This window comes from Nocardioides allogilvus, assembly GCF_003047285.1.
In the GTDB taxonomy this organism is placed as follows: Bacteria; Actinomycetota; Actinomycetes; order Propionibacteriales; family Nocardioidaceae; genus Nocardioides; species Nocardioides allogilvus.
In genome coordinates, this window is record NZ_PZYX01000004.1 from 223,028 (window position 1) to 279,370 (window position 56,343).

At 71.4% G+C, this 56,343-nt stretch carries 50 protein-coding genes and 1 pseudogene (2 of these 51 only partly in view); 28 read left to right on the plus strand and 23 right to left on the minus strand.

From position 1 onward, the window contains the following. Together C9J87_RS09270 and C9J87_RS09275 are read left to right on the plus strand one after the other, a co-directional pair. A protein-coding gene (locus C9J87_RS09270) for an EamA family transporter (protein WP_232820008.1) crosses the window boundary here: on the plus strand, positions 1-396 show its final stretch. It extends 531 nt beyond the left edge of the window; the window shows 396 of its 927 coding nt (coding positions 532-927); the start codon falls outside the window, past its left edge; it ends in the stop codon at positions 394-396. Next, positions 393-1,592, plus strand: coding sequence for an MFS transporter (locus C9J87_RS09275; protein ID WP_107705359.1), 1,200 nt, complete (start codon positions 393-395; stop codon positions 1,590-1,592). Before C9J87_RS09270 ends, C9J87_RS09275 begins: the two co-directional genes overlap by 4 nt. Here the strand turns inward: C9J87_RS09275 and C9J87_RS09280 are convergent. Together C9J87_RS09280 and C9J87_RS09285 are read right to left on the minus strand one after the other, a co-directional pair. After that, positions 1,579-2,118 carry a hypothetical protein gene (locus C9J87_RS09280; RefSeq protein ID WP_107705360.1) on the minus strand — a complete coding sequence of 180 codons (540 nt, stop codon included), beginning with the start codon at positions 2,116-2,118 and terminating at the stop codon, positions 1,579-1,581. The two genes, C9J87_RS09275 and C9J87_RS09280, sit on opposite strands and share 14 nt — an antisense overlap. Before the next feature lie 70 nt (positions 2,119-2,188). Further along, on the minus strand, positions 2,189-2,611 hold the full coding sequence (locus C9J87_RS09285; RefSeq protein ID WP_107705361.1) for a nuclear transport factor 2 family protein: 423 nt from the start codon (positions 2,609-2,611) through the stop codon (positions 2,189-2,191). A gap of 34 nt (positions 2,612-2,645) precedes the next feature. Between C9J87_RS09285 and C9J87_RS09290 the strand changes: the two genes are divergently transcribed. Genes C9J87_RS09290 through C9J87_RS09305 form a run of 4 tightly spaced genes read left to right on the plus strand, consistent with a single transcriptional unit; the run spans position 2,646 to position 6,604 of the window. Beyond that, positions 2,646-3,521, plus strand: a complete 876-nt coding sequence (locus C9J87_RS09290) for a TIGR03619 family F420-dependent LLM class oxidoreductase (protein ID WP_107705362.1) — start codon at positions 2,646-2,648, stop codon at positions 3,519-3,521. Continuing rightward, positions 3,511-4,641, plus strand: a complete 1,131-nt coding sequence (locus C9J87_RS09295; RefSeq protein WP_010834307.1) for a hypothetical protein — start codon at positions 3,511-3,513, stop codon at positions 4,639-4,641. Before C9J87_RS09290 ends, C9J87_RS09295 begins: the two co-directional genes overlap by 11 nt. 59 nt (positions 4,642-4,700) lie before the next feature. After that, a complete protein-coding gene (locus C9J87_RS09300) occupies positions 4,701-5,480 on the plus strand; it encodes an SDR family oxidoreductase (RefSeq protein WP_010834308.1) in 780 nt (259 codons plus the stop codon). Positions 5,481-5,482: 2 nt separating this feature from the next. Next, on the plus strand, positions 5,483-6,604 hold the full coding sequence (locus C9J87_RS09305) for a sulfotransferase family protein (protein ID WP_232820009.1): 1,122 nt from the start codon (positions 5,483-5,485) through the stop codon (positions 6,602-6,604). Positions 6,605-6,702: 98 nt separating this feature from the next. On the opposite strand, the gene C9J87_RS09310 is transcribed toward C9J87_RS09305, so the two are convergent. The 4 genes from C9J87_RS09310 to C9J87_RS20445 all read right to left on the minus strand — a co-directional run bounded on the left by C9J87_RS09310 (position 6,703) and on the right by C9J87_RS20445 (position 12,422). Further along, positions 6,703-8,118, minus strand: coding sequence for a cytochrome P450 (locus C9J87_RS09310; RefSeq protein ID WP_010834310.1), 1,416 nt, complete (start codon positions 8,116-8,118; stop codon positions 6,703-6,705). Between the two features lie 59 nt (positions 8,119-8,177). Next, the gene (locus C9J87_RS09315; RefSeq protein WP_107705364.1) at positions 8,178-8,963 is read right to left on the minus strand and encodes a sucrase ferredoxin; all 786 of its coding nucleotides are present in this window, start codon (positions 8,961-8,963) and stop codon (positions 8,178-8,180) included. A 301-nt stretch (positions 8,964-9,264) separates the two neighbouring features. Continuing rightward, a complete protein-coding gene (locus C9J87_RS20440; RefSeq protein ID WP_051204249.1) occupies positions 9,265-12,210 on the minus strand; it encodes a helix-turn-helix transcriptional regulator in 2,946 nt (981 codons plus the stop codon). Positions 12,211-12,293: 83 nt separating this feature from the next. Further along, entirely contained in the window at positions 12,294-12,422 is a 129-nt protein-coding gene (locus C9J87_RS20445; protein WP_269634795.1) for a hypothetical protein, read from the minus strand. 343 nt (positions 12,423-12,765) lie between these two features. Here C9J87_RS20445 and C9J87_RS09325 point away from each other — a divergent pair, with 343 nt between their 5' ends. Both C9J87_RS09325 and C9J87_RS09330 read left to right on the plus strand, forming a co-directional pair. Next, positions 12,766-13,338: an RNA polymerase sigma factor gene (locus tag C9J87_RS09325; protein WP_010834313.1), complete on the plus strand. Its 573-nt coding sequence runs from the start codon at positions 12,766-12,768 to the stop codon at positions 13,336-13,338. After that, positions 13,335-13,775, plus strand: coding sequence for a hypothetical protein (locus C9J87_RS09330; protein ID WP_010834314.1), 441 nt, complete (start codon positions 13,335-13,337; stop codon positions 13,773-13,775). Before C9J87_RS09325 ends, C9J87_RS09330 begins: the two co-directional genes overlap by 4 nt. Positions 13,776-13,838: 63 nt before the next feature. On the opposite strand, the gene C9J87_RS09335 is transcribed toward C9J87_RS09330, so the two are convergent. Further along, complete coding sequence (locus tag C9J87_RS09335) at positions 13,839-15,116, minus strand: S8 family peptidase (RefSeq protein ID WP_010834315.1); 1,278 nt, start codon at positions 15,114-15,116, stop codon at positions 13,839-13,841. A 105-nt stretch (positions 15,117-15,221) separates the two neighbouring features. Here C9J87_RS09335 and C9J87_RS09340 point away from each other — a divergent pair, with 105 nt between their 5' ends. Further along, on the plus strand, positions 15,222-17,777 hold the full coding sequence (locus C9J87_RS09340; protein WP_107705365.1) for a CHAT domain-containing protein: 2,556 nt from the start codon (positions 15,222-15,224) through the stop codon (positions 17,775-17,777). Between the two features lie 100 nt (positions 17,778-17,877). Here C9J87_RS09340 and hutI read toward each other — a convergent pair whose 3' ends face one another. The 3 genes from hutI to C9J87_RS09355 are packed head-to-tail and all read right to left on the minus strand — an operon-like array spanning position 17,878 to position 21,580. Then, complete coding sequence (hutI, locus tag C9J87_RS09345) at positions 17,878-19,074, minus strand: imidazolonepropionase (protein WP_107705366.1); 1,197 nt, start codon at positions 19,072-19,074, stop codon at positions 17,878-17,880. Next, positions 19,071-20,387: a formimidoylglutamate deiminase gene (locus tag C9J87_RS09350; RefSeq protein ID WP_107705367.1), complete on the minus strand. Its 1,317-nt coding sequence runs from the start codon at positions 20,385-20,387 to the stop codon at positions 19,071-19,073. Before C9J87_RS09350 ends, hutI begins: the two co-directional genes overlap by 4 nt. Continuing rightward, on the minus strand, positions 20,384-21,580 hold the full coding sequence (locus C9J87_RS09355; protein WP_107705368.1) for an allantoate amidohydrolase: 1,197 nt from the start codon (positions 21,578-21,580) through the stop codon (positions 20,384-20,386). Before C9J87_RS09355 ends, C9J87_RS09350 begins: the two co-directional genes overlap by 4 nt. Positions 21,581-21,685: 105 nt before the next feature. Here C9J87_RS09355 and C9J87_RS09360 point away from each other — a divergent pair, with 105 nt between their 5' ends. The 4 genes from C9J87_RS09360 (at position 21,686) to C9J87_RS09375 (ending at position 25,188) form a co-directional block, all read left to right on the plus strand. Beyond that, positions 21,686-22,876, plus strand: coding sequence for a sensor histidine kinase (locus tag C9J87_RS09360; protein WP_107705369.1), 1,191 nt, complete (start codon positions 21,686-21,688; stop codon positions 22,874-22,876). Next, the gene (locus C9J87_RS09365; protein ID WP_107705370.1) at positions 22,873-23,541 is read left to right on the plus strand and encodes a response regulator; all 669 of its coding nucleotides are present in this window, start codon (positions 22,873-22,875) and stop codon (positions 23,539-23,541) included. Before C9J87_RS09360 ends, C9J87_RS09365 begins: the two co-directional genes overlap by 4 nt. A gap of 79 nt (positions 23,542-23,620) precedes the next feature. Beyond that, entirely contained in the window at positions 23,621-24,628 is a 1,008-nt protein-coding gene (locus C9J87_RS09370; RefSeq protein ID WP_107705371.1) for a hypothetical protein, read from the plus strand. After that, the gene (locus C9J87_RS09375; RefSeq protein WP_107705372.1) at positions 24,628-25,188 is read left to right on the plus strand and encodes a hypothetical protein; all 561 of its coding nucleotides are present in this window, start codon (positions 24,628-24,630) and stop codon (positions 25,186-25,188) included. The genes C9J87_RS09370 and C9J87_RS09375 overlap by 1 nt, the downstream gene beginning before the upstream one ends. Here the strand turns inward: C9J87_RS09375 and C9J87_RS09380 are convergent. Further along, positions 25,137-26,246 (minus strand): PLP-dependent cysteine synthase family protein, encoded by a 1,110-nt coding sequence (locus C9J87_RS09380; protein ID WP_010834324.1) that lies wholly within the window; start codon positions 26,244-26,246, stop codon positions 25,137-25,139. The genes C9J87_RS09375 and C9J87_RS09380 overlap by 52 nt on opposite strands. Before the next feature lie 25 nt (positions 26,247-26,271). On the opposite strand from C9J87_RS09380, the gene C9J87_RS09385 reads away from it, so the two are divergent. Next, complete coding sequence (locus tag C9J87_RS09385) at positions 26,272-26,892, plus strand: nitroreductase family protein (RefSeq protein WP_107705373.1); 621 nt, start codon at positions 26,272-26,274, stop codon at positions 26,890-26,892. A 32-nt stretch (positions 26,893-26,924) separates the two neighbouring features. Continuing rightward, positions 26,925-27,701: an isocitrate lyase/PEP mutase family protein gene (locus C9J87_RS09390; RefSeq protein ID WP_010834326.1), complete on the plus strand. Its 777-nt coding sequence runs from the start codon at positions 26,925-26,927 to the stop codon at positions 27,699-27,701. On the opposite strand, the gene C9J87_RS09395 is transcribed toward C9J87_RS09390, so the two are convergent. Continuing rightward, positions 27,694-28,362, minus strand: coding sequence for an MOSC domain-containing protein (locus tag C9J87_RS09395; protein ID WP_107705374.1), 669 nt, complete (start codon positions 28,360-28,362; stop codon positions 27,694-27,696). The two genes, C9J87_RS09390 and C9J87_RS09395, sit on opposite strands and share 8 nt — an antisense overlap. Before the next feature lie 64 nt (positions 28,363-28,426). On the opposite strand from C9J87_RS09395, the gene C9J87_RS09400 reads away from it, so the two are divergent. From C9J87_RS09400 to C9J87_RS09410, 3 genes are all read left to right on the plus strand, one after another. Further along, complete coding sequence (locus C9J87_RS09400) at positions 28,427-28,966, plus strand: DnaJ family domain-containing protein (RefSeq protein WP_107705375.1); 540 nt, start codon at positions 28,427-28,429, stop codon at positions 28,964-28,966. 126 nt (positions 28,967-29,092) lie between these two features. Beyond that, positions 29,093-30,163, plus strand: coding sequence for an HpcH/HpaI aldolase/citrate lyase family protein (locus C9J87_RS09405; RefSeq protein ID WP_010834329.1), 1,071 nt, complete (start codon positions 29,093-29,095; stop codon positions 30,161-30,163). After that, positions 30,160-31,035, plus strand: a complete 876-nt coding sequence (locus C9J87_RS09410) for an HpcH/HpaI aldolase/citrate lyase family protein (protein WP_107705376.1) — start codon at positions 30,160-30,162, stop codon at positions 31,033-31,035. Before C9J87_RS09405 ends, C9J87_RS09410 begins: the two co-directional genes overlap by 4 nt. 139 nt (positions 31,036-31,174) lie before the next feature. Here C9J87_RS09410 and C9J87_RS20450 read toward each other — a convergent pair whose 3' ends face one another. Then, entirely contained in the window at positions 31,175-31,486 is a 312-nt protein-coding gene (locus tag C9J87_RS20450; protein WP_332871070.1) for a PucR family transcriptional regulator, read from the minus strand. Positions 31,487-31,525: 39 nt separating this feature from the next. Then, positions 31,526-31,825: pseudogene (locus C9J87_RS20455) on the minus strand (hypothetical protein); the annotation flags it as partial. Between the two features lie 26 nt (positions 31,826-31,851). On the opposite strand from C9J87_RS20455, the gene C9J87_RS09420 reads away from it, so the two are divergent. The 3 genes from C9J87_RS09420 (at position 31,852) to C9J87_RS19945 (ending at position 34,653) form a co-directional block, all read left to right on the plus strand. Further along, positions 31,852-33,000 carry a branched-chain amino acid ABC transporter permease gene (locus tag C9J87_RS09420; RefSeq protein ID WP_232820010.1) on the plus strand — a complete coding sequence of 383 codons (1,149 nt, stop codon included), beginning with the start codon at positions 31,852-31,854 and terminating at the stop codon, positions 32,998-33,000. A 51-nt stretch (positions 33,001-33,051) separates the two neighbouring features. After that, entirely contained in the window at positions 33,052-34,341 is a 1,290-nt protein-coding gene (locus C9J87_RS09425; protein WP_107705378.1) for an ABC transporter substrate-binding protein, read from the plus strand. Positions 34,342-34,509: 168 nt separating this feature from the next. Continuing rightward, positions 34,510-34,653, plus strand: a complete 144-nt coding sequence (locus C9J87_RS19945; protein WP_198652316.1) for a hypothetical protein — start codon at positions 34,510-34,512, stop codon at positions 34,651-34,653. 274 nt (positions 34,654-34,927) lie between these two features. Here the strand turns inward: C9J87_RS19945 and C9J87_RS09430 are convergent, their stop codons facing one another. From C9J87_RS09430 to hutH, 4 genes are all read right to left on the minus strand, one after another. Then, the gene (locus C9J87_RS09430) at positions 34,928-35,944 is read right to left on the minus strand and encodes a M48 family metallopeptidase (protein WP_010834334.1); all 1,017 of its coding nucleotides are present in this window, start codon (positions 35,942-35,944) and stop codon (positions 34,928-34,930) included. A gap of 132 nt (positions 35,945-36,076) precedes the next feature. Continuing rightward, a complete protein-coding gene (locus tag C9J87_RS09435; protein ID WP_157953167.1) occupies positions 36,077-37,201 on the minus strand; it encodes a M14 family zinc carboxypeptidase in 1,125 nt (374 codons plus the stop codon). A 115-nt stretch (positions 37,202-37,316) separates the two neighbouring features. Then, positions 37,317-38,987 carry a urocanate hydratase gene (hutU, locus tag C9J87_RS09440; protein WP_010834336.1) on the minus strand — a complete coding sequence of 557 codons (1,671 nt, stop codon included), beginning with the start codon at positions 38,985-38,987 and terminating at the stop codon, positions 37,317-37,319. Continuing rightward, positions 38,984-40,534, minus strand: a complete 1,551-nt coding sequence (hutH, locus tag C9J87_RS09445) for a histidine ammonia-lyase (RefSeq protein ID WP_107705422.1) — start codon at positions 40,532-40,534, stop codon at positions 38,984-38,986. Before hutH ends, hutU begins: the two co-directional genes overlap by 4 nt. Before the next feature lie 187 nt (positions 40,535-40,721). On the opposite strand from hutH, the gene C9J87_RS09450 reads away from it, so the two are divergent. After that, entirely contained in the window at positions 40,722-41,165 is a 444-nt protein-coding gene (locus C9J87_RS09450; RefSeq protein ID WP_107705380.1) for a hypothetical protein, read from the plus strand. 38 nt (positions 41,166-41,203) lie between these two features. Next, positions 41,204-41,974: an IclR family transcriptional regulator gene (locus tag C9J87_RS09455; protein ID WP_107705381.1), complete on the plus strand. Its 771-nt coding sequence runs from the start codon at positions 41,204-41,206 to the stop codon at positions 41,972-41,974. A 372-nt stretch (positions 41,975-42,346) separates the two neighbouring features. Here the strand turns inward: C9J87_RS09455 and C9J87_RS09460 are convergent, their stop codons facing one another. The 3 genes from C9J87_RS09460 to C9J87_RS09470 all read right to left on the minus strand — a co-directional run bounded on the left by C9J87_RS09460 (position 42,347) and on the right by C9J87_RS09470 (position 45,465). Continuing rightward, the gene (locus C9J87_RS09460) at positions 42,347-43,117 is read right to left on the minus strand and encodes a SigB/SigF/SigG family RNA polymerase sigma factor (RefSeq protein WP_010834340.1); all 771 of its coding nucleotides are present in this window, start codon (positions 43,115-43,117) and stop codon (positions 42,347-42,349) included. A gap of 195 nt (positions 43,118-43,312) precedes the next feature. Then, entirely contained in the window at positions 43,313-44,737 is a 1,425-nt protein-coding gene (locus C9J87_RS09465; protein ID WP_107705382.1) for an FAD-dependent oxidoreductase, read from the minus strand. A 92-nt stretch (positions 44,738-44,829) separates the two neighbouring features. Beyond that, a complete protein-coding gene (locus C9J87_RS09470) occupies positions 44,830-45,465 on the minus strand; it encodes a PAS and ANTAR domain-containing protein (RefSeq protein WP_010834342.1) in 636 nt (211 codons plus the stop codon). Between the two features lie 171 nt (positions 45,466-45,636). Between C9J87_RS09470 and C9J87_RS09475 the strand changes: the two genes are divergently transcribed. The 5 genes from C9J87_RS09475 to C9J87_RS09495 all read left to right on the plus strand — a co-directional run bounded on the left by C9J87_RS09475 (position 45,637) and on the right by C9J87_RS09495 (position 54,981). Next, positions 45,637-48,099, plus strand: a complete 2,463-nt coding sequence (locus C9J87_RS09475; protein WP_107705383.1) for an amidohydrolase family protein — start codon at positions 45,637-45,639, stop codon at positions 48,097-48,099. Between the two features lie 28 nt (positions 48,100-48,127). After that, positions 48,128-49,615 (plus strand): hypothetical protein, encoded by a 1,488-nt coding sequence (locus C9J87_RS09480; RefSeq protein ID WP_157953168.1) that lies wholly within the window; start codon positions 48,128-48,130, stop codon positions 49,613-49,615. A gap of 162 nt (positions 49,616-49,777) precedes the next feature. Further along, entirely contained in the window at positions 49,778-53,377 is a 3,600-nt protein-coding gene (locus C9J87_RS09485) for a (Fe-S)-binding protein (protein WP_107705385.1), read from the plus strand. 169 nt (positions 53,378-53,546) lie between these two features. Further along, complete coding sequence (locus tag C9J87_RS09490; protein ID WP_010834346.1) at positions 53,547-54,083, plus strand: toxin-antitoxin system HicB family antitoxin; 537 nt, start codon at positions 53,547-53,549, stop codon at positions 54,081-54,083. A 76-nt stretch (positions 54,084-54,159) separates the two neighbouring features. After that, the gene (locus C9J87_RS09495; RefSeq protein ID WP_010834347.1) at positions 54,160-54,981 is read left to right on the plus strand and encodes a DUF4097 family beta strand repeat-containing protein; all 822 of its coding nucleotides are present in this window, start codon (positions 54,160-54,162) and stop codon (positions 54,979-54,981) included. 131 nt (positions 54,982-55,112) lie between these two features. Here the strand turns inward: C9J87_RS09495 and C9J87_RS09500 are convergent, their stop codons facing one another. Both C9J87_RS09500 and C9J87_RS09505 read right to left on the minus strand, forming a co-directional pair. Further along, entirely contained in the window at positions 55,113-56,066 is a 954-nt protein-coding gene (locus C9J87_RS09500) for a siderophore-interacting protein (protein ID WP_232820011.1), read from the minus strand. Beyond that, positions 56,063-56,343, minus strand: partial view of an ABC transporter ATP-binding protein gene (locus C9J87_RS09505; protein WP_107705386.1) — the 3' end only. The gene runs 559 nt beyond the window's last position; only the last 281 of its 840 coding nucleotides appear in the window; its start codon lies beyond the right edge, outside the window; the stop codon is at positions 56,063-56,065. The genes C9J87_RS09500 and C9J87_RS09505 overlap by 4 nt, the downstream gene beginning before the upstream one ends.

The window sequence follows — 56,343 nt, forward strand, 5'->3', positions numbered from 1 at the left end:
ACCCTCGTCTCCTGGCAGCTCGTCGTCGGCGGCCTGGCCCTGCTGCCCGTCGCACTCCTCGTCGAGGGCGCACCCCCGGCCGTCGACGTCACCGCCGTGCTCGGCTACGCCTGGATCGCGATCTTCGGCACCGGCCTCGCCTACGTCTGCTGGTTCACCGGCCTGCGCGCCATGCCGGCCGGCGCCGTGTCGCTGATCGGCCTGATCAACCCGGTGGTGGGTACGGCGCTGGGCGTCGCGTTCGCCCACGAGGTGTTCGGCCCCATGCAGGCGCTGGGCGTGCTGCTCGTCCTCGGCGGCGTGGTGCTCGGCCAGCGCGTGACCCGTCGTCCGGCACCCGCTCCTCCGGAGCCGGTGGCAGACGTCGGCGACCGGGCGTTGACAATGACCAGGTGAGTTCCGGGGACACCGAGCGCGTGGACGCGGCCTTCCGTCTCCGTGACGTCGCACTGTCGGCGTACGCGCCCTCCATCGTCAGTGCGATCGGGCACGGCGCGGTCCTGCCGGTCCTGGCGCTGCGCGCCCTCGACCTCGGCGCGGACGTCCCGACTGCCGCCTTCATCGTCGCCCTGCTGGGCGTCGGCAGCCTGCTCGCCTCCCTGCCCGCCGGCGCCCTCGTCGCGCGGATCGGTGAGCGCCGGGCCCTGACCACGGTCGGGTCGCTCGACGCGGTCGCGATGGCCTTCGCCGCCCTCACCGACTCGGTCGTCGCGCTCGGGCTGGCCGTGCTGCTCAGCGGCATGACCTGGACCGTCTTCATGATGGCGCGACAGGGCCACCTCATCGATGCCGTCCCGCTGGCCTTCCGTGCGCGGGCGATGGCCGCGCTCGGTGGCAGCATGCGGATCGGGGTGCTCGTCGGACCGCTGCTCGGCGCCGGCCTGATCCACCTCGGCGGGCTGACCTGGGTCTTCTGGCTGGCCGCCGCGATGTCGCTGGCGTCGGCGCTGCTGGCCCGCTCGATGCCCGACCTCGGCTCCGAGCACCGCGGTGCGACGCCGCACCTCTCGGTCGTGTCGGTGCTGATGGAGCACCGGCGCACGCTGCTCACGATCGGCGTCGCGGTCGTCATCATCTCGGCCAGTCGCGCACTGCGCATCGGCCTGCTGCCGCTGTGGGCCGAGCACGTCGGCCTGTCCGCGAGCACGACCTCGCTGATCTTCGGCGCGGCCGCAGCCGTCGACCTCGTGTGCTTCCTGCCGGGCGGCTGGCTGATGGACACCTACGGGCGGTTCGTCGTCGCCGTACCCGTCGTCGCGACCACGGCCCTCGCCTGCCTGTTGCTGCCCCTCGCGACGAGCGCGGTCACGGTCGCCGCGGTGATGGCGCTGATGGCCGTCGGCAACGGCCTCGGCGCCGGCATCGTGATGACCCTGGGCGCCGACACCGCGCCGATCGAGGGACGCGCGCAGTACCTCGGCGGCTGGCGGCTGTGCGGCGACATCGGGCTCTCCGGAGGCGCGCTGCTCGTCAGCCTCGCCGCAGCCGCGGCGCCGCTGGCGGCCGCCTGCCTGGTGATGGGCGCCGGGGCTGCGCTCGGGACGGTGTGGGTCGGCTACTTCACCCGGCGACTGGACCTCAGCCGACGGTGACGACGACCTCGTTGGAGACGAGGTCCTTGTCGGTGTCGATGACGCGGAAGGTGTTCTCGCCGGTCTGGCCGGTCTGCACGTAGGTCGAGAACGTCTGGTTGTTCACCGACGCCGTCACCGGGAAGTCCTCCCAGCTGCCGTCCTCGAGCCGCTGCACCTGGAGGATCGCGCCCTCGCCGGTGGGGTAGCTGCCGGTGAGGTCGATCTGCTGCATCGCACTGACCGACTGCTGGCCTGCGGAGAGCTCGATCTCCTTGCTGCTCGCGTCGGACGGGTCGACGGGCGCGGCGGTGGTCGACGCCGGGCTCTCCGGCACCACCGTGTCCGAGGTGATCGTGGGCTCCGGCAGGTAGAGCGAGCCGCTGCTCGTGGCGCTGCCCGCCGACGAGGCAGTCGTGTCACCGTCGAGACCGAGGACCTTGCTGCCGACGAGAGCGGCCAGGCCGCCGATGATGCCGATCACCGCGGCGACGGCGACCAGCGCGATCAGGCCGGTCAGGACCGGGCGGTCCTCGGTGTCGACCACGTGACTCTCCTCGTTGCAGGCTGGGGTGGCCGCCATTGTCGCCGACGGCCGGTCAGGAGCCCAAGCCGGCTCAGAAGCCGCGGGTCCACACGACGTCGTCGACGATGCCGCGCGAGCGCCAGCCGAGCGGCGTACGCACGAGGTCGTGGTGGTAGTAGCCGCCCACCTCCCACAGCTTCTCCGTCCCGTCGGGGTCGGTGCTCACCATCGGGTTCGTGAAGTACGCCGTCGCGCGGGCCGCATCCCCGTCGAGCTCGATCGACACCTGGCCGATGAGGTGCTGGAAGCGGTCGAAGCCCGCCAGCCCCTTCTCGATCCACGGGACCACGACGGCGGGCACGTCCTTGGGGCCGCCGACGATCGAGTAGTCGAGCACCGCGTCGTCGGTGAACACGTGCGCGAGGTCCTCGAAGGAGCGCGTGTCGACCGCTCGCGTGTAGCGCGTGATGAGGTCGGTGATCTCCTGGCGGTCGCTGAGCTCCTGCAGGTCCATGGCGCGAGCCTAGAACACGTTCTAGTGTGTGGCCATGAGATTCACGTATGCCGAGGCGATGACCCAGGCGAAGTTCTACGCCCCGCTCGCCCAGGCCGCCGAGGCCGCGGGCTACACCTCGATGACGGTGGCCGACTCGCTGATCTATCCACGCGAGTCGGACTCGAGCTATCCCTACACCGACACCGGCGACCGGGAGTTCCTCGAGGACAAGGAGTTCGTCGAGACGATGGTGATGTGCGCGCACCTCTTCGCGGTCACCTCGACACTGCGGCTCACGCCGTTCGTTCTCAAGCTCCCTGTCCGGCCGCCGGTGCTCGTCGCTAAGCAGGCGTCGTCGCTGGCCTTCCTCTCCGACAACCGCCTGGGGCTGGGCGTCGGGCTGTCGCCGTGGCCAGAGGACTTCGCGACCCTCGGCGTCCCGTGGGAGCGCCGCGGCAAGCGGATGGACGAGTGCATGGACGTCCTGCGCGGGCTGACGTCGGGCGAGTTCTTCGGCTACGACGGGGAGTTCTACAGCTTTCCCGCGCTCAAGCAGAGTCCGGCGCCGACGGCACCGATCCCCCTCCTGGTCGGCGGCCACAGCGATGCGGCGCTGCGCCGCGCCGTACGCAAGGGAGACGGCTGGATGCATGCCGGCGGGGACGGGGAGGAGCTCGACCGGCTGCTCACGCGGCTGGCTTCGATTCGGGCCGAGGAGGGGGACACGCGCGACGACTTCGAGGTGCACGTCATCTCCTACGACGCCTACGACCCCGACGGCGTGAAGCGGCTCGAGGACCGCGGGGTCACCGACTGCATCGTCGGCTTCCGGGTCCCCTACATCCTGGGCCCGGACACCGAGCCGCTCGCGAAGAAGGTCGAGCACCTGGAGCGCTACGCCGAGTCGGTGATCTCGCGTGTCTCTTGACCTGTTCCGCGACGCGATCGAGGAGGCGGAGCAGCTCATCCGCAACCCGCCCTTCGACATCACCGAGCAGGAGCTCGCCGAGGGGCTCGACTACCTCGCCGGCTCGATCCGCTCGGCGATCCAGATGGCGTTCGACCACGACCTCGAGCACCCCGTTCTGATCAACCCGACGCACCAGTACTCACGCCAGGGGCTCGACAACCCCGACGCGGTCTACTTCAACGCCAACCTCACCTCCGACGCGTCGTACGTCGTCTCGGGGCGCCGCGGCACGACCGCCGACCTGTCCTTCCAGATCATGAGCGGGGGCTACACGTCCTCGGGGACACCGGACACGCTCGCCGCCTTCGACGACCGCTCGCTCCCCGTCGCCGACGACGGGACCTTCGAGTGGCGGTTCGGGCCGGAGCTCGGACTCCGGAAGGGCTCGACGCTGATCGTCCGCGAGGTCTACTCCGACTGGCTGGCGGAGGACCGGGGCACCCTGCGCATCCAGCGCCTCGACACCGCCGGGGTCCCACGCGCTCCGGTCTCGGTCGAACGGATCGAGAAGAGGTACGCCGTCGCGGCGAAGCTGCTCACCGGACGGCTGGCCACGTGGTTCGCGTTCCCGGAGTGGTTCACATACAAGGAGCCCGTCAACACGCTGACCGCCCCGGCCACGACGCCCGGCGGCCTGCCCACGCAGTTCTCCTCCATCGGGCACTACGCGCTCGCCGACGACGAGGCTCTCGTGGTCTCGGTGCCGGCCAGCGCGGCGCCGTACCAATCGATCCAGGTCGGCTCGAAGTGGTACGTCTCGACGGACTACGAGCACCACCAGACGTCGCTGACGCGCGCGCAGTCGCACGTCGACGACGACGGGATGCTGCGCTACGTCATCTCCGCGCAGGACCCGGGGCTGGCGAACTGGCTGGAGACGACCGGGCACGCGGCCGGCGTGATGATGCTGCGCTGGCAGCGGACGGACCAGGCTCCCGGTGGGCCGACGGTGTCGGTCGTGCCGTTCTCCTCGCTCGCGTCGATGGCGTCGCTGGCCCACCAGCGCGTGACGCCTGCCGAGTACGCCGCGCGGATCGAGGCGCGGCAGGTCGGGATCGCGCGGCGGATGATCTCGTGAGTGGGTCGTCTGCGCCGCAACCCTCGACGCAGAACTGAAACACGTTCTAGTCTGACGCCATGACGCTCCTCCAGGACAAGGTGATCGTGCTCTCCGGTGTCGGCCCGGGGTTGGGCCGTGCCCTCGGCGAGGAGGCTGCGCGGATGGGCGCCGACCTCGTGCTGGCGAGCCGCACCGAGCGGCGGCTGGAGAAGATGGCAGCCGTCGTCGGCGAGCTGGGGCGCCGGGCCCTCGTCGTACCGACCGACATCACCGATGAGGCGCAGCGTGCCGCCCTCGTCGAGCGAGCGCTGGCGGAGTTCGGGCGGGTCGACTGCCTGATCAACAACGCGTTCGGGATCCCGCCGATGGACCCGCTGACGACGCTCGACCTCGACGGCCTGCGCGCCGCGCAGGAGACCAACGTCTTCGCCCCACTGCGGCTGAGCGCACTGTTCGCCGACGCCCTCGCGGCGAGCAGCGGGTCGATCATCAACATCAGCTCGTGCGTGGTCTACACCTCGCAGCCGGAGTACAGCGGCTACAAGCTGTCCAAGGGCACCCTCCAGCACCTCAGCTCCAGCCTCGCGACCGAGCTCGGCCCGCGCGGCATCCGGGTCAACTCGGTCGCGCCGTCCTACATCTACGAGGACGTCAACAAGGCCTACTTCGACTGGATCGCGTCGGAGTCGGGCCGCACCCACGACGAGGTCTACGCCGAGAAGGCCGCGCCGACCGACCTCAAGCGGCTCGCGACGGCCGACGAGGTCGCGCGGGCGACGCTCTTCCTCGCCAGCGACCTGGCCAGCGCGGTCAGCGGGCAGACGCTCAACGTCGACTGCGGCGAGTTCCACTCGTGAGAGTGCGTGACGATGTCGGCACCCTCGACGACATCACCGCGACGGCCGTTCGTACGACCGGGCTCAGCGACTTCGGCGACGACACCCACGAGGAGGGACTGGGGGTTCTCCTCCAGGACTACGCCAGCGCCTCCGGCCTGACCGGCGTCGGCAACTACCGCATGCGCGGCATGGTCAAGGGCCTGCTCGTCGCGAAGCTGATGGCGCAGCAGGGCTTCAGCGCCAACCCCGCGGTGAAGGACGTCGCGATCGATAGGCCGGTCTTCATCATGGGCCTCCCCCGATCCGGCACGACGCTGCTGCAACGCCTCCTGACGGCGGACCCGGCACACCAGGGCCTCGAGCAGTGGCTCGCCGACCTGCCGCAGCCCCGCCCGCCGCGCGACACCTGGGAGAGCGACCCGATCTTCGGCGCGATGCAGGCGGGCTACGCCGCGTTCCACGAGGCCAACCCCGAGCTCGCCGGGCTGCACTACTCCGACGCGGCGTCGCACGAGGAGTGCTGGCGGCTGCTGCAGCACACCGGCCGCTCGGTCGCCTTCGAGACGCAGGCCTTCACCCCGGGCTACTCCGCCTGGCTTGCCGGGCAGGACTGGACGCCCGCCTACGAACGGCACCGCGCACTGCTGCAGCTGATCGGCCTCAACGACACCGAGAAGCGCTGGATCCTCAAGAACCCCAGCCACCTCGTCGCGCTCGATGCGATCAAGGCGGTCCACCCCGACGCGGTCGTCGTCGTCACGCACCGCGACCCGGTCGCGTGCACGGCGTCGATGTGCTCGCTGGCCGCCGCCTCGACCCGCGGCACCTCGGACGTCTTCGTCGGCGACACCATCGGTCGCACCCAGCTCGACCTGCTCGCGCGTGAGCAGGCGGCCTTCCGCGCGAGTCCGCACTCGGGCGACGTGGTCGACGTGGCCTACGACGACCTCGTCGCCGACCCGCTCACGACCGTGCGCGGGGTGTACGGCGCTGCCGGGCTCGAGTGGAGCGACGCCGGCGCCGCAGCGGTGTCGGCGGAGCTGGCGCGGTCGCGCAGCGGCGTACGCGCCCCGAAGCATGCCTACGACCTGGCCGACTACGGCCTCACCGAGGCGCAGGTGCGCGACGTCCTGACCGAGTAGTTCGCCTCGGTCTCGACACGGCGCTGGCGCGCCTGCTCAACCAGCGGCACAGGTTCGCTGGTTGAGCAGCGAGGAACGAGCGCGTCGAAACCAAGGACTCAGCGCGTGATGCGGATCGTCGCGCCGTCGCGCGGCACGCTGGTGATGTTGCGGACCTTGGGCTTGTCCTCGCCCATCGACTCGACGGCATAGGTCGAGAGGACCTCGCGCAGCACGACGACGCCCTCCATCAGCGAGAAGCCGGCGCCGATGCAACGGCGCACGCCGCCGCCGAACGGGATCCAGGTGTTGGTCGCCGGCTGTCCCTCGATGAAGCGCTCGGGCCGGAACTCCGACGGCGACTCGTGGTTGTCGGGCCGCGAGTGGGCGATGATGATCGAGGGCCCGACGGTGGTGCCGGCGGGCAGGTCATGGCCACCGATGCTCGCGGGCTTCATCAGGGTGCGCACCACCATCGGGATGACGGGGTGCAGGCGCATCGACTCCTTGAGCACCGCCTCGAGCCAGTCGTCGTCGCCCTCGACGGCCGCCGCGCGCGAGCGCTCGAGCAACGCGGGAGATCGCCCCAGCTCGTAGAGCGCCCACGCCAGCGCCGTCGCGGTGGTCTCGTGACCGGCGAGCAGGAGGGTGATGAGCTGGTCGCGGAGCTCCTCGTCGGTGAGGCGGTCATCGGTGGAGCCGCCCTCGGTGCCGACGCGGATCAGCCGGGACAGCACGTCGGTGCGCGAGTCCAGGTCGGCTGCCGCCCGACGCTCGCGGATCTCGGCGTAGATGAGCGCGTCGAGCTCGAAGGCGTTGTCCTTCGACCGCTTCCACGGGCCGAGCTTCTGCAGCCGCGGCATGCCGTAGCCGAAGAGGATCGCCGGGCTGATGTCGACGACCTTGTTGACCCGTGGGCGCATCTCGGCGAGCCGGGCCTCGTCGGTGACACCGAAGACGACGCGCAGGATCACCTCGAGGGTGAGCCGGTTCATCCGCCGGAGGGCGGAGAACGACTCCCCCGGCAACCACGACGCGACCTCGGCGGTGGCGACGTCGGTGACGAGATCGGCGTACTCACGCAACGCGTGGCCGTTGAAGGCGGGCATCAGGAGCTTGCGGGCCCGCTTGTGCTCGCTGGAGTCCTGGAGCAGCAGCGAGTGCTCGCCCATCATCGGCCCGAGGATGGCGTTGCCCTTGCCGGCGTGGAAGACCTCCGGGTCGCCGGCGAAGATCTCGCGCGCGTGCTCGGGCCGGGTGAAGAGGACGAGCGGCCGGCCCTGCGGCAGGATCCGGACCGTGAACGCGTCGCCGTAGCGCCGGTGCGCCCACGGCACGAACTGGTGGCGGAAGCGCAGCAGCCCGATGCTCTGGATGATCGCCGGCCAGCGCGGACCCGGCGGCAGCCCGTCGAGGTCGACCGGCGTCGGCGACCCGGCGAGCGGACGCATCTTCTCGTAGCGGCGGGCCGTCAGCGCGTGCGCCTCCGCGTCCGTCGTCGCCATCTGGTCGGGTCGCTGCTCCAGCGCTGTCATGACCCGAGCCTAGGCCGCAGGCGGGGGCGCTGTACGCGCAACTCAGTCAGCGCGTGAAGTTACAGGACAGTCGTCGACGGCGCCGGGACGACCTCGAAGCGGGTCGTGGCCTTCAGCTTCAGGTCTCCGCAGCTCTGCCGCAGCACCGGCCCGGGGAGCTCGACGACCTCCACGTCGGGACTGCCTCCGCCCAGCACGTGCAGCTCGCGCACCTGGTCCACACCGCTGCGTCCGGCCCGGCCGCGGCTCAGGTCGAGCGGCACTCCGCCGGCCTCGATCTCGGCGCACGCATCGACCACGTTGTCGGTCGTCAGCCGACCGAGGGTGTGGCCGCTGGGCAGCGCGAGCAGGGTGCCGGAGAACCGGTGCCCGCCGAGGTGCGTGGTCTCCCACGTCTCCTCGGGCCAGCGTGCCGCCAGCGCCGCGGTGATCGGGCGACCGATCTCGGCGCAGCACCGGTCGCGACGGCCGTTGGTGCACACCAGCCACAGCGCGCCGTCGTGGTCGGTCAGGTCGCGCTCGAGGTCGAGATCGAGGAGCGCCTCGGCGTCGGGCAACGACGCGGTGCGTACGGCGAACCCGTCGCCGTACGCCACGGCATGGAAGACGCGCACGCCCGGCCCACCGACGCCACCGTGGCGCCGGATCAGCTGCACGCGGACCCCGGACAGGCCGTCGAGGTGTCCCTTCACCGCCTCGGGCAGTCGACTCTCCGCGACGGCCTGGCGCCCCCACGCCCCGGGATACTCCACGAACAGGAAGGCAGAATCCGTCGGCGCCGTACCGGCCAGCGGCTCGCCGTCGTCGCGGCTGCCCACGTGGCAGCGGAAGTCGTCGTCAGTCATCTCATGACATTGTGCCGGGCTCATCCTGGCGGCACGGGTTGGGGAACCAGATCGGGCGACCAGGCTCGCCAGACCCCGATGTCGTTCCCCGACACCGGTCAGCGCGAAGCGTGGCCTGGCCTGGCGGGCGTTCCTTGGACCTGAGTCCTCAGAAGACTCAGGTCCAAGCGCGGGTCTGATCCGCCGAGCTGGCGCCCCGCGCCGCGAAGCTACCGAAGGGTACGGGGGTCACCCGGTGGCAAAGACCCCCCGACTGTTCGGTAGCTCCCGTTGGGCGCCGGGCAAGCCGGCGACCGGCTCCTCAGGCCGGGATCAGCCCCTCGCGGCGTGCGATCGCGGCGGCTTCGGTGCGGGAGGAGGCGGCGAGCTTGCCGAGGATGTTGGAGACGTGGACCGAGACCGTCTTGGTGCTGATGAAGAGCTGCTTGCCGATCTCGCCGTTGCTGCGGCCCTGCGCGACGAGCGCCAGGATCTCGCCCTCGCGCGGCGTCAGGCTCACGGTGTCGACCTGCGACCGAGCGCGCTGGGCGGCCGATCCGAGCGTGGTCAGCTCGGCCAGCAGCGGCTCCGCGCCCAGCGCCCGCGCGGTGTCGCGCGCTTGGTCGGCAAGGACCCGTGCGCCGGCAGCGTCGCCGGTCGCGCGCAGCACCTCGGCGAGCCTTGCTCGCACGCGGGCGACCTCGTAGACGTTGCCGTAGGCCACGAAGGCCGCCTCGGCCGCTCGCCACGCCGCGACCAGCTCGTCGGGACCGGGAGGATCGAGCTGGCTCAGCCACCGCCAGCGCAGCTCCTCGGCGGCGAGGCGCGCCACCCAGGCCTGGTATTCGGGACCGCGCGCCGTGTCGTACTGGGCATAGAAGTCGGCGACCCGCGCCGCGTCGCTGAGCATGCGCCCGGTGACCTTGGCTGCTGCCTCCCGCTCGGCGACGGACTGGTGGGCGGCCGCCGTCGCGTGGATCCCGATCACGATGGTGGTCAGCCGCAGCCGCGCCTGGAACCACTCGTGCCACAGCGGCCGGACGGTCTCGACGACGTGGTCGTAGATCTCGACGGCGCGGGCCGGGTCGCCGGCCTGCTCGGCGCGCATGAGCTCGGCGGAGGCACCCACGATGGCGATCAGCCCGTCGCGCGACCAGTAGTCGCGCAGCGTGGTGAACGAGTCGGGCTTGCACCTGCCCCGGATCGCGACGATCTGCATCTGGTGGGCGAAGTAGAGCCACTCGTAGGTCAGCGGCGGGTTGAGCCCGGACACGTCGAGCAGGTCGAAGGCCTCGTCGAGCCGACCGAGCTCGGACAGGACGCTGGCCTTCATCCAGCGTGCCTCCGCCGGGAAGGGCGCCCACCGCAGACCGACCTCCTCACCACGGCGGATGACCCGCTCGTAGACCTCGACCGCTGCGTCGAACTCACCCCGGTCGTGGTGGAACCGGCCGAGGAAGTAGAGGGCACGCAGCTCGGGCTCGACGTGTCCCTCGGCGCGCGCACGCTCGGCTGCTCCCCGCCAGGCCGACCGGCGCAGGTCGAGGTCGGGAGTGTCGTCGAGACTGATCAACGTCGTGGAGATCTCGACGGCGATGCCGGTCAGGCTGTGCCTCTCGGCCAGCGCCAGCCCCTCCATCGCGACCATCCGCGCCCGCTCCTCGTCCCACCGGCTCAAGCACTGGGCGTGGATGCCGAGGGCGCGGGCCAGCAGCTTGGGCGGCGCGTCGGCGAGGAGCTCGACCGCTTCGGCCGCCATCGCCTCCGGGTCCTCGGTGGTGTCGGTCAGCAGCAACGCGGCGGCGATGGAGGTGAGGATCTGTCCCCGGTCGATCGCCGACGCGTCCGCCGGCATCGCCTCGAGGTGCTTGCGCAGCACGGTGACGGCCTTGGACACCCGCCCCGAGGCGATGAAGGCCTCCGCGCACCTGCGCACCAGCGCGTGCAGGTCGATGTCGGCGGGCAGCTCGGGCAGGGCGGCCAGCAGCCGCCACGCCTCGAGGAACTGCATCGCCGCCTCGTTGGGCCCGCCGACCGCGAACGCCTGGTTGCCGGCCTCGATGCTGGCCACGGCGGCGGTCAGCCGATCACCGGCGCGCCGCGCGTGCAGCGCGAGCTCGGCAGCGGTGCCGGCCACGCGGCCCGACTGGAGCGCGGTCATGAAGGAGGTGTGCAGCCGGGCCCGCTCACCGGGCAGCAGGTCGTCATAGACCGCCTCGCCGAGGAGTGCGTGGCGGAAGGCGTAGGACGCCCCCCGGGCCTGCACCAGCACGTTGGACTCGACAGCCGAGCGGAGGGCACCCTCGAGCTCGGCCGCGTCGAGCCCGGTGACCGCGGCGATCAGCTCGTGGGAGACATGACGACCCGCGACACTGGCGACGCGCACGACCTCGAGGGTGCGGTCGTCGAGATCGTCGAGACGGACCATCAGCACGTCGGCCAGCTCGGCCGGGATCTGGCCGCCGGTCGCCCAGGTCGCGCCGACGAGCTCCTCGACGAAGAAGGCGTTGCCCTCGGCGCGGTCGACGATCTCGGCGACGCTCGCCTCGGGGATGGTGGAGTGCTTGTGCATCGCATAGACGAGCCGGCGCACGTCACCGTCGGCGAGCGGTTCGACCTGCACCCGCTCGACCCCGCGCAACCGGGCCCACTCCGCCACCTGCGGTCGCAGCGGGTGGCGGCGGTGCAGGTCGTCGGAGCGGTAGGACACGACCAGGCCGACCGGGCCCGCGAACGGGCGGGAGAACAAGAAGCTGAGCATGTCGCGGGTCGACTGGTCCGCCCAGTGGGTGTCCTCGACCACCACGAGGAGCGGCCCCGCCTCCGAGAGGGTCTCGAGGAGGTCGTGGACGGCGGCGAAGATGTTGCCCCGGTCGAGCGACTGGTCCTCGTCACGGTCATCGGTGGCGCGCAGCCGACGGCCGGGCTGGAGGCGGGCGAGAGTGGGGTGACGATCGGTCACGCTCGCAGCCACCTCCGGCCGGTCCGTCAGGACGCGTCCGAGGATCTCGGAGAAGGGGAGATAGGGCAGGGACCCGTCGGCCAGGTCGAGACAGTGCCCGGCCAGCACCAGCCAGCCCTCGTCGACGGCGACGTCGCGGAGCTCGGTCAGCAGCCTGGTCTTGCCGACCCCGGCGTCGCCGGCCAGCAGCACCGCCCGGGCCGCACGCGGCAGGCTGGCAGCCGACGCGCGAATGCCGAGCCGGGAGATCAGGTCCTCCAGCTCGGCATCGCGTCCGACGAGGTCGGTGCTGCGGGTGGTCGACACAAGGGTCATTGTGTCGTCTTCCACTGACAACGGCTCTCCTGTTTCCTCGGGTTCGGTGGAGCTGACCGTTGCCTGGGTCGTGCTCATCGCGGGTCGGAGGTCTTCGCGGACCGCTTGGCGGCGGCCAGCTCGCGGCGCGTGGTCAGGCCGCGCCGTACGCGCCCCTCGCGATAGGTGACCTCGGCGTTCATGAAGCTGTCGGTGGTGAACATGGTGTCTCCTTCATCGTGATCACCGCCTGTCTGGCGGTATGAGGAGAGATTGCGCCGCTGAGGTAGGCAGCCACATCGGGCACGTGTCCTAACCCTGCTGCCACGCCTACCTCAGATCGCCCTCAGGGCTACCTCAGACGGCGTGCGCGAGCACCGGGACCAACGCTCTTGCCGGATGGGCAGGTAAGCGCCAAGGTGCAGCAAGAGAAAAAAGTCCAGGCGAATCGCGACGTGGGTGTATCAACCACTGCTCAGCCCGCTCCTACCCAATGTGAGGGACGTCAGCATGGTGCGTGAGAGGCGTGTCAGGGGCACCGACCCGTGGCCGGCCGGGGGGACGGACATGGCAACACTGGTCTTCGAGGCTCGCGGGGGAAGCCAGTCTGCGTGGAACCAGCTCGTCGAACGCCTGCTGCCCTTGGTGACGTCCCTCATCCGACGCCACCGCGTCACCGGAGCCGATGCCGACGACGTCAACCAGACCGTGTGGCTGCGGCTGGTCGAGCACCTGGACCGCATCGACGAGCCGCGCGCGCTGCCGGGATGGCTGTCCACCGTCACCCGCAACGAGTGCCTGCGCATGCTGGAGAAGAGGGGCCGGGTGATCCCGACCGACCCGCAGACCTCCCCGACCTTCGAGCGCGCCGACGACGCCCCCGACGTCGCCGACGCCTTGCTGGTCAGCGAACGACAGAACGCCCTGGTGGACGCGCTCCTCGAACTGCCCGCCGAACGACGAGAGCTGCTGCTCCTGCTGACCGAGGACCCCCCGCTCACCTATGCGGAGATCAGTCGCCGATCCGGCATCCCCGTGGGCAGCATCGGACCGACCCGCGCCCGTGCGATCCAGCAGCTGCGCAACACGACTGCCCTGCGTCACCTCGCACCACCTGCCCCCGACGGGAGAAACCGATGAACGAGACCACCCCTGATGAGCAGGCCGTCCTGGACGAGCTTGCTCTTGCTCTGCGTTCACGCGACGACATCGACCCCAAGCACCGCGTTGCTGCCCAGGCAGCCTTCGCGTGGCGCACCATCGACGAGGAGCTGATGGAGCTGACCTACGACTCCCTGCTCGAGCCGTCAACCGTCCGCAGCGCGGGCGTCGACGAGCCGCGCACCGTGTCCTTCAGCTCCACCATCGGCAGTCTCGAGCTCGAGATCGACGGCGAGCGGATCATGGGCCATGTGCTCCCCGGCGGGACCGTGACCGTGGTCATGACCAATGTCGTCGGTCAGCGCGTCCAGTCGCCCAGCGACGAGGACGGAGTCTTCGAGCTGATGGGCTCGCTGCCCGGTCCGGTCCGCTTCACCATCGAGGGCCAGGGCACGACCCAGTGGCTGACCTTCTGACCCACCAGCCGCTGGTTGAGCAGGCGCGCCAGCGCCGTGTCGAAACCAAGGCGGCGGTCTGACCTAGTTGTTCGGCTCGAGCACCGGCCCGACACCCCGGCGTCCGGCGATCCTGGCCTCGGCCAGCAGCTCGTCGGCGGCGTGGCGCGCGCTGATCCCGTGCTGGCTCATCCGCGCCGCGATCAGCCCGGAGACCAGTGGCGTCGAGAAGGACGTCCCGCTCCACTTCGCCAGGCCCTTGAACTCCCGCTTGTCCCCGACGTTCGGCGGCTCGTGGCAGAAGAACGTCCCGGTCGGATAGGCATTGACCAGGTCGGTGCCGAGGGCGTAGACGTCGACCCAGCTGCCGAAGTTGGAGTAGTCGGCGCGCCTGCCGTCGGCGTCGAGTGCTCCGACCGAGACGGTCCAGGGGAAGGCGGCCGGCCAGAACGGCAAACGGTGCGAGTCATTGCCGGCCGCGGCCACGAGGACCGTGCCCTTCAGGTGACTCAACCGCTGCTCCCAGAAGACCTCGAAGCCCAGCAGCGGCAGCTGGCCACGCGTGGGGCATCCCGCGGACAGGGAGATGATGTCGGGAGCCAGTGCCAGGGCCTCGCCGAGCTGGACGACGATCTCCGATTCGTAGACGGCTCCCCCCAGGGGCAGGAATCCCTCGACCCGGATCCTGGTGGCGGGTGCCTGGGTGCGCACGACGCCGGCGATGAACGTGCCGTGGCCGGCGTACGGATGGATGTTGTCCACGTCGATCGTCTCGGGGTCGCCCGTGACCCCTGCGAGCCACGGGGAGGCCGGGTCCGTCGCGGCATCGGGCCACCAGCCCGTGTCGACCACGGAGACGAAGACCCCGGTGCCTGCGCCCGCGTCGCTCGTGACGGGCGGGTACGGCGCCGGCGCCTCGTCCAGCTCCTGCGGCTCGGTCGCCGGGCAGGCCGTGCCGCTTCCGCCCGGAGTCACGAAGAGGATGTGGTCGGGTGTGGCGATGCCGGTGCCCAGCTCACGGTCGACGCGCCGCAGGTGGTCCGCGGTCTCGGTGTCCGTCGACACCCGCAGGACGCTCAGACCGCGCAGCTGCTGTGACCGGTCGTCCTCGACGCGCTCGGCCCCGAGCAGCTCGGCCACGTCGCGCCAGTGCTCGTCGCGCGCGAGCAGGTAGCCCGGGCGGTAGAGGTAGGAGAGCCATCCGTCATCGGTCCACACGGCAGCAGCGGCGTCGGGGCCACCCATCGCCTCGATGAGGTAGGCCACCTGCTCGCGGATGATCTCCTTCTGGAGGCCTTCGCGCTTGTCGTCCCACTCACGACCTGACTCGTCGCGCTGAGCGTCGGTTGACGAATTGTCCATGACTGTCCCCCAGATGGGCTTGGATGGAGCGAGCCGGCCTCGCCGAGAGCGGCGCGCCTGGCCCGAGGTTAGCGAGTGGTCGCAGCGGGTGGGAGGGATTCGAGGGTGTCTGGTCCGACTGGTCAAGACCTGCTCCGGCTGGCCGTCACGGAGCCCGGCCGAGCCGCCGATGTCGCAACCAGGGCCGTCGCCACCGGCACGGATCCGGAGGAGCTGTCGTACGCCCACCACGCGCTCGGGATCGTTCAGCGCGACCGCGGCGACGTCGACCTCGCCCTCGTGCACCTGCGACGGGCCCGGCAGCTGGCGAGGCGCACGAGCGATGCTGACCGGGTCTCCGACGTCCGCGCCACGCTGGGCACCGCCCTGGCATTGCACGGCGAGTCACGGGCCGGGCTGCGCGAGGCTGACGGTGCCGTCGAGATGGCCTCCGCGCGCGGACCGATCAGGCCCCGGGCCCTGATGCGCCGGGCCTACGTCCTGGCCCGCCTGGGCCAGCACTCCGCCGCGATCGCCGACCTGCAGCAGGCCATCCCGAAGTTCCGGCGAGCCGGCGACGTGGTCTGGGAGGCGCGGGCGCTCAACCTCCGCGCCTACGCGAGGTTGCCCCGTGGCGACCTCGTCGGCGCGGAGGACGACCTTCGTCAGGCTGAGGCCCTGTTCACCCGGCACGAGGCACACCTCGAAGCGCTCGCCGTGGTGCACAACCTGGCGCTGATCCAGTTCTTCCGCGGTGACCTGCCCGGAGCACTGGCGGCATTCGCTGACCTCGGTGAGCGGTACGCCGAGCTCGGCGCTCCGCACCTCGAGCTGGCGCTCGACCGCGCCACCGTGCTGCTCGTGGCGGGTCTTTGCGACGAGGCCGCGCAGGTGGTCGGCGCGGCAGCAGTGTGGACCGCGCGCCGGCCGCAGGAGCGTGCCGAGGTGCTGCTGATGCGCGCGAGCGCCCGGCTCGGCCAAGGTGATCCCGAGCTCGCCCTCGCTGACGCGCAGGTCGCCCGACGGCTCTTCGCCCGGCAGCATCGGGACTGGTGGCGCACCCGGGCCGACCTCGTGGGCCTCCAGGCCCGCATCGACCTCGGCCGCGGTTCCCGACGGGCCGCTGTCGCCCTCGCCGACTCGCTCGCGGACGACCGCTCCGAGGACGGTGTGCTCGCCGCCCTGGTGGCCGGACGCGAGCTCGCGGACATGGATCCGGCTGGCGCTTCGACGTACCTCTCCCGAGCCGCGCGCCGACGGCACCACGGCAACCCGCTGAGTCGCAGCACGGCCTGGTTGGCGCAGGCGCTCGACCTGGAGGTGCAGGGGCGGCCGCGGGTGCTGCAGGCCGTGGGCAACGGCCTGGACGCGCTGGCCGAGCACCGCGCCTCGCTCGGCAGCCCCGAGCTCCGCGCCCTGACCGCGATCCACAGCGCGGACCTCGCCGCCCTCGCCGTACGCCACGCGCTCCCTCGTGGTCCCCGCGCGCTGGTGCACTGGAGCGATCGCGGCCGCGCGGCGTCGCTGAGCGAGCCCGTTGCGGCGCCGTCCGATCCGGTGATCGACGGCCTCCTGGCCACCATTCGAGGCTTGTCCCACAGGATTGCCGAGGAACCAGACCCCGCAAGGATCCAGACCCTGACGCGGGAGCGTGCACAGAAGGAACGCGAGGTCCGGCTGGCCTGGGCGGCGACGTCAGGATCGGGCGGGCTCGCGAGGACCACGTCGCCCGAGGAACTCGTCTCCCGGCTGGGCGATCGGATCCTGGTGCAGCTGGTGAACGTGGACGCGACGCTGTACGCCGTCGTGGTGCGCGACGGGCGGTGGCGCAAGGTCGAGGTAGGCCCGTTGGCGGACGCCCACAAGGCGATGGATCGCGCCCTCTACGGCCTCCGCAGCGCGACGCGTGGGCGCCCCATCGATCTCTCGCCGCTCGCGCTCCGGTTGGAGAGCGCCCTGCTCGGCCCAGTGGCCCGGCTGCTGCCGGTTGATCGCTCGGTGGTGGTCTCGCCGCCCGCCGCCTTCCTCGGGGCGCCGTGGGGGCTGATCCCGTCCCTGCACGACCGACCCGTTTCGCTCACGCCGTCGGCCACCGCGTGGGTGCGGGCCGCCACGGCTTCGCCGTCGTCCACGCGGACGGTCTTCGTGGCCGGACCCGGGCTGCCCACGGGTGGTGGTGAGGTGGTGGCCGTCGCCGCCCTTCGCCCGGACACGACCACCCTTGTCGGCGCGTCGTCGACGGTGGGCAGTGTGCGATCGGCGTTGGACGGCGCCGGCTTGGCGCACATCGCAGCCCATGGAACCTTCCGCCACGAGAGCCCGATGTTCTCCAGCCTCCAGCTCGCTGACGGCCCGCTCACCGTCGACGACATCCACCGGCTCGAGCGGCCTCCGCACCGCATCGTCCTCCCCGCCTGCCGGTCCGGCGTCGTCGCCGACATCGGCGGTCAGGACGTCATCGGGTTCGCGTCGGCCCTGCTCACCCAGGGCACCGCCGGCGTCGTCGCGTCGATCGCCGACGTGGACGATGCCGCGACCGTGCAGGTGATGCTCGCCCTGCACGCCGGCCTTGCCTCTGGGCAGCGGCTCGACGAGGCCCTCGCCGGCGCGCGTCGGTCGTCGTACGGAGATCCGGTCCGGCACGCGACCGCGGTGCTGTTCGCGGCGATGGGTGCGGCGTAGGCCGCTGCAGCCTTCGCTGGCCGGCGTGCGTCGACGATGCGGCTGCCGGCCTGTCGGACGTCCGCCGGGACGTCCGACGACGTGGCTGCGGGGTGGGCGCTCAGGGCCCCGGGACGACCGGGCGACCGCCCTGCCAGACGCCGGCCACGAGCGGGACGCCCGGACGATAGGCGAGGTGGAGGTACGACGGAGCCTCGAGCAGCACGAGATCGGCGCGCTTGCCCGGGGCGATCACCCCGACGTCGTCGCGGTCGAGGGCCTGGGCGCCCATGGCGGTCGCCGCATGCAGCGCCTCGGCCGGGCTCATCCGCATCTCGCGGACGGCCAGCGCGATGCACAGCGCCATCGAGGAGGTGAAGCAGGAGCCGGGGTTGCAGTCGCTGGCGATCGCGACCTGAACGCCCGCGTCGATCAGCTTGCGGGCGTCGGGATAGGGGTGCCGGGTCGAGAACTCGACGCCCGGGAGCAGCGTCGCGATCGTGCCGGAGTCGGCCAGAGCACTGACGTCGTCGTCGGCAAGGTAGGTGCAGTGGTCCACCGCGACGAGCCCGAGCTCGGCGGCGAGCTTGACCCCACCGCCGTACGTCAGCTGGTTGGCGTGGAGACGACCGCGCAGGCCGTTGTCGGTGCCCGCTGCCAGGATCGCTCGTGCCTGGTCAACGTCGAAGGCGCCCTCCTCGCAGAAGACGTCGATCCAGCGGGCGTGGGGTGCTGCCGCGGTCAGCATCGGGCCCGTGACCAGGTCGACGTAGTCCTCGGGGGTGGTGCCGGCGGGGACGACGTGGGCGCCGAGGAAGGTGGTGTCCTCGGTGAACTGGCGGGCCACGGCGAGCGAGCGAGCCTCGTCGTGGACCGAGAGTCCGTAGCCGCTCTTGATCTCCAGTGAGGTGGTGCCCTGGGCCCGCATCTCGGCAACGAGACGGGCGACGTGCGACGTGAGCTGTTCGTCGGTGGCCGCGCGAGTGGCCGCGACGGTGGTGCGGATGCCGCCGGCGGAATAGGGCTCCCCTGTCATGCGGGCGGCGAACTCCTGCGCGCGATCGCCCGAGAACACCAGGTGGCTGTGGCTGTCGACATAGCCCGGGATGACGGCGCGACCACCTGCGTCGTAGACCGTGTCCGCGGCGGGTGCGTCGCTGGCCCGGCCGACCCAGGCGATGGTGCTGCCCTCGAGCACGACGGCCGCGTCGTCGACCAGACCGAGCATGCCGGTCGGGTCGCGGTGGTCGTCGGGGCGAGCCTGCGCCGCGACGTTGGTGGTGAGCTCGCCGATGCCGGTGACCAAGATGCTGCTCACAGCTCCCACACCTTCCCGATCGCGGTGGCCAGCTCGCGTCCGACCTGGCCGGCCTCAGCCTGCCGGAAGACGATGCGCCCGTCGACCATGGTCTGGGTGACGTCGGCCGCGCCGGCCGCGAAGACGACGGTGTGCTCGTCGGCGCCGGTGCCGGCCGTGCGCGGGCTGGCGGTGTCGAGGGTGACGAGGTCGGCGCGCATGCCCACGGCGATCGCGCCCGCGTCGTCCCAGCCGAGGCTGGCGTGACCGGTCGTGGTCGCGGCCTCGAGCAGCTCGGCTGCCTGCCAGTGCCCGCGCTGCTGGGTGACCAGGCGCTCGTCGAGCTCGACCGCGCGCATCTCCTCGAAGAGGTCGATGACGGCGTGGCTGTCGGAGCCGAGGGTCAGGCGCGCGCCCGCGTCGGCGAGTGCGCGGCTCGGGCCGACGCCGTCGCCGAGGTCGCGCTCGGTGGTCGGGCAGAAGGAGGCGAACGCGCGCGCCTCACCCAGGAGCGCGATGTCGTCGACGGTCAGGTGGGTCGCGTGCACGGCACTCGTCATCGGCCCCAGGAGGCCGTGGTCGGCCAGGAGCCGGGTCGGGGTCACGCCGTACGCCGCTCGGCAGCCGTCGTTCTCAGCGACCTGCTCGGAGAGGTGGACGTGGAGCGGCCGACCATCGGCCCAGGCGGCGAGCGGGGCCAGCGCGGCTCCGGGCTCCGAGGGCAGCGCGCGGACGGAGTGCAGCGCGCCCGCGACCAGCGCCGAGTCGGACCCGGCCAGCCCGTCGACGCGTGCCGCCCAGTCCTCGGCCGACCCGTCGTCGTACCGCACCTGCGCCCCCTCGGGCGGAGCGCCGAAGCCGCTGGAGAGGTAGAGCGTGTCGAGCAGGGTGATCCGCAGCCCGGCGACGCGCGCGGCCTCGATCAGCGCCAGGCCCATCGCGTTGGGGTCGTCGTAGGGGCGACCGTCGGGGCGGTGGTGGAGGTAGTGGAACTCGCCGACGCAGGTGATGCCCGCCGCGACCATCTCGCGGAAGGTGGCGGTCGCGAGGGCGAGGTAGGTGTCGGGGTCCAGGCGCTCGGCGACGGCATACATCTGCTCGCGCCAGGTCCAGAAGCTGCCTCGCTCACGCTGGGTGCGACCGCGCAGGGCGCGGTGGAAGGCGTGGCTGTGGGTGTTGGCGAGGCCGGGGACGGTGAGCCCGTTGAGGCGTTCGGCCGCGCTCGCCAGGACGCCCGGCTCGACGGCGGCGAAGCGGCCGTCGACGACCTCGACGTGCACGTCGTCGTGGACCCCGTCGGGGAGCAGGGCGCGCTCGAGGAGGTAGGTCGTCACGACGCCAGCTTCGCCAGGGTGTCGGCCAGCGCCTCGACGCCGGCGAGGCAGTCGGCCATCTCGGCGAACTCGTCGGGCGAGTGCGAGACCCCGGTCGGGTTGCGGACGAAGAGCATCGCGGTCGGGATGCCGGCGGCCGACAGGATGCCGGCGTCGTGGCCGGCCTGGGTCGGGATGATCGGCCAGTCGCCGATGGCGGCCAGCGAGCGGGCGAGGTCGGGGTCGAAGGCGACCGAGCCGGAGACGGACTCGGCGGTGACGCTCAGCTGCGTCCCGTCGAGCGAGGCGCGTTCGCTGCCCTGGCGGGAGATCGCGTCGACGAGCTCGGCGAGGGCGTCGTCGGACTCGCAGCGCGCGTCGAGCCACGCGGTGACGCGCGACGGCACGGCGTTGGTGCCGTTGGGTGCGACCTCGATCCGCCCGAAGGTCGCTCGCTGCTCCGCGAGGCGGGCCTGCTTGTTGGCGGCCAACGCGGTCATCGCATAGGTGAGCATCGGGTCGCGGCGGTCCTCCATCCGCGTGGTGCCGGCGTGGTTGGCCTCGCCCTCGAAGTCGAAGCGGTAGCGCCCGTGCGGCCAGATCTCGCTGGCCACCCCGACGGCGACGTCCCGGTCGACGAGGTCGCGGCCCTGCTCGACGTGCAGCTCGACGAAGCAGCCGACACCGTCGAGGGACAGCAGCCCGGTCGACGGGTCGAGGCCGGACGCAGCCACGGCGTCGCCGAGGAAGATGCCGTCGCGGTCGCGGCGCTCACGCGCCTCCTCCCAGGTCGAGGAGCCGGTGACGAGTCGGGAGCCGAGGCAGGCCAGCCCGAAGCGCGAGCCCTCTTCCTCGGTGAAGACCGAGACGCCGATCGGGCGGTCGGGCTCGAAGCCGCGAGCGCGCAGCACGTCGATGGCGGCGATGGCCGAGACCACGCCGAGCGGGCCGTCGTACGCCCCACCGTCCAGGACCGAGTCGAGGTGGGAGCCGGTGAGCACGGCCGGCAGGTCGCTCGGCGCGACCGGGCGCCACCAGGCGACCTGGTTGCCCATGCCGTCGGTCTCGAGCTCGAGTCCCCGGGCGACGGTCACCTCGGCGAACCACGCCCGCAGCTCCGACTCCGCCGAGGTCCAGGGCTGACGGAAGTAGCCGCCCGAGGTGGCCGACCGTCCCACGGAGTGCAGGTCGCGCCACATCGCCTCGAAGGTCATGGGGTGAGTCCATCGGGTCGCGCGCCCGTGGTCAACGACGACAGCCCCTGGGGCGTCTCAGATCCGAGACGTCAACCCGTTGACCACGGGGCTAGGTTGGCGCACGTGACCACCGCCGAGCCCGCGTCCCCCGGTCCGCACTGGCTCGGCGACGCCCTGCAGGTGGGGCTGGCGGTGCTGCTCGCGTTCCTCCTGCTGCCGGTCGGACTCACCTCGGTGCGCGAAGGCGACACCGGCAGCGCGTGGACGGTCGTGCTCCTCGCTGCCCTGTGCGTGCTGCACGCGCTCGTCGCGGTGGCGCACCGGTGGCCGCGCGAGGCCTTCGCCGTGGGCGGTCTGGCGATGCTGGCACTGGTGGCCGGCCCCGACCTGGGCGGCCCGACGGCGGTGCAGGCGGGTGGTGAGTACGCCCCGGTGCTGCTGCCGACGTGCCTGGTGTTCTTCGTCCTCCTCTATGCGGTGGCCGCGCACGCGGCGCAGCCGTGGCCGACCATCGCCCTCGGCGTCACCCTCGTCGGCTGCCTGCTGACGGTCGTGCGGTTGTGGGACTCAGAGTTCGTGCTGCCCGTGTCGGCGATGTGGGTGTGGCGGCTGTTCCTGACCGTCTCCGTGCTCGGCGGGACGGCGGCCGCGTGGGCGCTGGGCCGCTACCGCGCGACCCGGATCGCCTGGATCGGCGCGCTCGCCGACCGGGGCGCGGCCGACGAGCGACGGCGGATCGCCCGCGAGATGCACGACGTCGTCGCCCACTCCCTCGCGGTGATGGTGGCCCAGGCCGAGGGCGGCCGGATGGCCGTGGCCGCCAGCCCGGAGCGCGCGCCGGAGATCCTGACGTCGATCGCGACCTCCGGCCGCGAGGCCCTGGCCGAGATGCGCGGCCTGCTCGGCGTCCTGCGCGACGACTCCTCGCCCGCCCCGCCCCAGCCGACGCTGGCCGACCTGCCGGACCTCGTCGAGCAGGTGCGCGCCGCCGGGCTGCGGGTCGACCTCGCGACCACCGGGGAGCCGCTGCGCCTCCCGGTGCTGCGGGAGCTGGCGGCGTACCGCGTCGTCCAGGAGGCACTCACCAACGTCGTCAAGCACGCGCCGCGCGACTCGACCGCCACCGTCGCCCTGGCGTGGGAGCCGACCGGCCTGGGGATCACCATCAGCAACGACGACGACAGTCCGCCGGCAGGAGACGGTCAGGGCCGCGGCCTCGTCGGCATGCGCGAACGCATCGAGGCGGTCGGTGGCTCGCTGGTCGCCGGGCCGGTCGACGGCGGCTGGCGCGTGAGCGCGAGGATTCCCGCGTGAGTGAGGAGATCCGCGTCGTCATCGTCGATGACCAGGAGCTGATGCGCACGGCGCTGCGGATGATGGTCGAGTCCCAGCCCGACCTGCGGCTCGTCGGCGAGGCGGCCGACGGCATCGCGGCGCTGGAGGTGGTGCGCTCTCGCCGCGTCGACGTCGTGCTGATGGACCTGCGGATGCCGCGCCTCGACGGCATCGCGGCGACGGCCCAGATCACCGCCGAGCTGCCCGACACCCGGATCGTGGCGCTCACGACCTTCGACCTCGACGAATACGCCTTCCCCGCGATCCGCGCCGGCGCCAGCGGGTTCCTGCTGAAGGACGCCCGCGCCGAGGAGATCGTGGAGGCGATCCGCACCGTGCACGCCGGCCACGGCGTCGTCGCGCCCTCCACCACCCGGCGGCTGATCGAGCACGTCGCGACCTCGCGCGCCGAGGGCGACGGCTCGGCGGAGGTGCTCGCGAAGCTGACCCCGCGCGAGGCCGACACCTTGCGCGAGATCGCCACCGGCGACACCAACGCCGAGATCGCCCGGCGCATGCACCTCTCGGAGGCGACGGTGAAGACCCACGTCGGCCACGTGCTGGCCAAGCTCGGCCTCCGCGACCGCGTGCAGGCGGTGGTGCTGGCCTACGAGTCGGGCCTCGTGCGTCCGGGCGACGCCTGAGCCGATCTCATCCTGGAGGATGAGGAGAGCGCGACCGCAGGTGGAGGTACGCCGCTGCGCGACGCGACAGCGTGGCGTCATGACCATCCTGCAGACCCACCACACGATCCGTTCCACGCCCGCCGGTCCCCGCGCCGCCAGTCTCAGTCCCTGGCTGGCCGGCCTCTGGTCGGTCGCCTACCTCGGCCTCGCCGTCCTCCATCTCGTGCGCGACACCGGGGCGCCCTGGGTGCCGACCGAGGCGTCGGTCCTCGGCTCGCTGTCCTCCTCCGACGTCTCGGTCCTCATCGTCGCGCTCGGGGCGCTCGGCCTGGTCGGACTAGCGCTCCGGTCGCGGTCCCCGCGCGTCGCCGGGTCCCTGCTCGTGGCGACTGGCCTCGTCACCGCCCTCGTCCTCGCCGACGCGCGCTCGCTCACCTTCCTGGGCTACCTGCCGATGCTGCTGCTCGGCCTCGTCGGGGTCGGCCCGGTCGACGAGGTCGCCACGGACGTCCTGGTGCCGGCGCTCGCCTCCGTCGGTGAGTCCGTCGGCGGGCTGGCGCTCGTGCTCACCGGCGTCGCTGCCCTGCGCGGGACCACCGACCGTCCGGGCTGGCCGGTCGCGACCGCAGCGCGGGTGTGCCGCTGGGCGGTGGCGGTCGCCGTCGCCGTACCCGCCTTCTATGCCCTCACCCGCATCGCCTGGGCCCTCGGAATCCCGTTCGGTGTGCGCGACGAGTTCCTCGTCGAGCTCGGCGACGGCAAGTTCGCCGGGCTGGGACTGGGGCTCGCGGCGCTCGTCGGCTGCGTGCTGACCGCGGGCCTGGTGATGCGCTGGGGCGAGGTCTTCTGGTCGTGGCTGCCGGTCATCGGCGGGCGCCCGGTGCCGGTGCGGCTGGCGCTGCTGCCGTCGGTGTTCGTCGGAGCCGTCGTCTTCTCCGCGGGGCTCGCGTTCTGGCGGCTGATGTGGACCGGCCAGATCACCGACATCCCGGGCAACGAGGCCGATTGGGCCGCCTGGGTGCCGGAGCTCTTCTGGCCGCTGTGGGGCGTCGCGCTGGCCGTGGCCGGACTCGCCTACGCCGCCCGCCGGGTGGGTGAGCGGTGATGCGCCACCTCCCGTGGACCTGGGGCGACCTCGGCGCATCGCTCGCGCCGACGGCACCGCCGACCTACGACGGCCCCCACCTGGTCCGCTCGGTGTCGGTCGAGGCAGCCCCGGAGGTGGTGTTCCGCTGGCTGCTTCAGATGCAGCTGGCGCCGTACTCCTATGACCTGCTCGACAACTGGGGACGCCGCAGCCCGCGGCACCTCGTCGAGGGCCTCGACGTGAGGGTCGGTACGGCGATGATGGACATCTTCACCGTGACCGCGATCGTCCCCGACCGGGTGCTGGAGCTGACGCTCACGGACCCGGGACCGGTCCGGGCGTTCGGGCCGCTGGTGTGCACCTACCAAGCGGTGCCGCGGGTCGGCGGGACGACCTTGCGCTGCGACATCTTCCTGACCCCGCGGCACGGTCTCGGCCGCGTCCGGGCGTTCCTGCTCGCCTGGGGCGACCTGGTGATGATGCGCAAGCAGCTGCTGACGTTCAGGCGACTGAGCGAGCAGACGGCTCAGCCCGTCCAGGTCCCGTCGTCCCAGGCGGTGCCGAGGACGGAGAGGTAGGGCGCGAGGTCCCAGCCCTGCTCGGTGACCCAGGCATCCGAGAAGTAGGTGTCGAGGTAGCGCACCCCGTCGTCGCAGAGCAGGGTCACGATCGAGCCGGACTCACCGGCGGCGTGCATGTCGCAGGCCAGCTTGGTCGCGGCATAGAGCGCAGTCCCGGTCGACGGCCCCGCGAGCTGGCCGGTGCGGGCCCGCAGGAAGTGGGCGGCCGCCACGGACGCGGCGTCGGGGACGCGCACCAGCCGGTCGACGACGTCGGGCAGGAAGGACGGCTCGGCACGCGGCCGCCCGATGCCCTCGATCCGCGAGCCACAGGTGGTCTCGCCACAGCCGGGGTCGCGGAAGGCGGCGAGGAAGGCGGAGTTCTCGGGGTCGACCACGCACAGGCGGGTGTCGAGGCCGCGGTAGCGGACGTAGCGCCCGATCGTCGCCGAGGTGCCCCCGGTGCCGGCACCGACCACGACCCACGTCGGCGCCGGGAACCGCTCCATCCCGAGCTGCTCGAAGATCGACTCGGCGATGTTGTTGTTGCCGCGCCAGTCGGTCGCCCGCTCGGCATAGGTGAACTGGTCGAGGTAGTGACCGCCGGTCTCCTGCGCGAGGTTGCGCGCGGTGTCGTAGACCTCCGCCGGGTCGTCGACCAGCACGCAGCGGCCGCCCTCGCGCTCGATCAGCGCGATCTTCGACGGCGACGTCGACTTCGCCATGACGGCCGTGAACGGCAGGCCGAGCAGGTGGGCGAAGTAGGCCTCGCTGACCGCCGTCGACCCCGACGACGCCTCGATGACGTGCGTGCCCTCCTTGATCAGGCCGCCGCAGAGCCCGTAGAGGAACAGCGACCGCGCCAGCCGGTGCTTGAGCGATCCGGTCGGGTGCGTCGACTCGTCCTTGAGGTAGAGGTCGATGCCGGGCAGCGCCGGGATCCGCACGGCGTGCAGGTGGGTGTCGGCGGAGCGCTGCTGGTCCGCCTTCAGCCTGCGGACAGCCTCGATCACCCAGCCACGGTCGGCGTGCCCCGACTGGTCGACCTCCAGCAATCTCTCCACGGACCCGGTCATGGTCGGAGCGTGCCACAGTTGCGCCGTGGAGTTCCAAGAGGTCGTACGCCGACGGCGGATGGTGCGTCGCTATGCCGACCGGCCGGTGGCCCCCGAGTCGGTGGACCGGCTCCTCGCCAACGCCACCCGCGGGCCCAGCGCGGGCTTCACCCAGGGCTGGGCGTTCCTCGTCCTCGACACCCCGGCCGACGTGGACCTGTTCTGGACCGCGACGTCTCCGGAGGCTCCCCCGACGGTTGAGGAGGGACGGAGTCCCGTCTCGAAACCCACCACGTGGCTCGACGGCATGCGCACCGCGCCGGTCGTGATCGTGCCGATGTCGGACAAGGGCGCCTACCTCGACCGCTACGCCGAGGCCGACAAGCGCACGCCCGACTGGCCCGTCCCCTACTGGCACATGGACGTCGCGATGGCCTCCCTCCTGATCCTCCAGACCGCGGTCGACGAGGGCCTGGGCGCCTGCTTCTTCGGGGTCCCCGGCGCACGGATCGACGCCTTCCGAGCCGCCTTCGACGTACCCCCCAACCTCAAGCCCGTCGGCGCGATCACGGTCGGTCACCGGGCGGACGACACCGGTTCGCCCGGCTCGCCGGCCCGCCGCCCGCGCCGCTCCGGCGTCGTCCATCGGGGCCGCTTCTCCTCGTGACCGGCTGGGGTCGCCCTGCTTTGATGACAGGCATGACCACTGCCGCGCGCGCTTCTGACCTCCTCGCCCTGCACCAGGCACCCGAACTGCTGACCGTCGTCAACGTCTGGGACGCGATCACCGCCAAGGTCGTCGCCGAGACCCCGGGCACCCAGGCCCTCGCCACCGCCAGCCACTCGATCGCCGCCACGCTCGGTTATCCCGATGGGGAGAAGATCCCGGTCGAGGAGATGATCGACATGTGCCGCCGGATCGTCGAGACCACCGACCTGCCCGTCTCCGCTGACCTCGAGGGAGGGTACGGCGACGCGCCCGACACCATCCGGCGCGCGATCGGCGTCGGCGTCGTCGGGGCCAACCTCGAGGACCAGATGAAGCCGCTGGCCGAGGCCGCCGCGCAGGTCGAGGCCGTGATGGCCGCGGCTGCTGCCGAGGGCGTGCCCGACTTCGTGCTCAACGCCCGCACCGACGCGTTCGTGAAGGGTCGCGACCGTGATCGTGGCGAGGTGCTCGCCGACGCGGTCGCGCGCGGCAAGGCCTTCATCGACGCCGGCGCGCCCGTGGTCTTCGTGCCGGCGGTCCTCACCGAGGAGGAGATCGTCACTCTCGTCGACGCCTTCGGCCCGCAGCGCCTGACCACGATCGCCATCCCCGGCAGCCCCTCGCTCGAGCGCCAGCAGGAGCTCGGCGTCGCCCGCGTCTCCCACGGCCCGATGTCGCAGCGCGTCGCGCTCACCGCCTTGCAGGAGCTCGTCGAGGAAGTGCAGCGGGGTGGCGGCGTGCCCGCCACGATGCGTCAGCTCAACTGACCTCGCGCGCGGCCAGCGCGCGGGTGAAGTGGCCGCGGCTCTCGTCGTCGAGGTGGTCGTGGGCCAGGGCCTCCCGCATCTGCGACACGTCGCCCAGCCAGGCCTGCAACAGGTGGGTGATGCGGAGCCCGGAGTAGGACGGCTCCAGGGCGATCGGGTCGCCCGGGCGGATCGTGCCCGGGGACACCACCGCCAGGTAGGTCCCGGCCCGGCCCCGCCGGGCGAACCGCCTGATCCACCCCGGCTCACCCATCGTGCTCGCGAAGGTCGCGCACGGCACGCGGGGTGCGCTGACGCGCAGCACCGCACTGCCGATGGCCCACACGTCGCCGTACTCCGCGGAATCGACGTCGAGGCCGAGGGTCGTGATGTTCTCGCCGAACATGCCGTCGGGCAGGTCTCGTCCCAGCTCGAGTGCCCAGTGGTCGAGCTCCTCGCGCGCGACCGCGTAGACCGCCTGCTCGCTGCCTCCGTGGTGGCGACCGTTGCCGACGAAGTCGCCGGCGACCCCCGAGAAGCCCTGGCCGTTCGGCCCGCGTCGCTTGGGACCGGGGTCGGTGACGTCGATGCGCTCGACGGGCAGCTTGCCGATCCCGGTCGGCGTCGACTTCCCGCGGCGCGGGGCCGGTGCGCCGACGTTGACGGAGAGCACGGAGGACATGGCGCGACCCTAGGCGCGATGCGGTCGTTGGCGCGCCGATTTATCGTGGGTGCAGGAGGAGCCCATGGACGACCGGCAGCACGACCACGACGAGGCCGAGCGCGCGAAGCGCTCGAAGGAGACCGCGGCGGCCGCGCGCGTCCACCACCAGACGCAGTGGGTCGAGCAGCAGCTGCGGGTCGCCATGGAGCGCGGCGACTTCGACAACCTGCCCGGCGCGGGCAAGCCGATCAAGGACCTGGGCGGCGAGCACGACCCGGACTGGTGGCTCAAGAAGCTCGTCGAGCGCGAGCGGATCAGCGTGCTGCCGCCCGCACTGGCGCTGCGCAAGGACGACGCCGAGCTCGACGCGCGACTCGACGCGATCACGGCGGAGTCGGAGGCGCGGCGAGAGGTCGAGGAGTTCAATGCGCGGGTGCTCAAGGCGCGCTACACCCCCGTCGACGGGCCACCGCTGATCACGATGCCGCGCGACGTCGAGGAGACCCTGGCGGCGTGGCGCGATCGGCGTACGGCGCGGCGCGAGGCCCAGCGCGCGGCGGTGGCGGCCAAGGTCGAGCCCGCACCGCCCCGACGACGCGGCTCCTTCCGCCGCCGATCCTGAGCCCCCGATCCGTCATACCGAGCCGCACCAACAGGTGCCCTTCGGTATGACGGACGATCACGCTCCGGCGTCTCGCGTGGGATCCGTCATAACCGGACGGCGCGGCATTTCGGTAAGTTCGCGCCCATGCGTTCAAGCAAGGACTTCTTCCGCCCGCTCGCCGTGGGCGCCCCCCAGCCCGTCACCGAGATCCCCGCTCGACCGAGCCGCGCGATCCACTTCTTCGATCCGTCGAACGAGAAGATGGCCGCCAAGATCCCGCAGATGGTCGGCACCGTCGACGTCCTCCTCGGCAACCTCGAGGACGCCGTCAAGGCCGACAACAAGGAAGCAGCGCGCGCCGGCCTCGTCCGGATCGCGAAGGAGACGGACTTCGGTCCGACCCAGCTCTGGACCCGGATCAACGCGCTCGACAGCCCGTGGGTGCTCGACGACCTGACGACCCTCGTCGCCGAGATCGGCGACAAGCTCGACGTGATCATGGTCCCGAAGGTGCAGGGCGCCGAGGACATCCACTACATCGACCGGATCCTCGCCCAGCTCGAGGCCAAGGCCGGCCTGACCCGCCCGATCCTCGTGCACGCGATCCTCGAGACCGCGCGCGGCGTCGCCAACGTCGAGGAGATCTGCGGCGCCTCGCCGCGCATGCAGGGCCTCTCGCTCGGCCCCGCCGACCTGGCTGCCGACCGCCGGATGAAGACCACCCGCGTCGGCGGCGGCCACCCCGGCTACCTCGTCCGCGAGGACCCCAACCCCGACCAGCCCGAGGCCCGTCGCCCCACCTACCAGCAGGACCTGTGGCACTACACGATCTCCCGCATGGTCGACGCCTGCGCGATGCACGGCATCTACCCCTACTACGGCCCCTTCGGTGACATCGCCGACGTGACCGCGTGCGAGGACCAGTTCCGCAACGCCTTCCTGCTCGGCTGCGTCGGCACCTGGAGCCTGCACCCCAAGCAGATCGAGATCGCCAACCGCGTCTTCGCCCCCAGCGTCGAGGACATCACCCACGCCCGTCGCGTGGTCGCCGCCATGGGCGACGGCACCGGCGCCGTGATGCTCGACGGCAAGATGGAGGACGACGCCTCCCTCAAGCAGTGCCTGGTCATGGTCGAGCTCGCCGACCAGCTGGCCGCCATCGACCCCGTGCTCAAGGCGCAGTACGACGCGATCCAGATCGAGGCCCACGCATGAGTGACACGACGTTCCGCCCCCGCCGCTCGGTCCTCTACATGCCGAGCTCCAACGCCAAGGCACTGGAGAAGGCCAAGACCCTCCCCGTCGACGGCATCATCTTCGACCTCGAGGACGCAGTCGCCCCCGACGCGAAGGTCGACGCCCGCGCGGCGGCCGCTGCCGCGGTGCAGTCCGGGGCGTACGGCGCCCGCGAGCTGATCATCCGGGTCAACGGCATCGGCACCGAGTGGCACGACGCGGACATCGCCGCGGCAGCGGCCGCCGGTCCTGACGTGGTGCTGGTCCCCAAGGTCAACTCCGCCGAGGAGGTCCACCAGCTCGTCGCCGCACTGGAGGCCGCCGGGGCGCCCGAGAAGACGTCACTGTGGGCGATGGTCGAGACCCCGATCGGGATGCTCAACGCGCTCTCGATCGCGCAGGCCTCGCCCCGCCTGACCGGCTTCGTCATGGGCACCAACGACCTGGTCAAGGAGCTCTACGCCGAGCACGTCCCCGGCCGCCAGCCGGTCATCACCGGCCTAGGTCTGGCGCTGCTGGCCGCCCGCGCTGCCGGCATCGTCATCATCGACGGCGTCTACAACGACGTGAAGGACATCGACGGCTTCCTCGCCGAGTGCGAGCAGGGCCGCCAGATGGGCTTCGACGGCAAGACGCTGATCCACCCCGGCCAGGTCGAGGGCGCCAACACCGCGTTCGCGCCCAGCGAGCAGGCCGTCGAGGACGCCCGCGGCATCCTCGAGGCGTGGGACAACCGCACCACCGGCGTCGTCACCTACAACGGGCGGATGGTGGAGAACCTCCATGTCGAGTCGGCCCAGCGCACGTTGTCGATCCACGACGCGATCGAGTCGCTGCAGACGGCTTCCTGACGGACTCGCGCTCATGGCGGCGTACGGACTGACGGAGGCGACCGAGCCGGTCGTGGTCCTGCAGGCCCCAGCTGGCATCTGGACGGTTGTCGCGCCGAATGCCGTGGCTTGAGCGTCCATATGGACGCTCAAGCCACCATCAGTCGCCCCGGACCAGCCGGACGGCCAGCAACAGGTCGATCAGCTCGTCGACGCGGCGGACGTCGCAGCCGGTGCGCTCGGCGATCCGCTCGAGGCGGTAGTAGACCGTGTTGGGGTGCACCATCAGCGTCAACGCGGCCTCCTTCGCGTTGAGGTTGGCCGCGATGTAGGCCTTCAGCGTCGCCACGAAGACGCCGTTGGACTCCAGGTCCTCGGCCAGGAAGGCCCGGATGGCCGGCTTCACCAGCCGGGCACCGTCCTCGCCCTGGGACTGCACCAGGAAGTCCAGGGTCGACATCTGCTCGATCATCCGCAGCCCCGGCGACCCGGACAGGGACCTGCGGGCGTGGGTCGCCTCGTCGTAGGCCGCGGGCACCGAGAGCCAGCCGGAGTGGATGCCGCTGACCCCGACGCTCGGCCACACGTCGCGAGCCGCCATCGTCGACAGCGCCTTGCGGACCGCGGCGATCACCCGGTCGGTCGAGCCCTCGGCCACCGGCAGCACTGCCACCACGCCGTCCTGGCGAGCGACCACGAGCCCCGGCGACGCGGCGGCGAGGCAGCCCCGCACCGGTCCGACATCGGCACCCTGGTCACCGAGGCAGGCCACCACCACGACCAGGTCGGCGTCCTCCTCGAGCCCGGCCGCTTCGGCACTGCGGAGGTACGGCGCGTATGAACACGCTCACGACGGGCCCTGCCCTGCCGGAGAGGACCCGACCGCTGCGCGGCCGGCCGACCTTCTACCGGTCCTACGCCCAGGAGCTCTCGCTCTTCAACACCCGCCCCAAGCAGATCTGGGTCGGCGTCATCATCCTGGTCGCGCTGCTGATCCCCTTCGGCGTCTCCGACCCGACGCTGCAGACGCTCGCCATGGCGTTCGCCTTCGGCATCGGGGCGCTCGGGCTCAACATCGTCACCGGCCTGGCCGGCCAGGTGTCGCTGGGGCACGCGTTCTTCCTCGGCGTCGGCGCCTACACGGCCTCCGCGATCTCGGGTGACCCGGAGGGACGCACCATCGGCTTCGGGATCACCTCGATGCTGGTCTGGCTGCCCGCTGCGGGCATCGCGGCCGCCATCGCCGGTGTCGTGGTCGCACCGCTGGCCACCCGGCTGCGCGGGCTCTACCTCGCGATCGTGACCCTCGGCCTCGTCTTCATCGGGGAGCACATCTTCCGCGAGTGGAGCGACCTCACCGGCGGAGCCGGCGTCGGCCGCGAGGCCGCCACCCCCGAGCTCTTCGGCTATCACTTCAACGAGGACACCTCGCTGTTCACCGAGGAGCAGAACCTCTACCTGCTGCTCTTCGTCCTGCTGCTGGTCTTCGCGCTCGCTGCCCGCAACATCGCCCGGTCCAAGATCGGCCGCTCCTTCATGGCCGTCCGCGACCGCGACATGGCGGCCGAGATGATGGCGATCAACCTGCCCCGCACCAAGACGCTCGCGTTCGCGATCTCGTCGTTCTATGCCGGGTGCAGCGGCGCGCTGATCTTCATGATCACCGGCTTCTTCGACCCGGCGTCGTTCAACCTGCTGCTGTCGGTGCAGTTCATCGCGATGGTCCTCATCGGCGGCGCCGGGACGGTGAGCGGCGCGCTGATGGGTGCGCTGTTCATCTCGATGCTGCCGACGCTGACCCGCGAGCTGCCCAACTACCTGCCGTTCATCAGCAGCCAGGTCACCGACACCCCCAACATCTTCCAGTTGCAGTCCATCCTCTACGGCCTCCTGATCGTCGGCTTCCTGCTGTTCGAACCACGCGGCCTCTTCGGGATCTGGATCCGCATCCGCAACTACTGGAAGGGCTGGCCGTTCAGCTACTGAGGTCCGGTCAGGTCACAAACCCATCACCACCCCCCAACAAGGAGGCGCCCGATGAAGGTGCACAAGTCAGGAGTAGTGCTGCTTGCGGCACTTGCATTGCTCGCCACGGGCTGCCGTGGCGGAGGCGCGGAGGAAGGCGACGGGGCGATCAGCGCGCCCGGTGTGTCGAGTGAAGCGTGTCCCGATGCGGTCAACGCCGACAACGGCTGCATCTACCTCGGCTCGATCTCCGACCTCACGGCCGGCCCGTTCGCCCCGTTGGGGGTGCCGATCACCGAGTCGCAGAAGGCGTTCTGGCAGCGCGTCAACGAGGACGGCGGCATCGGTGGCTACGACATCGACGTCACCAAGTACGTCAAGGACAACCTCTACAGCCCCGAGACCCACAAGCAGGTCTACGGCGAGATCGAGGGCGACGTCCTCGGGCTCGCGCAGACCCTCGGCTCTCCGACCACCCTGGCGATCCTGGGCGACCTGGAGAACGAGTCGGTCGTCGGCGCACCCGCGTCGTGGACGTCGTTGTGGGAGTTCGAGGACAATATCCTCGAGTCCGGCACGAACTACTGCTTCGAGGCGATGAACAACGTCGACTACATGGTGGAGCAGAAGGACATCAAGAGCGTCATGTCCGTCGGCTTCCCCGGCGACTTCGGTGGCGACGGTGCCGCCGGCGCGAAGATCGCGGCCGAGGCCAACGGCCTGGAGTACACCAACGTCGAGACCGGTCCCGGCCAGGAGGCGCAGTCCGGCGCCATCAGCGCCATCGTCAAGGGCAAGCCCGACCTGGTGATCATCGGCACCGGCCCGACCGAGACGGCCGTCATCGTGGGCCAGGCCGCCGCCCAGGGCTTCACCGGCCAGTTCATCGGCCTCGGCCCGACGTGGAACCCCGCCCTGCTCGAGTCGGCCGCGGCGCCCGCGCTCGAGGCGCTCTACCTGCAGTCCGGCTACTGGGGCTCCTTCGGCACCGAGACCGATGGTCACGCTGCCATGCGTGAGGCGCTGGGTGACGGCGTGTCCCCCAACGACGGCTACACCTCCGGCTGGGCCTGGTCCTACCCGATGAAGGCCGCGCTGGAGGCGTGGCTGGAGGGCGACTACGACAAGAGCCGTGAGGGTCTGCTCGAGGCCGTCAGCGAGCTGGAGACGGTCGACTACGAAGGCATGCTGCCTGAGGAGGCCGGCAACTTCGTCGGCGAGCCCAACGACACGGTCTTCCGCCAGAGCGTGATCAGCAAGGTGGACAAGAAGGCGCCCGCGGGCATCTCCATCGTCCAGGACTTCTTCGCTGGTCCGACCGCCGAGGCGCACGAGTTCACGGGGTCCTGCTTCGAGGGCTGAGCATCGTCGTACGACCGAAGAACAGGCAGGGCCCGCGTCGATGACGCGGGCCCTGTTTCTTGCGTGTGAGAGCCCACCGAATCCACCCCTAGCGGTGTGGACACCTGTTCGACTATCGGGCAACGTAAGAGGTCGCTTCAAGGTGAAGCGGACAAAGGAGGCAACACCATGGTCGTACTTGGCCTGATTCTTCTGATCGTCGGTCTCGTCGCAAAGATCTCGATTCTCACCACGATCGGCGCGATCTTGCTCGTCGTCGGCCTGATCCTCAACTTCGTGCCGATCGGCGGCACCAGCCGCCGGGTCTTCTAGGCGCCGACCTCCGGACGTCGGGCAGGTCGTGTGCCTGCCCGAACTTCTGACGCCGCCCCTCGCCCTCCCCGAGCGGTGATCCAGCCAGGTCCTCTCACCCGACGACGTGGCCTTGGCACCGTTCCCCCCGGAGGACGCGGGGCGGACCAGAGCAGCACGACGGCCCCCGCGAGCTCTCGCGGGGGCCGTCGGCGTGCCGGGGCAAGCTCACGTCTCGACCGGCACGGAGCGCGGACAGGGCCAGACCGAGCAGCCTCAGGGCCGGGCGTCGTGACTACTCGGTCCCGCGGGATCCGAACTTCTCGTCGATCCAGAGCTTCGCCGAGCCCATGAACCCGGCGACGTCGTGGACCAGGCGCCCGAGCGTGTCCTGGGTCCGGGCGAAGGACACCGAATAGCTCTGCGCCGCGGCCTGGGCGGCGTCGCTGACCTTCGCGTCGGCGTCGTCCTCCCGGCGCGCGTAGGTGCCGTGCAGGATCGCGGTGTAGTCGCCGGACTCGGTCCAGCGGCGCAGCTCGCTCGCCCGGACCACGTTGAACGGGTGCGACTGACCTTCGACCAGGAACAGCTTGAGCACCGAGTCACGCAGGTCCTCGGTCTCCTCGTACTCCGAGGCCTGCGCGAAGAACGACGTGATGTCGAGGTCGTCGAGGTGCCCACCGCTGGCGAGCTTCATGTGGACGCGGGTGGCGACGGCCGGGTCCTGGGTGGCCAGCAGGCCCGCGCGGTCGGCGGACAGCTCTGACTTGCGCGACCACTCCATGAGCGCGGCGATGATCGCTCGCAGCCCGAGCGCACCGCCGGGGAGTGCGTAGAAGATTCCGCTCATCCCCATCAATCGCAGCAGCAGCGTCCGGTAGACGTTGTGACCGCTCAGTGCGTGGCCGAGCTCGTGGCCGATCACGAAGCGCAGCTCCTCGTCGTCCAGCAGGTCGATCAGGCCGGAGTTGAGGACGATGACGGGCTTGTTCATGCCGATGGTCTCGGCCTGGAAGCCGGGATTGGCCCGGACGTAGAGCTCGGGCAGCTCGACCGCGTCGAGGGTCGCGCCCACGTCGGCGAGCAGCTGGTTGAGCCGCGGGAACTGGCGCTCGTCGACGCGCACGGCCGAGCCGAGCAGCAGCAGGCGCCACTGCCGCTCGTTGATGAGTCCGGACAGCGTCTTGAGGACGGTGTCGAAGCCCTTGAGCTTGCGCAGCGCGACCAGGGCGCCGCGATCCGCGGGGTGCTCCCAGGCCCGTGAGCTGACGCCGGCGAGCCGGACACGGGACTTGGTCACGTTCTTGGCCATGGCGGGATGCTTGCACGGCGATCCCTGCCCGGCAGGAGATCGAGGTGAACGGCTGGGGAACCGGATCAGGGCGTACGGCGCCGCCCCGCCCGTCCTCGTTCCCCACCGCCCGCCGGGCTCAGCGAGTCGGGGTCACTCGTGCGGGTCCTGGACCGAGGGCCCCCGCTCGCGCAAGCCGTCGGCCGGAGCGGTGCTCGAGGTCCACAGCGAGCCGTCGGCCGCGGCGTCGACCACCGCCTGGGCGGCCACCGCCGTCTGCTGGGCGAGGTAGCCGTTGGACGCCGAGCCGATGCCGCCGCGCGCCTCGTAGAGCACCGACGCCGAGCCGAGCAGTCCGTATGCGTTGCGGGCGATGCCCGGGAATTCGGTGCTCGGGTAGCGGGTGATGTTGGCGTACCCCTTGCCGTCCAGCGCGGTCACCATCTGCGACGCGGCCTGCTTCGACCTGACGACGGTCTCGGCGAACTCCTCCGAGATGCCGAGACGAGCCGCTTCGGCCTCCGCGTTGGGCCACATGATCGAGCCGGTGATCATCCGGCCGTCGTCGTCGACGTAGGTCCCCTGGTGGTGGAAGTCCACGACGACCTCGGGCTGCCGCTCGTCCCAGAGCAGGCGCATCGCGATGGCCTCCGGCACCGGGTTGTCGGCGTCCGGGCCCGGCGCGTAGGGGTGGTCGTAGGCGCTCGCGGAGTAGGAGTGGTAGCGGTTGATGTCGTAGCCGCGTCCGGCCGCGTAGAACTCGCAGAACGCCGGGCACGCGGTGTCGTAGTTCTGCCGCCACGGGGTGGTGCGGCCCGACAGGTCGGTCACCTCCGCGTCGAAGCCGTCGACGTTGACCCGCGGCACGATCGTCAGGGTCAGCGCGCCCCGGACCGCCTGGGCGTGCGCCGAGCCACCGCTGAGCGACTGGATCACCGACAACATGCCTTCGCTCACGACGTACTCGTCACCGTGCTGGTTGGCGATGAACATCACCGGGGTGGGGCCGTCACCGATCGTCACGACCGGGATCTCCCGTCCGGTGTTGGACGTCAGTGGGGCGGGCGCGAGGTCGAAGGCGCCCTGCGCCCGGCCCTCGATCGTCTGCAGGGTCTTCCACAGCTCGTCGTAGCCGTGGATCGCATTCGTGTTCTCCTGCCCGGGCCACGGCCCACCGGGAACGGTATCCGGGTCGGCGCCGGCAGGAGCGGCGAGTGCGAGACCGAGGGGCAGGAGCGTCGCGCTGAGGACGGCGACGAGCGAACGGGCGATGGCCATGGTGGGTTCCCTCCGAGTAGGTGACCTCATCCATCCATGCACCGGCCCAGGAGGGTGTCAACGCCTCCCCGTGAGTAACCTCTGCGGCCTCAGCCAGTCCCGAGCAAGCTCGGGCCTAGCGGCCCTCGGACATCGGGATGCGTACGTCGCGCTCGGCCGCGACCTCGACGGCGCGCTCGTAGCCCGCGTCGACGTGCCGGATGACGCCCATGCCGGGATCGTTGGTCAGCACGCGCTCGATCTTCTGCGCGGCCAGGTCGGTGCCGTCGGCGACGCAGACCTGGCCGGCGTGGATGGAGCGGCCCATGCCGACGCCGCCGCCGTGGTGGATCGAGACCCACGACGCACCAGAGGCGGTGTTGACCAGCGCGTTGAGCAGCGCCCAGTCGGCGATGGCGTCGGAGCCGTCCTTCATCGCCTCGGTCTCGCGGTACGGCGATGCGACGGACCCGCAGTCGAGGTGGTCGCGACCGATGACGACCGGGGCCTTGAGCTCGCCCGAGGCCACCATCTCGTTGAACTTCAACCCGGCGAGGTGGCGCTCTCCCTGGCCCAGCCAGCAGATGCGGGCGGGCAGGCCCTGGAAGGCGACGCGCTCCCCGGCCATCTTGATCCACTTGTGCAGGCGCTCGTTGTCGGGGAAGAGCTCGAGGATCGCCTTGTCGGTCGCGGCGATGTCGGCCGGGTCGCCGGAGAGCGCGGCCCAGCGGAACGGGCCCTTGCCCTCGCAGAAGAGGGGCCGGATGTAGGCCGGCACGAAGCCCGGGAAGTCGAAGGCGCGGTCGAAGCCGCCCTTGCGGGCCTCGTCGCGGATCGAGTTGCCGTAGTCGAAGACCTCGGCGCCGGCGTCCATGAAGCCGACCATCGCGCGGACGTGGGCGGCCATCGAGTCCTGTGCGGCCTTGGTGAAGCCGACCGGGTCGGCCTCGCGCTGGGCCTGCCACTCCTCGAACGGCACCCCGACGGGGAGGTAGAACAGCGGGTCGTGCGCCGACGTCTGGTCGGTGACGATGTCGATCGGCGCGCCCTGCTCGAGCAGCGCCGGCACCATCTCGGCGGCGTTGCCGAGCACGCCGATGGACAGCGCCTTCTTCGCGTCGCGGGCCTCGGTCGCGAGCTGCACGGCGTGCTCGAGCGAGTCGGCCTGGACGTCGAGGTAGCGGTGCTCGATCCGGCGCTCGATGCGCGACTGGTCGCACTCGATGCAGATCGCGACGCCGTCGTTCATGGTGACGGCGAGCGGCTGGGCGCCGCCCATGCCGCCGAGGCCGGCGGTCAGGGTGATCGTCCCGGCGAGCGTGCCGTCGAAGCGGAGGTCGGCGATGGCGGCGAACGTCTCGAACGTCCCCTGCAGGATCCCCTGGGTGCCGATGTAGATCCACGAGCCGGCGGTCATCTGGCCGTACATCGTGAGCCCGAGGTCCTCGAGGCGGCGGAACTCCTCCCAGTTGGCCCAGTCGCCGACGAGGTTGGAGTTGGCGATCAGCACGCGCGGCGCCCACTCGTGGGTGCGCATGACACCGACCGGCTTGCCGGACTGCACGAGCATCGTCTCGTCGTCCTCGAGGTCGCGCAGCGTGCGCACGAGCGCGTCGTAGGCCTCCCAGCTGCGCGCGGCCTTGCCGGTGCCGCCGTAGACGACGAGGTCCTCGGGCCGCTCGGCGTTGGCCGGGTCGAGGTTGTTCATCAGCATCCGCAGCGGGGCCTCCGTCTGCCAGGACTTCGCTGTCAGCTCGGTGCCGGTGGCGGCGTGGATGGGCAGGCGGGGGTTGGTGGAGTCGTTCATGCGAGTTCTCCGATCACTGACTGGGCAGCGGCGAGCACCGCGCCGGAGGCGACGAGCGAGACGGCTGCCTCGATCTCGGGTGAGAGGTGGCGGTCGGGTCCGGGGCCCTGGATGCCGGCGGCGCGGAGCGCCCCGACGACAGCGGCGGTGGCCGGCGACGGGACCAGGGGCGCGCGCATGTCGAGCGCGCGGGCCGCCGTGAGCACCTCGATGGCGACGACGCGGGTGAGCCCGTCGACGGAGCGGCGCAGCTTGCGCGCGGCCGACCAGCCCATCGAGACGTGGTCCTCCTGCATGGCGCTGGAGGGGATCGAGTCGACCGAGGCGGGGACGGCGAGCCGCTTGAGCTCGGAGACAATCGCGGCCTGGGTGTACTGCGCGATCATGTGGCCCGAGTCGACGCCCGGGTCGTCGGCGAGGAAGGCGTTGAGCCCGTGGCTGCGGGTCTTGTCGAGGAAGCGGTCCGTGCGCCGCTCGCTGATCGAGGCCACGTCGGCGGCGACGATCGCCAGGAAGTCGAGGACGTAGGCCACCGGCGCGCCGTGGAAGTTGCCGTTGGACTCGACGCGGCTCTCCTCGGCCAGCACGACCGGGTTGTCGACGGCCGAGGACAGCTCGCGGCCGGCCACCGCGGCGGCGTACTCCACCGTGTCGCGCGCAGCGCCGTGGACCTGCGGCGAGCAGCGCAGGGAGTAGGCGTCCTGCACGCGGTTGCAGTCTCCGGTCCGGTGCGAGGCGACGATCCCGGAGTCAGCCATCAGCGCCACCAGGTTGGCGGCGGACAGGGCCTGGCCGGGGTGCGGCCGGATCGCCTGGAGCTCGGGGGCGAAGACGCGGTCGGTGCCGAGCTGCCCCTCGACGCTCATGGCGGCCGCGACGTCGGCGGTCCTGAGCAGCATCCGCAGGTCCTCGATGGCCATGACGAGCATGCCCAGCATGCCGTCGGTGCCGTTGATGAGCGCGAGCCCTTCCTTGGCGGCCAGCTCGACCGGCGTCAGTCCGGCCGCGGCCAGCGCCTCGGCGGCCGGCATCAGGGTCCCGGCCGCGTCGCGGACCTCACCCTCGCCCATCAGGGCGAGCGCACAGTGGGACAGCGGGGCGAGGTCGCCCGAGCAGCCCAGCGAGCCGTACTCGCGCACCACCGGGGTGATGCCGTGGGTGAGGAGGTCGGCGAGGAGCTGGGCCGTCTCGCGGCGTACGCCGGTGTGCCCCGTCGCCAGCGTCGAGAGCCGCAGCAGCATCAGCCCGCGCGTCACCTCGCGCTCGACCTCGGGACCGGAGCCGGCGGCGTGCGAGCGGACCAGCGACTTCTGCAGCTGGGCGCGCATCTCGGTCGGGATGTGGCGGGTGGCCAGCGCCCCGAACCCGGTGGAGATGCCGTAGGCCGGGGTCGCGGCCGACGCCAGCTCGTCGACGACGGCGCGGGCCCGGTCGATGGCCGCGAGCGCGTCCTCGCCGATGGAGACGGGGGCGCCGTCGCGCGTGACTGCGACGACGTCGGCGAAGGAGACAGGACCGGTGCCGACGGTGACCGTGGTGGGGGACATGACGTCATCCAACTCCCGCAGCCACGCGCGCACCACCCATGGTGACCGGCGACCCGTCTCAGATCCGAGACATACTCGGCCGGGGACGCCGGGCCCCGCCCTGAGGAGGTGGTCGGGCGTCGGCGCGTGTGCCTACGGTGCAAGGAGACGCGACGCCGATCAGGCGGTCGCGCAGAGAAGGGAGTCGATGATGACCACGTCCCAGATCATCTGGATCGTCGTGATCGCGGTGGCCGCACTGGTCCTGATCGGACTGGTCGTGGGTTCGATGCGCAAGAAGAGCCTGGCTGACAACCATGCGCGGGCGGATCAGCTGCGCCACAAGGCGGACGCCTCCGCCGCCGGCCTGCCCGACACCAGCGCCCGTGCCGAGCGCGCCGAGGCGGAGGCCGAGCACAAGCGCCTCGAGGCCCAGCGCGCTGAGGACCAGGCGGCTGCCGCGCGGATCGAGGCCGAGCAGGAACGGGCCCGCCACGAGGACCAGATCCGCGCCGCCGACCGGCTCGACCCGAAGGTCGACCACAAGTCCACTGACTACTCCCCCGAGGTGGCCGACCCCAGCGGCCCGCCCCGCCGGACGACCGACGGGGACACCGACGGGGACACCGACGGCGGCATCCACCGCGCCTGACCAGCGCCGGGGGCTCATGTCCGGCAGGATGTCCGGACATGAGCCAGGTCCCCGCAGCCACCCGCGCCCTGCGGGTGCTGCGGTTCCTCGCCAGCCAGCCCGACCCGGTCGCCCTCGACCGGATCTCGAGGGCCTGCGACCTGCCGCGCAGCACGGCCTACCACCTCATCAACGCGATGATCGCCGAGGGCTTCGTGGTGCACCTCGAGGACGAGCGCCGCTACGGCCTGGGCCTCGCGGCCTTCGAGGTCGGCAGCGGCTTCGCCCGCCAGGAGCCGCTGCAGCGCATCGCGCGCCGGCCGCTCGCCGCCCTCGTCGACAGGACGGGGTACGGCGGACACCTGGCCGTCCTGCACGGGCGCGACGTGCTCTACGTCCTCGAGGAGCGCGCCCCGGGCCGCCCGCCGCTGGTCACCGACGTCGGCGTCCGCCTGCCGGCCCACCTGACGGCGAGCGGGCGCGCCATCTTGATGGCGCTGCCCAGCAACCAGGTGCGGGCGCTCTATCCCGACCGCAGCGCCTTCGTGGACCGCGTCGGCACCGGACCGACCTCGCTGGTCGCGCTGCGGACCGTGCTGAGCGAGGCCCGGCAACGCGGCCACGCCGTGGAGGACGGCGAGGTCACCGCGGGCCTGGCGAGCGTGGCCGCGCCCGTGCTCGACCACAACGCCCACCCCGTCGCCGCGGTCGCGCTCACCTTCCCGGTCGCCGCGGTCGCGCTCACCTTCCCGCACGGCACGGCGACTGACGCGGCAGCCGTCGGCGTACGCACCCTGGCCGCCGCGCTGTCGCGACGGCTCGGCGGCTGAGACGAGAACGGCCGACCGCTCACCCTCAGGAGGGAGCAGGCCGGCCGGGTCGGATGATCTCGCGATCCGACCGAGCTACGACTGGCTGAGCCAGACGTGGACCCCCCCGGATCCAGGTCGGATCGATCACGTCCGGGGTGTGTGCCGGACGCAGTTCCGAACATGCCCAGACTCCCAAGGAACCGCCCACAGGTCGGTCACCTCCCCTCCACGGTCGGGTAACAACTTCCCGGTGGGCAAGAACTTCGACCACAAGACGTGTCGCCCCGGGCGGAGTGGGTACCCCCCCCAGTGCGACGTCGGCTGCCGCGGCATCCGATCTCGAAGGCCCCCGAGGTCCAAGACCCTGCCTCGGGGGCCGTCGCGACCGGCTCAGCCCGCTTGCAGGTCGCGCCACCGGTCGGGACCGGGCGGCTCGAGGTTGTCCCGCAGCTGACCGATGATCCTGGAGATCAGGCGCGAGACCTGGGTCTGGGTGATGCCGAGCTCCGCCCCGATCTGCTCCTGGGTCAGGTCCTTGATGAAGCGGAGGTAGAGGATGCGGCGATCACGGGGCGCCAATCCCTTGCAGGCCTGCGCGACCATGGTCAACGCCTCCACCCGCTCCAGCCCGCGGTCCTCCTCCCCCAGGTGGTCCACCAGGCTGTAGCCGTCGCTCCCCGCGACCTGGCTGTCGAGGGAGGTGGGCGAGAAGCAGCCGTCGCACGCCAGCGCCTCGCTGACGTCATCCACGTCGCGACCGAGCTCCTCGGCGATCTCGCTCGCGTTCGGAGTGCGGCCGAGCCTCTGGGTGAGGGTCTGGATGGCCGGCCACATCTCGCCCTGGAGCTCCTGGATGCGACGCGGTGGGCGCACCGTCCAGGCAGAGTCGCGGAAGTAGCGCTTGATCTCGCCCGTGATGGACGGGACGGCATAGGACAAGAAGTCGTCCACCCGGCTCGGGTCGTAGCGGCGTACGGCCTTCGCCAGACCCAGGCAGGCGACCTGTTCGAGGTCCTCCAGCGACTCGCCCCTGTTGCCGAAGCGACGCGCGATGGAGAGCGCCACGGGGACGTTGAGCTGGATGGCCTCGTTGAGCAGTGACTGCCGTTCGCAGCCGTGGTGTTCCTGAGCGATGCGAAGCACCCGATTGGTGCGCTCCATGCGGGCAAGACGGCCCGACTCAGGGTTTGCAGGAGTAGTGACAAGTGCGCTGTGAGCCATGACGATCCTCGAAGAGTCTCGACGGCGTGGCAGGGGTTTGGGCCACAACTGCAGCACTATCAACCTGCCCTGTTCGGGAAGATTTTGCAACCCGGAGGCGAGCCGATCCTCGACGTACGGCGCCGCGCAGGCGCGTCACCGGCGCCGGCGCAGCGACCGGGTGGCCGGACCCTCCAGGACGGCGCCGTCGGCGGCGAAGCGCGACCCGTGCAGCGGGCAGTCCCACGTCTCCTCCGCGTCGTTCCAGTGCAGGCAGCCACCCAGGTGGGTGCAGACCGGGACCACCTCGTCGGAGGCGGCCAGCTTGCCCGGAAGCGTCGGGAGCGACCGGATCGCGGCCTCGACCACGCCGGCGTTGAAGCCGGCCAGCCTGGCCGCTCCGCGGGGTCCCGTGATCCGGTGGTGCAGGGGCGTGGCCCAGCTCGGCGGGGCGCCGAGGATCTCGCCGGAGATGGTGCGCGCCGCCGCGACGGCGTTGGTCATTCCCCACTTGTCGAAGCCGGTGGCCACGAACACGTGTCCGCGCCCACGCGGCATCGTGCCCACCTGCGGGATGCCGTCGTGCGAGGCGTAGTCCTGGGCCGACGAGCGGTGGGTCTCGCGTGCGCCCGGGAAGTGCTCGGCGGTCCAGTCGCGCAGGGCCCCGACGTGCTCCTGCTCCGAGCGAGTGCGGCCGACGACGTGACCGTGACCGCCGACGACCAGGTGGGACCCGTGACGGGTCACGGCCTCGCGGATCGACACGGACGGCTGGCCCGCGGAGAGGAACATCGACTCGGGTGGCGTCACCGAGTCGAAGGCAAGCGCGTAGGAGCGGTTGGGCTCGAGCTTGGCGAAGTAGAGACCTCGGTCGAGGATCGGGGTACCGGTCGCGAGCACGATGTTGGCTGCCCGCAGTCGCACCCCGTCGGACAGGGTCACCTCCGGTGCGCCCAGCTTCGAGACGCCGACGACCCGGCGCCCTTCGTGCAGCGAGCCGCCGTGCTCGCGCAGCTCGGCGACCAGCGCCTCGATGACGTCCATCGGATCGAACTGCGCCTGGTCGTGCAGGACCGTCGCACCCACCAGCGGGAACGGCACGTCGAGCCGGTCGACCCACCGCACCGGCAGGCCCAGGCGCGTCGCCGCCTCGTGCTCCTCCCGCACGGCCGGCAGCTCGTCGCGTGCCTGGGCGAAGGTGACGGCGTCCCGACGCTGGTGGTCGACCCCGTGGTCCTCGCAGAAGCGCAGGAGCCATCCCTGGCCCTCACGGTTCGCCTCGACGTACGCCGCGCTGACCGCCTTGGAGCTGGTGCGCGCCAGCCTGGAGAGCTTGGTCCCCTGCAGCAGCGAGACCTTGGCCGTCGTGTTCCCGGTGGTGACCGCGCCGGCATGCCGGGCCTCGATCACGCCCACGTGCCGGCCGGCGCGCGCCAGCAGCAGAGCCACGACGAGACCCGTCAGCCCGGCGCCGACCACGATGTCGTCGAAGGCCCCGCCCTCCGGCAGCGGGTCGGAGGCCGGGCCGGGCCGTGGCCGGTCGAGCCAGAGCGATCCGTGGTCGGCGGGGGTTGCGGGCATCGGGCGCCTCCTGGTCGGGATGTCTGGTCCCGATCCGGTACCCCGTGGACCCGCGACCATTCGTCGCGCGACGGGCGTGCGCCGGCGGTCAGTCAGTCCGCCGAGATGTCGTGCAGCAGCGCATCGACCGATGTCTTCGCATCGGTGTCGACGACTTCTCCGTCGCGCACGGTCGTGACCAGCCGCTGGGCGAGGTCGCGGACCTTGACGTTGCGGTTGCGCGACCACCAGCGCAGCATCGCGAACGCGGCGCGGTCATCGAGGCCGTAGACCAGCATCAGGATGCCCTTGGCCTGCTCGATCACGGCACGGTGCTCGAGCGTCTCCTCGATCGCGGAGCGCACGGCGTCCTCCGCGTCCTCGGTGAAGTCGCGGGTCAGGTCGAGGTAGTAGCCCTGGACCGTGCCCAGGCCGTTCTCGACCATGCTCTCGCCGGCCAGCACGACCCGGCGCTCGAGGCCGTCCGCGCACATCAGGCGGTAGGAGACGCTGAAGGCCATGCTGTCCTGGCTGGCGCGCTTGAGCACGTCGCGGACGCGCTCGCGGTCCTCGGGGTGCTTGCTGGCGAGGAAGAGCTCCGTCGTCGCTGCCCGGGAGCCGGGTTCGAGCCCGTGGATGAGGAAGACCTCGTCATCCCACTCCCACGTGTCCGTTGCAACATCGTAGGAGAATCGGCCTGTTCGGGACACACTGCCCGAGGCCTCGGCACCTGCAGGTGCGAGAGCCATGCTCACCACTTTCCGACCGCGGAGCGGGTCGCATGAAGTACGTGCAACGGCTGTCTGTTCAACCGGTGATGAGTCTATAGCGTTGCGACCCGGGGCACACACGTCTTGCCCACTCCATATCTCCGCGAATGTCGAGTCGTTACCCGGGTGAAGCCCCCAGGAGGAAATGCCGTGGAACCCGACCGGTCCCGATCGACTCGCCGTCTCGGCGCTGCCGCCCTGACCTCGCTCGCGCTGCTCGCGGCCGCGCTCGCCCTGCCAGCGGAGACGCTGACGCGGACCGGCAGCCCGCAGGCGACATTCGACGCGACCCGACCGGCCGGCCTGACGGGCGACGGACCGCTCGACGAGCACGACCACAGCCACGGCGACCCCGCCACCAAGAACGCCCTCTCCCGTGGCGGCGAGGTGTCGGCAGCCACCCAGGACCCGACCTCCGCCCGCCAGGCGCGGGAGGCGGCCGCCCACGTCGCCAGCCAGCGCCGGCTCCGCGACCCGAGGCTGACGACGGTGCGGGCGACTCGCAAGCGCACCGCTGTCCCCGCCGACCGGTTCGCGATGGCCGGTGGTTGCTACACCCTCACTCGCGCAGGCGAGCCGCTCCGCTTCCGTGCCACGACCCTCGGCACCTACCTCCTCATCGACCGCGACCAGCGATTCCTCGCCGCCGACGGCACCCGCGCGGCAGCACCCTCGCCCGCCACCGAGTGGGCCGCGCGCGGACGCGACGGACGCATGCGGTTCAACAACGCCGGCACCCCGCTGACGCTCGCCGGGAAGGTCGTCTTCTCGCTCCGCAGGGCGACCGGCTGCGCGGCGTACGCCGAGGCGCAGGTCAACGTCAGCGGCCGCCCGCACTCCGGCATCACGCCCTTCCAGGAGGTGCGGGGCTACGTCGACGCGCACACCCACGGCATGGCGTTCGAGTTCCTCGGCGGATCGGTGCACTGCGGCAAGCCGTGGGACGCCTACGGCCCGGAGCACGCCCTCGTCGACTGCCCCGACCACAGCGCGACGGGCGGTCACGGCGCGCTGCTCGAGACGGCGCTCGGCGGCAAGCCCGGGCACGACCCGGTCGGCTGGCCGACCTTCAAGGACTGGCCGGCGCCCGAGTCACTGACCCACGAGGGCACCTACTACAAGTGGCTCGAGCGATCCTGGCGCGGCGGCCAGCGGATCTTCGTCAACCTGCTCGTCGAGAACAACAAGCTCTGCGAGCTCTATCCGCTCAAGCGCAACTCGTGCGACGACATGGACTCGCTGCGGCTCCAGGCCCAGCGGATGTACGAGCTTCAGGACTACATCGACGCCCAGAACGGTGGCCCGGGACAGGGCTGGTACCGAATCGTCCGCTCGCCGTGGCAGGCCCGCCGGGTGATCAACGCCGGCAAGCTGGCGGTGGTGATGGGGATCGAGACGAGCGTGCCCTTCGGCTGCACGTTCAAGAAGCTCCCGGCCGGTGACGTCGACCAGTGCGACCCGGCCGGCATCGACCGGCAGCTCGACGAGATGCACCGCCTCGGGGTGCGCCAGATGGAGCTGGTCAACAAGTTCGACAACGCCCTGTCCGGCATCGCGGGCGATCCGGGCGAGACGGGGGTCGTGGTCAACGCGGCCAACTTCCTCGAGACCGGCACCTTCTGGGACATGCGGCACTGCTCGCCCGCCGACGGCGAGAGCGCCGACCGCACGCAGCTGGCGGTGCCCGACATCAGCGCGGGCCAGCAGGACGCCCTGTTCGGCGCCATCGGCCAGGTGAGCGGGCTGCTCAACCTGGGCGCGGTCCCGCTCTACGGCACCCCCATGCACTGCAACGCCCGCGGCCTGACCGACCTCGGCGCGCACCTCGTCGACAGCCTCGCCGACCGGCACATGCTCATCGACCCCGACCACATGAGCGTCAAGGCCCGCAACAGCCTGCTCGACCGGCTCGAGGACCGCTCCTACTCCGGTGTCCTGTCGAGCCACTCCTGGTCCACGCCCGACGCCTATCCCCGGATCTATCGCCTCGGTGGCTACATCGCGCCGTACGCCGGAGACTCGACCGGCTTCGTCGCGAAGTGGCGACGTCACCTCGGCTGGGCCGACAAGCGCTTCTACTTCGGCTTCGGGTACGGCGCCGACATCAACGGCCTCGGCGCGCAGGGCAGCCCCCGGGGTGCCGCAGCGCCCGACCCCGTCACCTACCCGTTCCGTGGCCTGGGCGGGGTGCGCATCGACCGCCAGCGTGCCGGCCAGCGGGTCTTCGACATCAACCTCGACGGCGTCGCGCAGTACGGCGCCTACCCCGACTGGATCGAGGACGCCGCCCACGTCGCGGGCGCGGATGGCGCCGCGCTCAAGGACGACATGTGGCGCGGCGCGGAGGCCTACCTGCAGACGTGGGAGCGGGCCACGGGCGTCGCCCCCGACTCGTGCCGCAACCCGGGCAGCCGGCTGACCGTCCGCGCGTTCACCCGGCGAGCGCGTGTCGGGCTGTCCACGCGCGCCCTGATGGACCGCGTCGGCCAGCCTTACGAGCGCCTCGGCAGCCGCTACACCTACTGCGCCAGGACCGCCGGGAAGGCGAAGGCCGTGATGGCCGTGACCCTCTCCTCCCGCGGCCGCGTGATCGGCATCCGGTGCGCCAGCTGACAACCAGGTGCCCCCCCAGTGACGTCTGATGAGCACAACAGTCATCACAGGGGGAACCATGCGCAACCAGTGGAGCATCATCGTCGCCGGCATCGTCGGCGCAGCGGGGCTCGTCGCCCCGATCGGGGTCGCAGCCGCCGACGCGGCCGCCGCCGGTCGACCAGCGCCGGCGGTCAAGAGCGTCACGAGGTCGTACGGCGACAAGCCGGTGCGGCTCGCGAGCAAGCGCCAGCAGCTCGAGCTGAGCTTCACGGGACGCCGCGGCGACCGGGTCGACCTCATCGATCCCGACTACTTCCCGGGCACGATCTGCGGGCGGGTGACGCTGATCCGCGACGGCAAGAAGATCGCCCGCCACACCCTCGACCACTGGCGCCTGCCGCGGTCTGCGCGCTACACGTTCCGCTTCGCGCCGCGCACCAAGCCGTGCACCGAGGCCCGCCGCCCCGGTCGTCTGCAGCTGACCAAGGTCGAGCTGGTGAAGCCGACGACCGACCCGGCCTCGCTCCCCAGGAAGCGCGGCGTGGTCTACGCCGTGCAGGCTCGGGTGCCCAGCAGCGGGATGGTCAACGTCGCCAACTCGCCGGGCGACCCGGGCTTCGTCGCCCTGGTCTCGCAGGGCAGGACCGCCCACTTCGGGCTGGCCACCTCCGCCGGCCAGTCGGCCGGGCTGCCGCGTGTCACCGAGCGCTCGCAGCTCCTGCTGCGTCCCGACGCCGCTCCCCTCGGTTTCATGCCGGAGACGATCAGGATCCCGAACTCGGAGCCCGCTCCCCTGACGGCCCACGCGGTCACCGATCCTCTGCCCGCCGGCCAGCGCATCGCGCTGCTGCACCTCGGCGGCGCCTCCGTGGGCGCGTGGACTCCGACGCAGCACCACACGACGTACGACGGCGCCGCGGTGCCGGTGACCACACCCGCCGCTGCGTTCGGCCAGCCACAGGTCCTGACGTTCGAGGGCACGGCCGGTTCGTTCCTGCACCCCCAGGACGGGACGGGCAACCATGGCGCGAGCTATGCGTCCGCGCTCATCGGGCCTGACGGCTTCGAGCCTCCCTACCGCCCGAACGCCCCGATCCAGCTGACGAGGACCGGCACGCACTCCCTGGTCTTCCTGCCCTCCGTCCAGGCTGTCGGCACTCCGGCGGGCCTGCGGGCGGCGGGCGTGACGATGCTGCCGGCGATGCAGACGGACGGTCCGGCCACGAGGTTCGCCGCTCCCGAGCCGGGTCGCCTGGTGATGGCGCCGACCACCCAGCTCGCCCACCTGACGATCGCGGCCACCCACCCGGGCGGACCGACCTTCGCTTACGGCGTCACCGCCCCCGAGCACCGCCCCGACTGCTCGAAGAGCACTGCGAACGGCTGCGGCGACACCAACTCGGTCGTGGTGTCGACTGCGGGAAGCCAGGGCGGCACCGCATTCGGCCCGGGCTGGGTCTATGTCGCGTTCACGAGGTCGCATACCGGTCCGATCGACCTCGCGATGGTGTCGAAGCTGCCGGTCACCGGCTGAGCCCTGGGGGCGCTCCTCGATGGAGCCGGCAAAGTTACCTGCCGGTAGGATCATCATCACTCGTGCGTTGGCTGACGGCCGAGGGCGCAGAGCCTAGGCTCGGCCCACCGTCCATGGTTGGCGGACGAGCTGAAATGCCCGGCACTCGAGGAGCGCTCCCCCATGCAGATCTTTGCCATTGTCGTCTCACTGGCCCTGACCGTCGCCGCCATGGCGCTGTTGGTGCCGGCCGTGCGCAAGATGCTCGGCGTCATCCGCAGCGGCCAACCGGCCCCGGGTCGCGCCGACAACCCGGTCGGTCGCGGCCTGACCATGCTGAAGGAGACGTTCCTCCACACCCGGATGCTGCAGTGGCACTGGATCGGCATCATGCACTGGTTCGTCTACATGGCGTTCCTGTTCCTCAGCACGGCTGTGCTGGCGGCCTACTTCCAGCTCTTCAAGGCCGACTTCGCGTGGCCGATCATCGGCCACTGGTACCCCTACGAGTGGTTCAGCGAGTTCATCGGGCTGATGAGCACGATCGGCATCCTGGTGCTGATCGTCTACCGCCAGATGCACCACCCCAAGCGCGAGGGCCGCAAGAGCCGCTTCTACGGGTCGACCATGTGGCAGGCCTACTTCGTCGAGTACCTCGCACTCCTCGAGGGCTCCGCGATCCTCTTCGTCCGCGGCGCCGAGTGGAAGCTCGACGAGCACGCCGGCCGCTCGCACTACCCGCTCTCCTCGTGGATCGGTGACGCGCTCTACCCGACCTCGGTGACCTCGCTGGAAAACCTGATCTACGCCATCGCCACGTTCAAGATCGCGCTCGCGATGATCTGGCTGATGGTGATCGCCCGCAACATCACCATGGGCGTCGCCTGGCACCGCTTCACCGCCTGGTTCAACATCTTCTTCAAGCGCGAGTCCGACGGCGGCACCGCGCTGGGCGCGATGAAGCCGCTGACGTCCGGCGGCAAGGCCATCACCCTCGACGACATCGACGACCTCGACGAGGACTCGATCCTGGGCGTCGGCTCGATCGAGGACTTCTCCTGGAAGGGCATCCTCGACTTCACGACCTGCACCGAGTGCGGTCGCTGCCAGTCGCAGTGCCCGGCCTGGAACACCGAGAAGCCGCTCTCGCCCAAGCTCCTGATCATGGCCCTGCGCGACCACGCCTACGAGAAGGCCGGCGAGAAGACGGCCGCCGCCAGCGGCACCAGCGACACGACCGACGGCCAGGTGGCCGTCGCCGAGAAGTCGCTGATCGGCTCGGGCATGGAGGACAACTGGTTCTACAACCCCGAGGGCGCCGACTACGTCATCGACGAGGACGTCCTGTGGTCCTGCACCTCGTGCGGCGCCTGCGTCCAGCAGTGCCCCGTGGACATCGAGCACGTCGATCACATCATGGACATGCGCCGCTACCAGGTGCTCGTCGAGTCCAACTTCCCCGCCGAGCTCAACGGCCTGTTCAAGGGCCTCGAGAACAAGGGCAACCCGTGGAACATGTCGTCCACGGCCCGCATGGACTGGGCCAAGGGCCTCGAGTTCGACGTGCCCGTGGTCGGCGAGGACCTCGAGTCGCTGGAGTCGGTCGACTGGCTGTTCTGGGTCGGCTGCGCCGGGGCCTACGAGGACCGCGCCAAGAAGACCACGCGCGCCGTCGCCGAGCTGCTCAACATGGCCGGTGTCACCTTCGGCGTGCTCGGCAACGGTGAGACCTGCACGGGCGACCCGGCCCGTCGTGCGGGCAACGAGTTCGTCTTCCAGGGCCTCGCGGCGCAGAACGTCGAGACCTTCAAGGAGTACAAGGTCAAGAAGGTCGTCTCGACCTGTGCCCACTGCTTCAACACCTTGAAGAACGAGTACAAGGACTTCGGCATCGAGCTCGAGGTCGTGCACCACACGCAGCTGCTCAACCGCCTCGTGCGCGAAGGCAAGCTGACCCCGATCAAGGAAGGTGCCGGCGCCGCGAAGCGCTCGATCACCTACCACGACCCGTGCTACCTCGGCCGTCACAACGACGTCTACACGCCGCCGCGCGAGCTGCTGGAGATCCTGCCGGGCGCGGAGTTCAAGGAGATGGAGCGCAACTCCGAGAAGTCCTTCTGCTGCGGCGCCGGTGGCGCGCGCATGTGGATGGAGGAGAACATCGGTGAGCGCATCAACCTCAACCGCACCAAGGAGGCCGTCGGCACCGGCGCCGACCAGATCGCCGTCGGCTGCCCGTTCTGTCGCGTCATGCTCGCGGACGGCCTGACTGCCGAGCAGGCAGGTGGCAACGCCCGCGAGGAGGTCGAGGTCCTCGACGTCGCGCAGATGCTGCTCGCGTCGGTCAAGGGCGAGTCCGCCACCCGTGCGCCCGCCGCCGCCCCGGCGGCTGCTGCCGCTGCTGGTGGTACGGCGACCGCGACCGCCACTGCTGACGTGGCCACCAAGGCCGAGCCCGAGGCCGGCGACGTCACCATCACCGAGGACACGGTCACCGACACGGCCGATGCCGGTCCCGCCGCCAAGGCCTCCGGTGGCTCGTCGCTGTTCGACACTCCCGCCCCCGAGGCACCGACCGCTCCCGCCTCCTCCGGTGGGTCGCTGTTCGACACCCCCGCTCCGGAGGCTCCCGCGGCACCCGCCTCCTCCGGTGGGTCGCTGTTCGACACCCCCGCCCCCGAGGCACCGGCCGCCCCGGCGGCGCCCGCCTCCTCCGAGGCACCCGCCTCGTCCGGCGGGTCGCTGTTCGACCTGACACCCGAGCCGACCAAGGCAGCCCCGGCAGCCCCGGCCGAATCGGCAACGTCCGACGAAGCGGCTGCCCCGGCGACCGAGTCGTCGGACGTCCCGAGCGAGCCCGCGGCCAAGGCCGAGCCCGCCGCCGACCTCGGGTCGGGTGGGTCGCTGTTCGACCTGACGCCCGAGCCGGCCAAGGCAGCTCCGGCAGCCCCGGCAGCCCCGGCAGCTCCGACCGAATCGGCAACGTCCGACGAAGCGGCTGCCCCGGCGACCGAGTCGTCGGACGTCCCGAGCGAGCCTGCGGCCCAGGCCCAGCCCGCCGCCGACCTCGGAGCGGGTGGGTCGCTGTTCGACCTGGCCGCACCGGAGGCTCCTGCTCCGGCTGCTCCGGTCGAGGAGTCCGCTCCGCCCGCTGAGGCTGCTCCAGTCGCAGAGGCCGCCCCCGTCGAGGAGGCCGCTCCGGCCGAGCCGGCAACGTCCGACGAAGCGGTTGCCCCGGCGACCGAGTCGTCGGACGTCCCCAGCGAGCCCGCGGCCAAGGCCGAGCCCGTCGCGGACCTCAGCTCGGGTGGGTCGCTGTTCGACATCGCGGCTCCGGCAGCACCTGCCGCGGCACCCGCGACGCCGGCACCGGCAGCCACCGAGGCGCCCGCCCCGGCAGCCACCGAGGCACCCGTCGAGGAGGTTGCTGACGCACCGGTCGCTGAGGACGAGGCACCCGCCGAGCCCGCCGAGGACGAGGCACCCGCCGAGCCCGCCGAGGGCCTGGCGGGAGGCGCGGCGCTGAGCCAGGCTGCGACCTTCGCTCCCGACGACGACCCGGAGACGATCCTGGACGCCGACGACGCGCCCGAGGCGGAGCCGACCGACGCCGAGCCGACCGACGCGGAGCCGACCCAGGCCGAGCCGACCGACGCCGAGGAGCCCGAGCCGGCCACCGAGGAGCCGGAGGCGAGCACGACGCCGAAGCAGTCGGGCGGCGCCGTACACACGCCGAAGACCGATGTCGACATCAACGAGTCGGGATCGCTCTTCGACCTCTGATCACCCCGCTCGACCGATCGGCCCTGGAACTCCACGCATCTGCGTGGAGATTCGGGGCCGATCGCCATTTCAGGCATGGATCTCCACGCAGGTGCGCGGAGTTGCATGTACACCAAGGTGATGTCACCAACTCTTGACGTGACATCATAGTGATGTCATCGTGGTGCGCATGGACATCACCCCCTACGTCGAGTCCCTCCGCCGGGATCTGCTGGCAGCGGCCGAGGCGGGCGGCGACGAGGTCCGCCAGGCAGCCGAGCGGCTGACCTACGCGCTCGACCCGAGCGCGCGCCTGGCGCTGATGGAGGCCATCTCGCAAGCAGCCGCCGAGATCACCGCCGAACTGCCGGACGGCGGGGTCGACGTGCGGCTCAACGGCCGCGAGCTCGACTTCGTCGTCGACATCGCCCCCACCCCGCCGACGCCGCCGACTCCCCCCACCCCGCCGGCTCCCCCGGTCGCGCCCGACGAGGAGGAGGGGCTGGCCCGGATCACCCTGCGCATCCCCGAGTCCGTCAAGGCGCGCGCGGAGGAGAAGGCGGCCGACGCCGGCCACAGCCTCAACACCTGGCTGGTCAACGTCGTCCGCGCCGCCACTCACGAGCACGCCGTCAACGTCGACATCGACCTGTCGAGCCTGCCCTTCTTCGGCCAGGACCCCTTCGCGAAAGGCCGCGGCTCTCGCCGCATGACCGGCTGGCAGTAGTCCCGCAAGCCCGCACGAGCACGAGCTGACCAGCACCCAGGCTGGTCGGCAGGACCTTCACACCCTGGAGACAGCCATGCAACGCACCTTCGAGACACCCCAACCCATCGAGCTGTACGTCGAGAGCAACGCCGGCCTCGTCACCGTCACCGCCGCCGACGTGGCCCGGACCGAGGTCACGATCACCGGCAAGCACGCCGACGAGTTCGTCGTCGAGCAGCGCGGTGACCAGGTCCAGGTCGTCGGGCCCCGGCAGCGCGCGGGCTTCCTGTCCGGCGGCAACCACACCGCGGACGTCCGGGTGGTCATGCCTGCCCGGAGCGCCCTCACGGTCCGGACCGGGAGCGCCGACACGACGGTCCACGGACCGATCGACGGCCTGTGGGTCAACACCGGTTCGGGCGACGTCACCGCCGAGCTGGTGGACGGCACCACCGAGGTGACGAGCGGTTCGGGCGACATCCGCATCGTCGAGCTCCGAGGCACTGCGCGCATCAAGAGCGGGTCGGGCGACGTCGCCGTGACCCGGTGCGCGGAGCTGGCGATCTCGACCGGTTCCGGTGACGTCCGGATCGAGACCGTGGGCGGCCGACTGGCCGTCAAGACGGGGTCCGGCGACGTACAGGTCGGCGAAGCGGCCGACGACCTCTCCCTGTCCACCGGCAGCGGCGACCTCACGGTCGACGTCGCGCACAAGGGTCGTTACGTGGTCAAGGGGGCCAGCGGCGACGTCCGCATCGGTGTCCCGGCCGGCACCCCCGTGTGGACCGACATCACCACGATCTCCGGACGCGTCCAGTCCGACCTGACCCCTGTGGGCGCACCCGCCGAGGGCCAGGACCACCTCGAGATCCGCGCCACGACCGCCAGCGGCGACATCAGCCTCCAGCAGCGTTGAGAGTAAGGAGCACAGCCATGTATGCACGCACCGAGATCGAGCTGATCGCCCGGCACCACCGCGCCGAGCGCCGCCACGAGGCCGCGAGCAGGCGCCGCAGCCGCAGCGTCAGCCGCCGCACCCGAGGTTGATCAGGACTTCATCGCCACACCGCGACGCCAGTAGCCCATGAAGGCGACCTGGCTGCGGTCGATGTGCAGTTCGTTGACGAGGTGGCGCCGCAGGCCGGTCACGACCTTCGACTCGCCGGCGATCCAGGCATAGAGCCCGTCGAACTCGTGGCCCACGGCGCGCGTGGCGGCGATATCCTCACCCGAGGACGAGTAGGACGGCGTCTCCCACAGGTCGGGGTCGACCTCCTCGGGCGAGACCTCGACCGCCGGGCTCGAGATCCCGAGGTGGGCGACGACCTCGTCGTGCAGGCGCTGCCCGAGGGGCGCGTCACCCCGCGCCAGCCACGTGATCGAGACGCCGTCGGGGCGCCGTACGTCGAGGACGTCGGCCGCCGTCGGCACCTCCACGATGACGGCGCCGGTCGCCGTCGGGGGGAGCTGTTCGAGGACGGCGCACACGGCGGGTACGGCGGTCTCGTCGGCCACCATCAGCAGGTCGTCGCCTGCCGCAGGAGCGAACTCGATGCCGCCGTAGGGGAAGCCCAGGCGCGGCGCCAGCATCACGACGCGGTCGCCGAGCGCGGCCCCCGCGGCCCAGCTGGACCCGGGACCCACCTGGTCACCCTCGAGGTGGAGCACGATGTCGACGACGATCACGGTGTCGATGCCGGAGCCGCGCACGTCGCGGATCGTGTAGGTGCGCATGTGTCCGCGCTCCTCGGTGGGCTGGTCGAGCCAGGTGCTGAGCCACGACTCGTCCGCGTCGGCGACCGACGTGATGGCGCCGGTGACGGGGTGGGGGAAGACCAGCTTGATGCGCTGGTCGTAGCGCGGGCCGTCGACTCCGAACTCGGCCAGCCCGGCGCCGCCGAAGCCGATCCGGACGAAGCTCGGGCTGAGACGTTCGACCGAGACCACCTCGACCTCGGTGAGCAGCATGGGCAGGGTGGTGGGGCTGACGGTGGTGGTCATGGGAGCTCCTGGGTCGGTGGTTGAGCCTGGCGAAGGTGCCGCGAGACGGGCACCACGAGCGGGGTGTGCGAGACCGGGTCGTCGATGACGCGGTTGTCGAGACCGAAGACGGTCCGGACCACGTCCTCGGTGACGACCTGGCGGGGCGTGCCCTCGGCGACCACCGCACCGTCGCGCAGCGCGACGAGGTGGTCGGCGTAGCGGGCCGAGAGGTTGAGGTCGTGCAGGACCATCACGATCGTGGTGCCCCGACGGGCGTTGAGGTCGGCGAGCAGGT

Bases quoted from the DNA above. Each gene is read 5' to 3' on its own strand.
- C9J87_RS09355 (WP_107705368.1), bottom strand. From the start codon at position 21,580: ATGACCTTCGAGGCGATGTGGCGCGACCTGCACTCCGTGGGACGGTCG.
- C9J87_RS09430 (WP_010834334.1), bottom strand. From the start codon at position 35,944: ATGGCCAAGAACGTGACCAAGTCCCGTGTCCGGCTCGCCGGCGTCAGC.
- C9J87_RS09310 (WP_010834310.1), bottom strand. From the start codon at position 8,118: ATGACAGCGCTGGAGCAGCGACCCGACCAGATGGCGACGACGGACGCG.
- C9J87_RS09455 (WP_107705381.1), top strand. From the start codon at position 41,204: ATGAGCCAGGTCCCCGCAGCCACCCGCGCCCTGCGGGTGCTGCGGTTC.
- C9J87_RS09490 (WP_010834346.1), top strand. From the start codon at position 53,547: ATGGACATCACCCCCTACGTCGAGTCCCTCCGCCGGGATCTGCTGGCA.
- C9J87_RS09410 (WP_107705376.1), top strand. From the start codon at position 30,160: ATGAGTGACACGACGTTCCGCCCCCGCCGCTCGGTCCTCTACATGCCG.
- C9J87_RS09480 (WP_157953168.1), top strand. From the start codon at position 48,128: ATGAGCACAACAGTCATCACAGGGGGAACCATGCGCAACCAGTGGAGC.
- C9J87_RS20450 (WP_332871070.1), bottom strand. From the start codon at position 31,486: ATGATCGAGCAGATGTCGACCCTGGACTTCCTGGTGCAGTCCCAGGGC.
- C9J87_RS09460 (WP_010834340.1), bottom strand. From the start codon at position 43,117: ATGGAGCGCACCAATCGGGTGCTTCGCATCGCTCAGGAACACCACGGC.
- C9J87_RS09495 (WP_010834347.1), top strand. From the start codon at position 54,160: ATGCAACGCACCTTCGAGACACCCCAACCCATCGAGCTGTACGTCGAG.
- C9J87_RS09285 (WP_107705361.1), bottom strand. From the start codon at position 2,611: ATGGACCTGCAGGAGCTCAGCGACCGCCAGGAGATCACCGACCTCATC.
- C9J87_RS09450 (WP_107705380.1), top strand. From the start codon at position 40,722: ATGATGACCACGTCCCAGATCATCTGGATCGTCGTGATCGCGGTGGCC.
- C9J87_RS09315 (WP_107705364.1), bottom strand. From the start codon at position 8,963: ATGACTGACGACGACTTCCGCTGCCACGTGGGCAGCCGCGACGACGGC.
- C9J87_RS09485 (WP_107705385.1), top strand. From the start codon at position 49,778: ATGCAGATCTTTGCCATTGTCGTCTCACTGGCCCTGACCGTCGCCGCC.
- C9J87_RS09375 (WP_107705372.1), top strand. From the start codon at position 24,628: ATGCGCCACCTCCCGTGGACCTGGGGCGACCTCGGCGCATCGCTCGCG.
- C9J87_RS09325 (WP_010834313.1), top strand. From the start codon at position 12,766: ATGGCAACACTGGTCTTCGAGGCTCGCGGGGGAAGCCAGTCTGCGTGG.
- C9J87_RS20445 (WP_269634795.1), bottom strand. From the start codon at position 12,422: ATGTTCACCACCGACAGCTTCATGAACGCCGAGGTCACCTATCGCGAG.
- C9J87_RS09390 (WP_010834326.1), top strand. From the start codon at position 26,925: ATGACCACTGCCGCGCGCGCTTCTGACCTCCTCGCCCTGCACCAGGCA.
- C9J87_RS09300 (WP_010834308.1), top strand. From the start codon at position 4,701: ATGACGCTCCTCCAGGACAAGGTGATCGTGCTCTCCGGTGTCGGCCCG.
- C9J87_RS19945 (WP_198652316.1), top strand. From the start codon at position 34,510: ATGGTCGTACTTGGCCTGATTCTTCTGATCGTCGGTCTCGTCGCAAAG.
- hutH (WP_107705422.1), bottom strand. From the start codon at position 40,534: ATGTCCCCCACCACGGTCACCGTCGGCACCGGTCCTGTCTCCTTCGCC.
- C9J87_RS09435 (WP_157953167.1), bottom strand. From the start codon at position 37,201: ATGGCCATCGCCCGTTCGCTCGTCGCCGTCCTCAGCGCGACGCTCCTG.
- hutU (WP_010834336.1), bottom strand. From the start codon at position 38,987: ATGAACGACTCCACCAACCCCCGCCTGCCCATCCACGCCGCCACCGGC.
- C9J87_RS09465 (WP_107705382.1), bottom strand. From the start codon at position 44,737: ATGCCCGCAACCCCCGCCGACCACGGATCGCTCTGGCTCGACCGGCCA.
- C9J87_RS09400 (WP_107705375.1), top strand. From the start codon at position 28,427: ATGGACGACCGGCAGCACGACCACGACGAGGCCGAGCGCGCGAAGCGC.
- C9J87_RS09395 (WP_107705374.1), bottom strand. From the start codon at position 28,362: ATGTCCTCCGTGCTCTCCGTCAACGTCGGCGCACCGGCCCCGCGCCGC.
- C9J87_RS09500 (WP_232820011.1), bottom strand. From the start codon at position 56,066: ATGACCACCACCGTCAGCCCCACCACCCTGCCCATGCTGCTCACCGAG.
- C9J87_RS09420 (WP_232820010.1), top strand. From the start codon at position 31,852: ATGAACACGCTCACGACGGGCCCTGCCCTGCCGGAGAGGACCCGACCG.
- C9J87_RS09330 (WP_010834314.1), top strand. From the start codon at position 13,335: ATGAACGAGACCACCCCTGATGAGCAGGCCGTCCTGGACGAGCTTGCT.
- C9J87_RS09290 (WP_107705362.1), top strand. From the start codon at position 2,646: ATGAGATTCACGTATGCCGAGGCGATGACCCAGGCGAAGTTCTACGCC.
- C9J87_RS09335 (WP_010834315.1), bottom strand. From the start codon at position 15,116: ATGGACAATTCGTCAACCGACGCTCAGCGCGACGAGTCAGGTCGTGAG.
- C9J87_RS09470 (WP_010834342.1), bottom strand. From the start codon at position 45,465: ATGGCTCTCGCACCTGCAGGTGCCGAGGCCTCGGGCAGTGTGTCCCGA.
- C9J87_RS09405 (WP_010834329.1), top strand. From the start codon at position 29,093: ATGCGTTCAAGCAAGGACTTCTTCCGCCCGCTCGCCGTGGGCGCCCCC.
- C9J87_RS09425 (WP_107705378.1), top strand. From the start codon at position 33,052: ATGAAGGTGCACAAGTCAGGAGTAGTGCTGCTTGCGGCACTTGCATTG.
- C9J87_RS09370 (WP_107705371.1), top strand. From the start codon at position 23,621: ATGACCATCCTGCAGACCCACCACACGATCCGTTCCACGCCCGCCGGT.
- C9J87_RS09380 (WP_010834324.1), bottom strand. From the start codon at position 26,246: ATGACCGGGTCCGTGGAGAGATTGCTGGAGGTCGACCAGTCGGGGCAC.